The organism is Burkholderia sp. PAMC 28687 (genome assembly GCF_001577465.1).
In the GTDB taxonomy this organism is placed as follows: domain Bacteria; phylum Pseudomonadota; class Gammaproteobacteria; order Burkholderiales; family Burkholderiaceae; genus Caballeronia.
In genome coordinates, this window is the sequence record NZ_CP014506.1 from 632,407 (window position 1) to 688,867 (window position 56,461).

Annotated in this window: 54 protein-coding genes (2 of these 54 running past the window's edge); 30 read left to right on the forward strand and 24 right to left on the reverse strand. The window is 60.2% G+C overall.

Annotated elements, in window-relative coordinates:
* Positions 1–883: the 3' portion of a DUF72 domain-containing protein gene (locus AX768_RS18245; RefSeq protein WP_062001518.1), read on the forward strand. It extends 23 nt beyond the left edge of the window; the window shows 883 of its 906 coding nt (coding positions 24–906); its start codon lies off the left edge, out of view; its stop codon occupies positions 881–883.
* Positions 884–893: 10 nt separating this feature from the next.
* Here AX768_RS18245 and AX768_RS18250 read toward each other — a convergent pair whose 3' ends face one another.
* Positions 894–1,670: an NAD(P)H-dependent oxidoreductase gene (locus AX768_RS18250; RefSeq protein ID WP_062001519.1), complete on the reverse strand. Its 777-nt coding sequence runs from the start codon at positions 1,668–1,670 to the stop codon at positions 894–896.
* Positions 1,671–1,755: 85 nt separating this feature from the next.
* On the opposite strand from AX768_RS18250, the gene AX768_RS18255 reads away from it, so the two are divergent.
* A complete protein-coding gene (locus tag AX768_RS18255; protein ID WP_062001520.1) occupies positions 1,756–2,655 on the forward strand; it encodes a LysR family transcriptional regulator in 900 nt (299 codons plus the stop codon).
* Here AX768_RS18255 and gcvA read toward each other — a convergent pair.
* Positions 2,630–3,577 carry a transcriptional regulator GcvA gene (gene gcvA, locus AX768_RS18260; RefSeq protein ID WP_082778919.1) on the reverse strand — a complete coding sequence of 316 codons (948 nt, stop codon included), beginning with the start codon at positions 3,575–3,577 and terminating at the stop codon, positions 2,630–2,632. The two genes, AX768_RS18255 and gcvA, sit on opposite strands and share 26 nt — an antisense overlap.
* 111 nt (positions 3,578–3,688) lie before the next feature.
* Here gcvA and leuC point away from each other — a divergent pair, with 111 nt between their 5' ends.
* The 4 genes from leuC (at position 3,689) to AX768_RS18280 (ending at position 8,321) form a co-directional block, all read left to right on the forward strand.
* The gene (gene leuC / locus AX768_RS18265) at positions 3,689–5,119 is read left to right on the forward strand and encodes a 3-isopropylmalate dehydratase large subunit (RefSeq protein WP_062001522.1); all 1,431 of its coding nucleotides are present in this window, start codon (positions 3,689–3,691) and stop codon (positions 5,117–5,119) included.
* The gene (gene leuD / locus AX768_RS18270; protein ID WP_062001523.1) at positions 5,119–5,709 is read left to right on the forward strand and encodes a 3-isopropylmalate dehydratase small subunit; all 591 of its coding nucleotides are present in this window, start codon (positions 5,119–5,121) and stop codon (positions 5,707–5,709) included. Before leuC ends, leuD begins: the two co-directional genes overlap by 1 nt.
* Before the next feature lie 43 nt (positions 5,710–5,752).
* On the forward strand, positions 5,753–6,820 hold the full coding sequence (gene leuB, locus AX768_RS18275) for a 3-isopropylmalate dehydrogenase (protein WP_062001524.1): 1,068 nt from the start codon (positions 5,753–5,755) through the stop codon (positions 6,818–6,820).
* Positions 6,821–6,905: 85 nt separating this feature from the next.
* Complete coding sequence (locus AX768_RS18280; protein ID WP_062002310.1) at positions 6,906–8,321, forward strand: MFS transporter; 1,416 nt, start codon at positions 6,906–6,908, stop codon at positions 8,319–8,321.
* 12 nt (positions 8,322–8,333) lie between these two features.
* Here AX768_RS18280 and AX768_RS18285 read toward each other — a convergent pair whose 3' ends face one another.
* The 5 genes from AX768_RS18285 to AX768_RS34475 all read right to left on the reverse strand — a co-directional run bounded on the left by AX768_RS18285 (position 8,334) and on the right by AX768_RS34475 (position 13,081).
* Positions 8,334–9,059 (reverse strand): MBL fold metallo-hydrolase, encoded by a 726-nt coding sequence (locus tag AX768_RS18285; RefSeq protein ID WP_062001525.1) that lies wholly within the window; start codon positions 9,057–9,059, stop codon positions 8,334–8,336.
* Complete coding sequence (locus AX768_RS18290; RefSeq protein WP_155524278.1) at positions 9,056–9,661, reverse strand: DUF6875 domain-containing protein; 606 nt, start codon at positions 9,659–9,661, stop codon at positions 9,056–9,058. The genes AX768_RS18285 and AX768_RS18290 overlap by 4 nt, the downstream gene beginning before the upstream one ends.
* Before the next feature lie 120 nt (positions 9,662–9,781).
* Positions 9,782–10,726: an ATP-grasp fold amidoligase family protein gene (locus tag AX768_RS18295; protein ID WP_155524279.1), complete on the reverse strand. Its 945-nt coding sequence runs from the start codon at positions 10,724–10,726 to the stop codon at positions 9,782–9,784.
* Between the two features lie 422 nt (positions 10,727–11,148).
* The gene (locus tag AX768_RS18300; protein ID WP_062001527.1) at positions 11,149–12,519 is read right to left on the reverse strand and encodes a tetratricopeptide repeat protein; all 1,371 of its coding nucleotides are present in this window, start codon (positions 12,517–12,519) and stop codon (positions 11,149–11,151) included.
* An 88-nt stretch (positions 12,520–12,607) separates the two neighbouring features.
* Positions 12,608–13,081: a transporter substrate-binding domain-containing protein gene (locus tag AX768_RS34475; protein WP_082778921.1), complete on the reverse strand. Its 474-nt coding sequence runs from the start codon at positions 13,079–13,081 to the stop codon at positions 12,608–12,610.
* A gap of 198 nt (positions 13,082–13,279) precedes the next feature.
* Here AX768_RS34475 and AX768_RS18310 point away from each other — a divergent pair, with 198 nt between their 5' ends.
* Positions 13,280–14,137 carry a DUF4148 domain-containing protein gene (locus tag AX768_RS18310; protein ID WP_172811983.1) on the forward strand — a complete coding sequence of 286 codons (858 nt, stop codon included), beginning with the start codon at positions 13,280–13,282 and terminating at the stop codon, positions 14,135–14,137.
* Positions 14,138–14,465: 328 nt separating this feature from the next.
* Here AX768_RS18310 and AX768_RS18315 read toward each other — a convergent pair whose 3' ends face one another.
* Positions 14,466–15,083 carry an ABC transporter ATP-binding protein gene (locus AX768_RS18315; protein ID WP_062001530.1) on the reverse strand — a complete coding sequence of 206 codons (618 nt, stop codon included), beginning with the start codon at positions 15,081–15,083 and terminating at the stop codon, positions 14,466–14,468.
* 183 nt (positions 15,084–15,266) lie between these two features.
* On the opposite strand from AX768_RS18315, the gene AX768_RS18320 reads away from it, so the two are divergent.
* A complete protein-coding gene (locus AX768_RS18320; protein WP_155524280.1) occupies positions 15,267–17,678 on the forward strand; it encodes a PAS domain-containing protein in 2,412 nt (803 codons plus the stop codon).
* Positions 17,679–17,691: 13 nt separating this feature from the next.
* Here the strand turns inward: AX768_RS18320 and AX768_RS18325 are convergent, their stop codons facing one another.
* Positions 17,692–18,414 (reverse strand): ABC transporter substrate-binding protein, encoded by a 723-nt coding sequence (locus AX768_RS18325; RefSeq protein WP_062001532.1) that lies wholly within the window; start codon positions 18,412–18,414, stop codon positions 17,692–17,694.
* 109 nt (positions 18,415–18,523) lie between these two features.
* On the opposite strand from AX768_RS18325, the gene AX768_RS18330 reads away from it, so the two are divergent.
* On the forward strand, positions 18,524–19,237 hold the full coding sequence (locus tag AX768_RS18330) for a dienelactone hydrolase family protein (protein WP_062001533.1): 714 nt from the start codon (positions 18,524–18,526) through the stop codon (positions 19,235–19,237).
* 60 nt (positions 19,238–19,297) lie between these two features.
* Here AX768_RS18330 and AX768_RS18335 read toward each other — a convergent pair whose 3' ends face one another.
* Together AX768_RS18335 and AX768_RS18340 are read right to left on the reverse strand one after the other, a co-directional pair.
* On the reverse strand, positions 19,298–19,744 hold the full coding sequence (locus tag AX768_RS18335; protein WP_062002312.1) for an SRPBCC family protein: 447 nt from the start codon (positions 19,742–19,744) through the stop codon (positions 19,298–19,300).
* A 131-nt stretch (positions 19,745–19,875) separates the two neighbouring features.
* The gene (locus AX768_RS18340; RefSeq protein ID WP_062001534.1) at positions 19,876–20,517 is read right to left on the reverse strand and encodes a TetR family transcriptional regulator; all 642 of its coding nucleotides are present in this window, start codon (positions 20,515–20,517) and stop codon (positions 19,876–19,878) included.
* Between the two features lie 96 nt (positions 20,518–20,613).
* Here AX768_RS18340 and AX768_RS18345 point away from each other — a divergent pair, with 96 nt between their 5' ends.
* On the forward strand, positions 20,614–21,279 hold the full coding sequence (locus tag AX768_RS18345) for an O-methyltransferase (RefSeq protein ID WP_062001535.1): 666 nt from the start codon (positions 20,614–20,616) through the stop codon (positions 21,277–21,279).
* 87 nt (positions 21,280–21,366) lie between these two features.
* Here AX768_RS18345 and AX768_RS18350 read toward each other — a convergent pair whose 3' ends face one another.
* Entirely contained in the window at positions 21,367–21,813 is a 447-nt protein-coding gene (locus tag AX768_RS18350) for a tautomerase family protein (RefSeq protein ID WP_062001536.1), read from the reverse strand.
* A gap of 218 nt (positions 21,814–22,031) precedes the next feature.
* On the opposite strand from AX768_RS18350, the gene AX768_RS18355 reads away from it, so the two are divergent.
* From AX768_RS18355 to AX768_RS18370, 4 genes are all read left to right on the forward strand, one after another.
* Positions 22,032–22,577, forward strand: a complete 546-nt coding sequence (locus AX768_RS18355) for a putative glycolipid-binding domain-containing protein (protein WP_062001537.1) — start codon at positions 22,032–22,034, stop codon at positions 22,575–22,577.
* A gap of 28 nt (positions 22,578–22,605) precedes the next feature.
* Entirely contained in the window at positions 22,606–23,112 is a 507-nt protein-coding gene (locus AX768_RS18360; RefSeq protein ID WP_082778922.1) for a CPBP family glutamic-type intramembrane protease, read from the forward strand.
* An 88-nt stretch (positions 23,113–23,200) separates the two neighbouring features.
* Positions 23,201–23,995, forward strand: coding sequence for a hypothetical protein (locus AX768_RS18365; RefSeq protein ID WP_062001539.1), 795 nt, complete (start codon positions 23,201–23,203; stop codon positions 23,993–23,995).
* A gap of 534 nt (positions 23,996–24,529) precedes the next feature.
* Complete coding sequence (locus AX768_RS18370; RefSeq protein ID WP_172811984.1) at positions 24,530–25,165, forward strand: LysE family translocator; 636 nt, start codon at positions 24,530–24,532, stop codon at positions 25,163–25,165.
* A gap of 13 nt (positions 25,166–25,178) precedes the next feature.
* Here the strand turns inward: AX768_RS18370 and AX768_RS18375 are convergent, their stop codons facing one another.
* The 5 genes from AX768_RS18375 to AX768_RS18395 all read right to left on the reverse strand — a co-directional run bounded on the left by AX768_RS18375 (position 25,179) and on the right by AX768_RS18395 (position 30,584).
* Positions 25,179–25,394: an FAD-dependent monooxygenase gene (locus tag AX768_RS18375; protein ID WP_062001541.1), complete on the reverse strand. Its 216-nt coding sequence runs from the start codon at positions 25,392–25,394 to the stop codon at positions 25,179–25,181.
* A gap of 481 nt (positions 25,395–25,875) precedes the next feature.
* On the reverse strand, positions 25,876–26,466 hold the full coding sequence (locus tag AX768_RS18380; RefSeq protein ID WP_062002313.1) for an OmpW/AlkL family protein: 591 nt from the start codon (positions 26,464–26,466) through the stop codon (positions 25,876–25,878).
* A 147-nt stretch (positions 26,467–26,613) separates the two neighbouring features.
* A complete protein-coding gene (locus AX768_RS18385) occupies positions 26,614–27,330 on the reverse strand; it encodes an ABC transporter substrate-binding protein (protein WP_062002314.1) in 717 nt (238 codons plus the stop codon).
* A 217-nt stretch (positions 27,331–27,547) separates the two neighbouring features.
* Complete coding sequence (locus tag AX768_RS18390; RefSeq protein WP_062001542.1) at positions 27,548–29,284, reverse strand: NPCBM/NEW2 domain-containing protein; 1,737 nt, start codon at positions 29,282–29,284, stop codon at positions 27,548–27,550.
* Positions 29,285–29,627: 343 nt separating this feature from the next.
* Positions 29,628–30,584, reverse strand: a complete 957-nt coding sequence (locus tag AX768_RS18395; protein WP_062002315.1) for a sulfonate ABC transporter substrate-binding protein — start codon at positions 30,582–30,584, stop codon at positions 29,628–29,630.
* Here AX768_RS18395 and AX768_RS33275 point away from each other — a divergent pair.
* From AX768_RS33275 to AX768_RS32070, 3 genes are all read left to right on the forward strand, one after another.
* Entirely contained in the window at positions 30,526–30,729 is a 204-nt protein-coding gene (locus AX768_RS33275; protein ID WP_162916226.1) for a hypothetical protein, read from the forward strand. The genes AX768_RS18395 and AX768_RS33275 overlap by 59 nt on opposite strands.
* An 818-nt stretch (positions 30,730–31,547) precedes the next feature.
* Positions 31,548–32,225 carry an MgtC/SapB family protein gene (locus AX768_RS18405; RefSeq protein ID WP_062002316.1) on the forward strand — a complete coding sequence of 226 codons (678 nt, stop codon included), beginning with the start codon at positions 31,548–31,550 and terminating at the stop codon, positions 32,223–32,225.
* A gap of 44 nt (positions 32,226–32,269) precedes the next feature.
* Positions 32,270–32,653 (forward strand): NUDIX domain-containing protein, encoded by a 384-nt coding sequence (locus AX768_RS32070; RefSeq protein WP_155524281.1) that lies wholly within the window; start codon positions 32,270–32,272, stop codon positions 32,651–32,653.
* Positions 32,654–32,686: 33 nt separating this feature from the next.
* On the opposite strand, the gene AX768_RS18415 is transcribed toward AX768_RS32070, so the two are convergent.
* A complete protein-coding gene (locus AX768_RS18415) occupies positions 32,687–34,042 on the reverse strand; it encodes a phosphatase PAP2 family protein (protein ID WP_062001545.1) in 1,356 nt (451 codons plus the stop codon).
* A 172-nt stretch (positions 34,043–34,214) separates the two neighbouring features.
* Between AX768_RS18415 and AX768_RS33735 the strand changes: the two genes are divergently transcribed.
* Entirely contained in the window at positions 34,215–34,361 is a 147-nt protein-coding gene (locus AX768_RS33735; protein WP_231941537.1) for an NAD(P)-binding protein, read from the forward strand.
* An 85-nt stretch (positions 34,362–34,446) separates the two neighbouring features.
* On the opposite strand, the gene AX768_RS18420 is transcribed toward AX768_RS33735, so the two are convergent.
* Positions 34,447–35,013, reverse strand: coding sequence for a cytochrome b (locus AX768_RS18420; protein WP_062001546.1), 567 nt, complete (start codon positions 35,011–35,013; stop codon positions 34,447–34,449).
* On the reverse strand, positions 35,010–36,071 hold the full coding sequence (locus AX768_RS18425; protein ID WP_062001547.1) for a catalase family peroxidase: 1,062 nt from the start codon (positions 36,069–36,071) through the stop codon (positions 35,010–35,012). The genes AX768_RS18420 and AX768_RS18425 overlap by 4 nt, the downstream gene beginning before the upstream one ends.
* A gap of 171 nt (positions 36,072–36,242) precedes the next feature.
* Here AX768_RS18425 and alaE point away from each other — a divergent pair, with 171 nt between their 5' ends.
* Positions 36,243–36,707, forward strand: coding sequence for an L-alanine exporter AlaE (alaE, locus tag AX768_RS18430; RefSeq protein ID WP_062001548.1), 465 nt, complete (start codon positions 36,243–36,245; stop codon positions 36,705–36,707).
* 39 nt (positions 36,708–36,746) lie between these two features.
* Here alaE and AX768_RS18435 read toward each other — a convergent pair whose 3' ends face one another.
* Entirely contained in the window at positions 36,747–37,736 is a 990-nt protein-coding gene (locus AX768_RS18435; RefSeq protein WP_062001549.1) for a zinc-dependent alcohol dehydrogenase family protein, read from the reverse strand.
* A 435-nt stretch (positions 37,737–38,171) separates the two neighbouring features.
* On the opposite strand from AX768_RS18435, the gene AX768_RS18440 reads away from it, so the two are divergent.
* Genes AX768_RS18440 through AX768_RS18450 form a run of 3 tightly spaced genes read left to right on the forward strand, consistent with a single transcriptional unit; the run spans position 38,172 to position 43,823 of the window.
* Entirely contained in the window at positions 38,172–40,301 is a 2,130-nt protein-coding gene (locus AX768_RS18440) for a tellurite resistance TerB family protein (protein ID WP_062001550.1), read from the forward strand.
* Positions 40,298–41,608: an ATP-binding protein gene (locus tag AX768_RS18445; protein ID WP_062001551.1), complete on the forward strand. Its 1,311-nt coding sequence runs from the start codon at positions 40,298–40,300 to the stop codon at positions 41,606–41,608. Before AX768_RS18440 ends, AX768_RS18445 begins: the two co-directional genes overlap by 4 nt.
* Positions 41,580–43,823, forward strand: coding sequence for a DEAD/DEAH box helicase (locus AX768_RS18450; protein ID WP_062001552.1), 2,244 nt, complete (start codon positions 41,580–41,582; stop codon positions 43,821–43,823). The genes AX768_RS18445 and AX768_RS18450 overlap by 29 nt, the downstream gene beginning before the upstream one ends.
* 38 nt (positions 43,824–43,861) lie before the next feature.
* Here the strand turns inward: AX768_RS18450 and AX768_RS18455 are convergent, their stop codons facing one another.
* Positions 43,862–45,994, reverse strand: a complete 2,133-nt coding sequence (locus AX768_RS18455) for a heavy metal translocating P-type ATPase (RefSeq protein WP_231941517.1) — start codon at positions 45,992–45,994, stop codon at positions 43,862–43,864.
* Between the two features lie 36 nt (positions 45,995–46,030).
* Between AX768_RS18455 and AX768_RS33740 the strand changes: the two genes are divergently transcribed.
* From AX768_RS33740 to AX768_RS18490, 8 genes are all read left to right on the forward strand, one after another.
* Positions 46,031–46,180, forward strand: a complete 150-nt coding sequence (locus tag AX768_RS33740) for a hypothetical protein (protein WP_231941518.1) — start codon at positions 46,031–46,033, stop codon at positions 46,178–46,180.
* 48 nt (positions 46,181–46,228) lie between these two features.
* A complete protein-coding gene (gene cadR / locus AX768_RS18460; protein ID WP_062001553.1) occupies positions 46,229–46,660 on the forward strand; it encodes a Cd(II)/Pb(II)-responsive transcriptional regulator in 432 nt (143 codons plus the stop codon).
* Between the two features lie 209 nt (positions 46,661–46,869).
* The gene (locus tag AX768_RS18465) at positions 46,870–47,838 is read left to right on the forward strand and encodes an ABC transporter substrate-binding protein (RefSeq protein ID WP_062001554.1); all 969 of its coding nucleotides are present in this window, start codon (positions 46,870–46,872) and stop codon (positions 47,836–47,838) included.
* 13 nt (positions 47,839–47,851) lie between these two features.
* On the forward strand, positions 47,852–49,366 hold the full coding sequence (locus tag AX768_RS18470; RefSeq protein ID WP_062001555.1) for a sugar ABC transporter ATP-binding protein: 1,515 nt from the start codon (positions 47,852–47,854) through the stop codon (positions 49,364–49,366).
* On the forward strand, positions 49,363–50,400 hold the full coding sequence (locus AX768_RS18475; RefSeq protein WP_062001556.1) for an ABC transporter permease: 1,038 nt from the start codon (positions 49,363–49,365) through the stop codon (positions 50,398–50,400). The genes AX768_RS18470 and AX768_RS18475 overlap by 4 nt, the downstream gene beginning before the upstream one ends.
* Positions 50,397–51,494: a galactofuranose ABC transporter, permease protein YjfF gene (gene yjfF / locus AX768_RS18480; RefSeq protein WP_062001557.1), complete on the forward strand. Its 1,098-nt coding sequence runs from the start codon at positions 50,397–50,399 to the stop codon at positions 51,492–51,494. The genes AX768_RS18475 and yjfF overlap by 4 nt, the downstream gene beginning before the upstream one ends.
* 93 nt (positions 51,495–51,587) lie before the next feature.
* Positions 51,588–53,330, forward strand: a complete 1,743-nt coding sequence (locus AX768_RS18485; RefSeq protein WP_062001558.1) for an IlvD/Edd family dehydratase — start codon at positions 51,588–51,590, stop codon at positions 53,328–53,330.
* A gap of 60 nt (positions 53,331–53,390) precedes the next feature.
* Positions 53,391–54,329, forward strand: coding sequence for a Gfo/Idh/MocA family protein (locus AX768_RS18490; RefSeq protein ID WP_062001559.1), 939 nt, complete (start codon positions 53,391–53,393; stop codon positions 54,327–54,329).
* Between the two features lie 41 nt (positions 54,330–54,370).
* Here AX768_RS18490 and AX768_RS18495 read toward each other — a convergent pair whose 3' ends face one another.
* Both AX768_RS18495 and AX768_RS18500 read right to left on the reverse strand, forming a co-directional pair.
* Positions 54,371–55,744 (reverse strand): c-type cytochrome, encoded by a 1,374-nt coding sequence (locus tag AX768_RS18495; protein ID WP_082779018.1) that lies wholly within the window; start codon positions 55,742–55,744, stop codon positions 54,371–54,373.
* 10 nt (positions 55,745–55,754) lie between these two features.
* Positions 55,755–56,461, reverse strand: the 3' portion of a protein-coding gene (locus AX768_RS18500) for a GMC family oxidoreductase (protein ID WP_082779019.1). The gene runs 1,012 nt beyond the window's last position; the window shows 707 of its 1,719 coding nt (coding positions 1,013–1,719); the start codon falls outside the window, past its right edge; its stop codon occupies positions 55,755–55,757.

The window sequence follows — 56,461 nt, forward strand, 5'->3', positions numbered from 1 at the left end:
GTCATGGACGGATCCCACGCTCATCAAGTGCAAGCGTTTTTATCCGCCGGGGTGTTCGAGCGCGGAAGCGCGCTTGCGCCATTACGCGTCCATTTTTCCTATCGTGGAAGTGGATTCGAGTTACTACGCTATGCCAAACGCGACAAATTCGGTGCTATGGGCTGAGCGAACGTCGCCGGAATTCGTGTTCAACATCAAGGCGTTCCGGTTGTTCACCGGTCATCAGACTGCGCGCGACATGTTTCCCGCCGACATGCAGCCGCACCTGCCGCAGAATGGCAAAACGAGCTTGTACTACAAGGATTTATCGGCGGAAATGCAGCAGGAATTGTGGTGCCGGTATTTCGAAGCCATTGAACCACTACGTGCTTCGGGCAAGCTCGGCGCGGTGCACTTCCAGTTTGCGCCGTGGGTGATCTGCAATCCGCATGGCATCCGCCATGTCGAACATTGTGCGGACGTCATGAGCGCCATGGACGGCTGCACCATGGCGGTCGAATTCCGCAATCAGACATGGTTCGATGCAAAGCGCCGCGACTCCACGCTCGCCATGGAGCGCGAGCGCGGACTGGTGAACGTGGTGGTCGACGAACCGCAGGGATTCAGCAACAGCATTCCGGCCATCTGGGAAACAACACACCCAGGGCTCGCATTGATCCGTCTGCACGGGCGCAATCACGAGACGTGGAATATCAAGCGGGCGGTGGCGTCGTCGTCGAGATTTCACTACGAGTACAACGACGAAGAACTCGATCCCATCGCGAGCCAGATCATCGAGATCTCGAAAGCCGTGGATATGACCCACGTGATCTTCAACACCAATTACGAAGACCAGGGACAACGGAACGCGTTGAAGCTGATGGGGTTCCTCGACCACGCGTGACATTGAAAGCTTACTCGATGTGCACGCCGAAACCCGCTTGGCCCGGCGCCATATCGGCGCGTAATGTGAGTTCGGGAATGTCGTACGCCCCGGCGTTTTGCCGGCGATACGCAATCGGCTTGGCGGTCCAAAGGGCATCGAGACGTTGTCCGAGTGCATCGAGCGCTTTCGCGAATCGCGCCTCGTCCACTTTCCCCGTCCGATAAATCACGAAGGGCGGCAGCACATCGAAGCCCGGGTAATAGAGAATCCCATGCTGGATGGGGAACAGGAGGTCGTCTATCGGACCATTGATGCCGCGTGCCGCGTAGTGGGATTCCCAGCCGCCCGTAGTCACCATCAGCATTGCCCGTTTTCCGGCCAGCGTGCCTTCGCCATAACGGTCGCCCCAGTGCTTGTCCGAGTGCTCGCCTACGCCGTACGCAAAGCCGTAAGCGTAGACGCGTTCCACCCAGCCTTTCAGGATTGCCGGCATGGAGAACCACCACAGTGGAAACTGCAGGATGACGGCATCCGCCCAGCGCAACTTGTCTTGTTCCTCTGCGATGTCCCTGGTCTGGCGGCCGTTCTCGAATGCGAGCTTCGAGTCGAGCGCGGGGTCGAAACGTTCGGAGGCTTGCCCGTCCATGCTGTCGCTGGCGTCGAGCGATGCTTTCCATTTCATTGCATACAGGTCCGATACCTTCACTGCGTGACCTGCATTCTCCAAGCGTGTGACCGCGAAATCCTTCAGCGAACCATTCAGTGACTTTGGTTCGGGATGTGCATAGACAATAAGAACGTTCATGGTTCGACCCTTCAGTGCTGAAAGAAGCAGCGTAGACCGTCGTCCGGTATAGTGGAAATGAATATCCAACATGCCAGGTATTGCCATGAATGATCTCAGGCGTCTCGATCTGAACCTCTTGCTGACGCTCGACGTCCTGCTTTCGGAGCACAACGTGACGCGCACAGCAGAGCGCCTGAACTTTTCGCAGCCGTCGGTGAGCGTTCATCTCGCGAAGTTGCGCGATGTGTTCGGCGATCCGCTGTTGTTGCCGGGACCGCGAGGCATGCGGCCCACGACAAGAGCCGACGAGTTGCGCGAACCGTTGCGGCAGGCACTCGAAGCGCTCGGGCGCGCGGTATCGCCGGCGAGTCCTTTCAGTCCTGCCGAAGCAAGCAACACGTGGCGCGTGGCGGCTGCCGACTATGCCGAATCCACAGTGCTGTTACCCGCGATGGCCGGATTGCGGACGGCTGCGCCCGGCACACGGCTGGCAATCATGGAAATGTCACCGTCGCGGATTGCGCGGCAAGCGGAACGCGGAGAGATCGACCTCGCGTTTCATACCAGCGATGGCGCGCCGGAAGGCCTGCACAGGCGGGTGCTTTTCACCGAGCGATACGTGCTGGCCGGACGTGCGGGTCATCCGCGTTTGAAGCGCCGGCCGACGCTCGCGCAATTTTGCGCGCTCGAGCATGTGATCGTATCGACGGATGGCGGCGGGTTTCGCGGTATCACGGACGAGGCGCTTGCCGACGCCGGCCTGACGCGCCGGGTCGTGCTTTCCGCACCGCATTTCTTGTTCATGATGCAGGTGCTGGCGAGCACGGACCTTGTCGCGATGATGCCGTCGCGGCTGGTCCGCAACGTCAGCACGCTGCGCGTGGTCGAAGCACCCGTCGATGTTCCCGGCTACGACCTGGCCATGCTCTGGCATGAGCGGTCGCACAGGGACGCCGCGCATCGATGGTTGAGGGAGTTCATTGTGGCGGGGGTGAACCGGTGATGGCCGGGGCCGACAAGCCGCGCTCATAGTCCACGGCTTCCCAAACCAGCCACGCTTCAAACGCCTCGAGTTGCGGCGACTTCGCTCCAACCTGCGAGCACGCGAGGTAATACGCCCCTGGCGTGGAAACCTGCAGATCAAACGGTGAGACCAGCCGTCCGCTACGCAAGTCATCCTCTATCAACGCGCGCACCGCAATCATCACGCCCAGGTCATCTATGGCGCCCTGATATGCGAGCGCCGCGTTATCGAAATCAATGTGCCCCTCGCTTTCCAGCTCCGTCATCCCGGCTTCGATCATCCAGCGCGACCAGTCCATCGGACGATTCCTCGATGAAAGCAGCGTGTGATGCGCAAGATCCCTGGGGGTTCGCAACGCAGGTCCGCGTTCGAGCAAGGATGGACTGCACACCGGCATCAGCACTTCGCCCAGCAACCGGCGGTGACCCGCGCCCTCGGGAGGAAAAGGATGGGAATGCACGGAGACATCGATATCCTCACGCCGGAAATTCGCGGGCTCGTGAGAGGTGACGACCTGAATATCGATCTTCGGATGCAGCGACTTGAATCGCGTGAGGCGCGGGACCAGCCAGCGCATGGCGAAGGTGGGCGGCAACTTCAGCCGCAAGACCGAACCGTCCGCGTCGTCACGCGCTTCTCGCGTCGCGTAGTCGATCTGGTCGAACACGCTGCTCAGCGCACGGATATAGGTTTCGCCCTTACGGGTAAGTTGTATGCCCCGATGCGTGCGCAAGAAAAGCTTCACCCCGAGCCAGTCCTCCAGCAGCGACACATGGCGGCTGATCGCGCCTTGTGTCACGAGAAGTTCCTTCGCCGCGCCGGTGAAACTCAGGTAGCGCCCGGAGGCTTCGAAGGCGCGCAATGCATTGAGAGGAGGAAGTTTTCGTCGCATATTTCGCATGAGATTTTCTCATGCCGCCCATGATATATCGATCGTTGCACGGGAGACAGAACTGCCTATCATCGTCTCAACAGCGCTGAAGACAACGCTGGTAAAGACGGAGACAACGCAGTGAACCAAACTCCCCCGGCGCCAAGAACGCTATTCGACAAGATCTGGAGTCAGCATCACGTCCTCGAGCGTGAAGACGGCCAGAGCCTGCTTTACGTCGACAGTCATTTCCTTCAGGACGGATCGGCGCCCGCGTTCGAAATGCTGCGCCAGCGCGGCCTGAAAGCGCACGCGCCACAACGCGGATTCGCCACCCCCGATCATTACGTGCCCACCGGCAGCCGCGATCTTGCGAGCATAACCGACCCCGAGAAGCGCGCAATGGCCAACGCGCTGCGCGACGACACCAAAAGTCTCGGCATCACCTTCTTCGGCCTCGATGACGTGCGCCAGGGAATCGTCCATGTCGTCGCCCCCGAACAGGGCCTGAGCCGCCCCGGCATGCTGATCGTGTGCGGCGACAGTCATACGTCCACGCATGGCGCAGTCGGCGCACTGGCGTTCGGCATTGGCGCGACGGAGGTGGCGCATGTGCTCGCAACGCAGACCTTGTGGCAGCGCAAACCGAAGGCGCTGCGCATTGCGCTCGAGGGCACGCTGCCTGCGGGCGTGGGCGCGAAGGACGTGATTCTCGCGATCATCGCGAAGATCGGCGCGGGCGGCGCGACCGGCCATGTGATCGAATACGCGGGGCCGGTCATTGAAAGTTTGTCGATGGAAGGCCGCTTCACCATCTGCAACATGTCGATAGAAGCAGGCGGCCGCGCCGGCATGATGGCCCCCGACGACACCACGTTCCACTATCTCGCAGGCAAGCCGTTTGCGCCGCAAGGCGCGCGCTGGGACGAGGAGGTGGCGCGCTGGCGCGGGCTTGCATCGGACGCAGGGGCATCGTACGACAAGGAGATCACGCTCGATGTCAGCACCTTGCAACCCATGGTCACCTGGGGCAACAGTCCGGAAGACGCGCTGCCCATAGATGCCCGCGTGCCCGATCCCGCAGACGCGCCTAATGCCGAGAAGCGCGCCGCGATGCAGCGCACCATGGATTACGTGGGCCTTACTCCCGGTATGACGCTCGATGGCCTGACCATTGACCGCGCATTCATAGGCTCGTGTACGAATGGCCGCATCGAGGATCTGCAGGCGGCTGCCGCCGTGGTCAAGGGCCGCAAGGTCGCGCAATCGGTCGAAGCGTGGGTGGTGCCGGGCTCGGGCCTCGTCAAACAGGAAGCGGAAGCGCTGGGTCTCGACCGGATCTTCAAGGACGCCGGTTTCCAGTGGCGCGAAGCCGGTTGCTCGATGTGCCTCGGCACCAATGGCGACACCGTTGCGCCGGGGCAGCGCAGCGCCTCGACCACCAATCGCAATTTCGTCGGCCGGCAAGGTCCCGGTTCGCGCACTCACCTGATGAGCCCCGCGATGGTCGCCGCCGCCGCGTTGAGCGGGCGTCTCACCGACGTGCGGCCCATGCTTGCCGGGGAAATCTGATGGAAGCCTTCGATTATCTCGATGCGGTCGCACTGCCGGTTGCGCGCCCGAACTGCGACACCGATCAAATCGTGCCTGCACGATACCTGCAGAAACCGCGCTCGGACAATTTTGGCAATTACCTTTTCCGCGACCTTCGATACCACGCGGACGGTTCTGAAAAAGCCGGCTTCCTGCTCAATCTGCCCGCGTATCAGCCGGCGAGGATCGTGGTCGCGAAGGAGAACTTCGCGTGCGGCTCGTCGCGCGAGCACGCGGTCTGGGCGCTGTACGACTACGGCGTGCGCGCGGTGATTGCGCTTAGCGTGGGGGACATCTTTGCGTCGAATGCATCGAAGAGCGGACTGTTGATCGTGCTGCTCGCCGCTGATGTCGTCGACGAAATGATCGGCAAGATCGAGGCGAGCCCTGGCCTGCATGTAAGCGTCGATCTCGATGCGCAAACCGTGTCCACGCCGGACGGTGTATCGCATACATTCAGTATCGATGCCTATCAGAAGCGTTGCCTGAAGGAAGGTCTCGACGAACTCGGCTACACCCTCACTCAGCTCGACCGGATCGAGGCATTCGAGCGCAACTACGCGTACTGAGTGCCGCCGCGATATTCAATCACGTTCATGTAAAGGACCGGAAATGAAAGTTGCTGTACTGGCGGGCGATGGGATCGGCAAGGAAGTCACGGCGGAGGCGCTCAAGGTTCTGCAGGCGGTCGTGCCAAAAAGCGCGGCGCTTGAAATCAGCCATGCGCCCATAGGCGGCGCGGGCGTGGAAGCAGCGGGCGATCCGCTGCCGGCGGCGACGCTCGACATCGCGCGCAAGTCCGACGCGATCCTGTTCGGCGCCGCAGGCGAACCGGGCGACGAGAAGATTCCCTTCGACATGCGCCCGGGCGCGAGCCTTTTGCGTCTGCGAAAGGCGCTGGGTCTCTTTGCCAACTTTCGCCCCGCGTTTCTCTTCCCGGAACTCGCCGATGCCTCGAGCCTCAAGCGCGAGATTGTCGATGGCCTCGACATCATGATCCTGCGCGAGCTGACCGGCGACCTCTACTTTGGCGAACCGCGCGGCGTAACAATAGAGAACGGCGAACGGGTCGGCGTCAACACCATGCGATATACCGAATCCGAAGTGCGCCGTATCGGGCACGCAGCCTTTCGTGCGGCGCGAACGCGTAACGGCAAGGTCTGCTCCGTCGACAAGGCCAACGTTCTCGAAACCATGCAGCTCTGGCGCGAGGTCATGACGGAAGTCGGCCGGGAATATCCCGACGTGGAACTGACACACACTTTCGTGGATGCAGCCGCGATGATGCTGATGCGCAACCCGCGTCAGTTCGACGTGATCGTGACGGGCAACGTCTTTGGCGACATTCTCTCGGACGCGGCCGCCATGCTGACGGGTTCCATCGGCATGTTGCCTTCGGCTTCACTTGCAAGCGGGCGGCTTGGTTTGTACGAACCGGTACACGGCACGGCGCCTGACATTGCGGGGATGGACATCGCGAATCCGCTGGCCGCGATCCTCTCGGTCGAGATGATGATGCGTCTTTCGTTCGACCTGCCCGAAGCGGGCGACCGCATTCGCCGCGCTGTGAGTTCGGTTCTTGCCGATGGCTACCGTACCGCGGACATCCATCAGCCGGGCACGAAGAGAGTCGGCACGCGAGAGATGGGCGAAGCAGTACTGGCCGCGCTGGGCCGATGAACACGTAGTACACCGGCGCAGCCATGCCGGCGCCGCCTCAAAAAATAGATCATGGCGGCAAAATGCACGCCATGTGGAGACGAAGATGACAGATATCTATGCCGATACGACGATCGCCGTCGCGGACACGTACGCCGGCCAGGTGGCGGCGCGGCTCGACCGGCTGCCATTTACGCGCACCCTCTGGCGGCTGGTGTTCCTGATCTCGCTTGGCGGCGTCTTCGAGCTGTACGACCTCTTCATGACAGCCTACATTGCGCCGGGGCTCGTCAGGAGCGGCATGTTCAGCAGCGGCTCGGTGGGTTTTTTCGGCATCAACGGTATCGGTTTCTTTGTCTTCTGCACGTTTGCCGGCATGTGGCTTGGCTGCATGGTCTTCGGGTCGATAGCGGACCGGCTTGGACGCCGCTCGATGTTCACCTTCTCGCTCATCTGGTATTCGCTCGCGACCGCCGTGATGGCGTGCCAGACGCATGCCGCGGGCGTCGATATCTGCCGCTTTGTCGCGGCGATCGGCGTCGGGCTGGAACAGGTGACGATCGATACGTTCCTGACCGAGCTCGTGCCGCCGCAGGGACGCGGCAAGGCCTTTGCGTTCTACCAGTTCATCGAGTTCCTGATCGTGCCGGTGGTGGCGCTGCTCGGCTGGCTGCTGGTGCCGATCAGTCCGTTTGGTATCGATGGATGGCGCTGGGTTGCGGCGATCGCTTCGGTCGGCGCCATTGCCGCTTGGTGGCTGCGGCTCGGGCTGCCCGAAAGCCCGCGCTGGCTGTCGCTGCATGGACATGAGGGCGAGGCCGAACGCATCATGCGTGACCTGGAGACGAAGATTGCGCGCGAAGCCGGCATGGCGAAGCTGCCGCCCGCACAGCGCTCGGAGCCTGTCGTTGGCGACGGAAAATTCTCCGAACTGTTCAAGCCGCCTTATGGCAAACGCACGCTCGTCCTGTCTGTTTTCAACCTGACGCAGACCATTGCGTTCTACGGCTTTGGCGCGTGGGTGCCGACATTGCTGATATCGAAGGGCATTCACGTCACCGCGAGCCTTCAGTACGCATTCATCATTGCACTTGCCAATCCGGTGGGTCCGTTGCTCGGCATCTGGATCGCGGACAAGATGGAGCGCAAGTGGCAGATCGTCAGCGCGGGCGTGGGGATCGGCATCTTCATGATGTTCTTTGCGAAGCAGACCGATCCGCTCTGGATCATCGTGTTCGGCGTGCTGGTGACGCTCTTCAACAACTGGATCTCGTTTGTCTTCCATGGTTTCCAGGCGGAGCAATATCCCACTCGCATACGTGCCCGGGCGATCGGCTTTGTCTACTCATGGAGCCGCGTCAGCGCCGCGCTCGCAGGTTTGCTGATCGGCTTTTTCCTGCGCGAGGGCGGCACGATGGGCGTGGCGTTGTTTATCGGCGCGGCGATGCTCGTGATGATCACGGCGGTCGGCGTGTTTGGTCCGCGGACGCTCAACCGCAGCCTGGAAGAACTCTCGCAGTGAAACGGCTGCGCTTTACCCTTCAACCGTTTCCTTATGCCGGTCCTTGAGGCAGTACTCAATGAGACCGTCGATGGTTGCCGCGACGTTATTGTGAATGGCGGGGCCGTGCATGGGGAAGATCCATTCAATGTCGTATTTCTTGATCTTCTTCAACGCAGCATGCAAGTATTCGATGGACGGAAGGTATCCGGAGTTTTCTATCGACGCCACGATCTCCTGCACGGGGTCGCCCGGGCGTTCTTCCACGGGTCCGTACCGCATGAAGACGTCGGATGAGAAAAGCGCCTTGAGCCGAGGAACGTAGATGACCAGCGCGTCCCACTGGTGAACGTGCTTCGCGAAAATCGGAACGAGTACTTCACCGCTGATGGTGATCGGGACTTCGTCCTTCAAAGGTTTTGTCTTGACGGAGAAAATGTCCGCAAGCGCATGCGAGCAGATCGGATGAGCGTACGCAACCAGATTCTTGTTGCGTGAGATGAAGTCGGGCAGGGCGCCCATTTCATCGGCTTCGAAGTGAGGAACAATGACGCTGTTGACCGTTGCGACATCTATGCCGGCAGACAGCAAGTTCGACTTCATCAGCGGGAAGTCGCCTCGCATTCCGGTCTCGATACAGAGGGTATCGCCAGTCGGAGACTTCAGGAAAAACTGCGAGAAACCCAGGTCGAGCTTCTCGATAAAGATATTGTTTCTGTAGACATGGTCCGCAAAAACATCAACTTTCGACGACTTCATTTATGCGCCTCCATTGCAGTCTCGAATTGGCGAAGGGCGATGCTTCCGCGCCTTCCGAATTTTTCCAGGTATGCGCGCACGTAGTTTTCATCGTCGTATAGGAACGCAATATCCGTTGGCACCATGTTGCGGATGGCAATCAATGGAACCGGCGCTTGCAGCGGGCGAAATTCCTTGTTCCAAAGCCCAGGTTCCGCGCATTCCTGAAAGAACTGACCAATCATCAGGTGCCGTTCAACAAACGCCGGCTTCAGTTGCTTCTGGACATATTCTACTGCGCTTACGATGTCGTCGACTCCGCACGGCACGATGATCCGGCAACGGTAGACGTCCTGCGTCGAGCCGGCTTGCAGGAATTCCTCCATGTGCAATTCCAGGTCCGCCAGGAGATCCGGAACGCTGCTGGAACGATTTCTGTAGAACTCGACCGACCTTTTCAGCATGGCAGTCTTTGCAAACGGACATACGTCCCCGAGCCTTCCGAGCTCGGTGTTAGGGGCGCATAGAAAATGTTCGATCCAGCCGAGAATCCTGGAAAAGCCTTCGTCGGTTGAGGCTTCTTCAAGAGACAGACGTTCTGAATCTGACAGGCCTGTTGCCATGGTCCAACCTCATCGATGCTGAATTCGGATCACCAGATGGACGCGCGATTTATCAGGATTTATTTTTGCGATCGCCACGGTGTTTATGCCTGTCTCAAGGGCTCGTGTTTCATTCGTCACTTACGATGCCGGCATTTCCCTGATCAACCGGCCCCAGTCATAGTCGAGATCGTCGGGCGTAAAACGCGAGACGCCAGCGCCCGGCGTGAACGTCAGTTCGCCGAAGAATATTTCGTTGTCCGGCGCATAAAGATCCACGCGCACATAACCGAGTCCTTCTGACAAGACCGAGGCGATCCTGACGATCTCGTCCCAGTTCGGCAACGGCGGAGCGGGGACCGCGCTGCGCGGGTATCCACCCAGCTCGAAGTCGAGCCGGTTCCAGCGCGCGTCGTAGAAGTCATGTCTTGGACTGCCGAAGCGGTCGGAGACCACGCCCGTATAGATGAACGGCTCGCCTTGCTTGCGGCCGAAGATATTCATTTTCAAATCGGCGGGGACCATGCCGCTCTTGTCGAGCAACAACTTCTCGAAGTAGAGCCGGGGCTTGATCGGCCGATAATGCCGCTCGCGTGAAGCTTGATAAAAATCGGTCGCCAGCCATTCATCCGCGAGATGGCTAAGTTGCTCGAACGACACCGTGGACTTGTCCCGGACCACCTTCACGAATCCGCATCCGTGATTCGCTTTCATGACGAACGAAGCGGGAAGCGAGTCGAATACTTCCCGCGTGAAAACATCGGGCACTGCAATGAGGGGAATCAAATGCTTTTCGCCCACCTTGCTTGCCACGTAGTCACGAACGGCAAGCTTGTCGGTCAGCGTGGTCCACACCGGTTTGGGATGAAGGCAACGATCAAGAACGATTTCATTGAAGGTCGTGGGATTTCGCAGATTGGGGAAACGCCCGACTCTCTTGCGATGCGAGATCATGACGAACACATAATCGGGAAGAAAGCGCTTTACACCACGAACCAGGCGCTTGCGGATGGCGCCGCGCTTCTTCTCTGCGCGTGCCTCTACCGGAAAATGTGTTGCGTGCGCCAGCTCGTCGGGGGTGCTCATCGGCATAATCTCCTCGCTTACTACTTGAAATCAAATTACGGGTAGTCGGGCACAAGCGGAGACGACAACCGAAAGATGTGTCGTCCGGAAATCTGGTAAATGCTGCGGTGAATTTTTACGCGCGCGCCTTCAAACCGGCTTTATGCTGCAATGAAGCATAGGCGATCGACCGGCCCTGTAGACTGGCTTGGCCGAAAGTCTGGAACTCTTGGCGCATTCAGAAAACCGGATTTTTGTTGCAGCGCATTTTTTGCCGATCCTGCAGCCTATATGTGCTGCTGTATGAGCCTATTTAGTGTTGGCAGTTACTTGATTTCCCGCGTTCCAGTGATTACTAATTGCTTACGTCTCATGGCGTCGAGCAATCCTGCGCAAAGGGTTTTTTGTTCGACGCGAAATGTGGAAGACGGGGTGCGGCCGTCTCACACCTTGAACTGCGTCATCCCGACGTGCCGTGCCGCTGCAGCGTAACCAATCCGGTCCGCCGGCCCGACCGGATGCGTCGCGAGCGCACGATTCAGATGAAGCCGCAGAACATCGTCTCGTCCGGACTTCATGGCGGCATCAATGAACAGTTGCTCGAAGACATCGCGCTGGGCATGACTGCCGCCAAGCCGCTGCATTTGGCTGAGCGCAGGCAGCATCGCGTCGACACTTGCTGCGTACTCCTGCCGCCCGTGAAGCAACACGGCCTCACTCACCGGCAAGGCTGCTTCCCTGAGAATCTGCCGGCGTTCGCCACGCTGCACTGAATCCGCGTCGCGAATCCCCTGGAGCAAACGCTCGGCCGCCTCCCATCGCTCTGCACCGGCCAGCGCCAACATCCAGTGCGGAAGCGTCAGGGCCGCGAGCGTGTCGCCAATGCGGGCCTCGGCCAGATCCGCGAGTTCATCCCATCGGTTGCCTGCGTTTATGCCGTGGAGCTGCAGCCGGAACAGCATCGAGGTTGCGTTCAGCACATCGTTATACAAATCTGGGACGGCCTGCAGCAACGGTGATGAGAGGTCGCGAAAACGCTGGTCGTAGAGATCCAGGACCTGATCGAACTCGCGCCGTTCAAGATGAAACATCGCACGATGCCACCACAGGTGATGCTTGAAGTTGTTCGCGGTTTCCCAGTGCGGTTCGAGCTGGTTCAGGAACGCAATACCTTCGTCACGCCGTCCCTGCATCTCCATGACGTGAGTCAGCGCGTGTGTTGCCCAAAGATTGCCCGGGTCCGACTCGATTGCCGACCAGCCGGCTTTTTCGGCGGCATTGTATTGACCGCATTCCTCGTGGGCAAACGCATTGCAAGCCAGCACGGTTGTGTAGCCCGGAAGCTGATCGCTCCAGTACGGCATGACCTTGGTGATTTCGTGCAGCATGCGTTTCGGAAGCCCGTACCAGAACGCGGTGTTGTGGTGAACGCGCAAGGCGAGCAGGTCGCGCGGGTGAGCGGCCAGAATCTCTTCCCAGACCGAGAGGGCGTGATCGAGGTCACCGTCGATCCAGTGCGCCAGTGCCGCAACGTGCGAGCGCTCGCGATGGGTCGCGTGAACGGCGTACCGTTGTGCTTGTGCAAGCGCCTGCCGGGCGGTCCCGAGATGTGAAGCGTTGAGCGGCATCATCGCGAAGTAGCCCGTCAGCACGTGGGCCATCACGAACCCGGGGTCTTGCGCAAGCAGCTTGGCAAGACGCGCACCGAGGTCGGCTTTGTAGTACAGGTATCCATCGATGGCGAAACGGTATGCATCGCCCGCTTCATCACCGGTGGTTGTAGAGATCACGAGCCCTTGCGCGTCGTATGTCATGCAGTTTCCTTAAGCGCCGACATCCTTAGCGTACAGGAGCAGCCACGCCGGCATATCGCGAATCTCTGGGAACGAACGGGTGAAGGGGCTAGCCGCGGGCTGACCGCGAGATTACTTCGATACATTCTTTCTTGCCAAAATACTTCTGCGATATCTGCGTGTAGGTGCCGTCCGCTCTGATATTGGCGAGTGCTTTGTCGATGGCGGCCAGAAGCGGCGGATTACCCTTCGGGATGACGACGCCGGAGTACTCACTGCCGGCCGAATTGCTGATCGCGGCGATCTCGACCTTCGCGTCCTGACATCGGCCAGGAGCAGGCACTGCAAAAGTTTTATGGCAGCGCCTCCTTGAAAGCTTGGTTATTGGATGTTTTTTGTTTGTCGATCTTTTCGCGATATGTCTTGCGATACCCGCTAAAACGCTAGACGCGACTGTATCAAGGAGCAGTTGTTCCACAAAGCACATCCATGCCGAACGTAATGTGCAAAACGTATAAAGCAACGCCTGCGCCGTTGGCCGCAGGAGGTTCTCGTGCGAGTCGGTTGCATCGCCAATGGTCATACCAAGGTTGTCTGAAAGTGACTGGATGTTGGCGCATCCACGCGCCAGCCGAGCGCGTAGTCAATGGATTAGGTTGCTCGTGGCAGGGCACCGGCGCACGGCAGGCCGGATCAACATCGCCTCTGTCAGCCTTTCCTGGGACCGTACATTGCTGCGGTCCGGCGGACGCGGATGTTCGCGCCATACAGGGCATACATCATGGTCACTCATCCAAAGAGGCTGGTCTTTGCAGGTGTTTTTGTCGTCGCGCTTGCGGTTACTTCATACCTGCCACGATTCGTCCAGAACGCGCTTCATCACGATCACTCCATAAGCGACGGCTACGACGACTCCGGGTCCGCGGGCGGCGTGCCTGATGGAGCGCCGGCGTCCGGAGCGGTGTCGAAGGAAGTGCGCCCCGATCCTTCGCCGGCGCGCATTCTTCAGGCGGTTCGCGACAGCCTGCAGCGCAACGATCTTCAATCGGCTGAAGTGCTGCTTCGCGCTGCGCGTGCGCTCGATATCAACAACCGGCAAGCGCTCGCGCTTCAGCACGAACTCGATGCACGCATGACGCAGAGCGCGTCGCCGTCGACAGCTGTCAAGGGTGCGGCAACGCCGCAGCGAGCGGATTCGCTCCCGGTCAAAAGAACCAGCCGCACGGCTACGCGGACCCCGGACAAACGCGAGCGTGCACCGATTCACACGCGCAAAGCCAGCAACTTTCATGAAGAGGTGAACACATCCAGGATCACACCTGTCGAGACCGCAGCTCCAATCACCGAGGCAGCCGAGAAACCAAAGTCCATGGTCGAGTCAGTGCCCGAAGCCGCACATGCGCCGGCACCTGTGATTGTGCCCCCGCCAGTTGTTCAGCCTACCGCGCAACCTGTTGTACGACCCGCGCCTGCGCCGGTAGTGGAATCGTCACCGGGGCCGAAGAGTCGCGAGGAGGTCCGGGCGGAACTGTACCGCGCTCGCACCGATGGCAGCCTTCCGCGCTTCGGCAATCCGGATCCTGCCGGTCCGGGCGTTGCGACGATCTCGAAGCCGCTTGCGGCGACGCCGGACCGCTAAGGCCACGATCAGTTCGTCCATCGATCGACCGGGAAAACGCAAGGAAATCTAACCTTCAAACCCGTTGATTTCCTGTCGTTACACAAAGCACGAGCCCAAGGGCTGGCAATCGGGCCTCGTGTGCTTCATGTGGTGAGCAAAGCGCCGAAGCGCATGGGGTGGCGAAGGCACGCAGATTTCAGTAATGATGCTACGAACGGCGATTTTCGAGATAATTTCTAATTCCAACGTTAATTGGAGCCTGCTTTCATGGGTTCCTCATCGAATGCATCGAACGAATGCATCGAATTTTCCCAGCCTCGTGCTTCAGAAAGGAAAGAGTATCGAACTAAGCGTTTAGGTCGGCAAAGGTAATCGTTTGCGCCTTGCATGCTTGCGTGAAAGCCGCGTCATAACTCGAAAAAAACACCACACGGCGTTCCGCCAGCATCCCGAACAGCTCAACCAGAACGCCGCGAGCGTTGGTGTCTAGCCCGGCGACGGGTTCATCCGCGATCACAACCTTTGCATCGCCGATAACCGCCGCGGTCAAGAAGACCTTCTTGCGCGTGCCGAACGACATTTGCTCGAAGCGTTTCTCCAGATGCGGCGTCAGCCCGAACCGCTCCGCCAGGTCGAGCACGTCACGCCCGACTGACGCCTTCCGCTCCAGCGCCACCTGCTCCAAGTAGGCGCGTCCGGTTTGCAATGAATCAGGCAGGCAGTCATCGGGAATGAAGGCCAGCGCGGATTTTGCTTCGGCCGGAGCATCTCGATGCAAATGTCCGTCGATCCACACATCGCCGCAACCTGCGGGAATCGTCCCGGCGAGCATGCCGAGCAGGGTGGTTTTGCCGCTGCCGCTATCATCGTTCAGTGCAATGCATCCCGGGCCGGCGCGATAGCTCAGTCCTTCGAAAATGACGCGGTCAGCATAGCGTTTGCCGAGGTTCTCAAATCTAAGCATGAGTAGATGTCTGGGTATTGCGATAAGTTATGGATGCCGCATCAGGAATGCCCACGCGCGGTGAATCCTGCTGATATTGCATAGTATCGGTCTGCGGCCGATCCTGAGTGCCGAGTCGGTGAGTATCTGTCAGTAACGTAATCCGTGTGTTCCGGCCGGAACGTGAGCAAATGGAGTTGAATCTTGACCAAGGTTTTGAGCCTCGATAGCCCCGATTTCCTGCAGGGAGGGGGTGAAGTCGGGGAGTTGATGCGGTCGTACCGGTGGGAAGATACGCCACATGGCACGCCGCAAACGTGGCCGCAAGCCCTGCGGCTGACCGTTGGCATGTGCATCAACTCGCCGCTTCTGAGCACGGTGCTGTGGGGACCGCAGTTGTGCATGTTCTACAACGATGCTTATTCGGCGTCGCTTGCCGACCGCCATCCGGCGGCGCTGGGAAAGCCAGTCGCCGAGGTATGGGATGCCGCGTGGGATGTCGTCGCGCCGGATTTCCACCAGGCAATGAAGGACGGCACGGGATTCGAAAACAGCAAGGTCCAGCTCCGGTTCGTGCGCAACGGAGTACTGGAAACGACCTACTGGGACTTCAGCGCCACGCCAATCCGCGATGAATCCGGCGCGATCGTCGGGCTGTACAACGTCGGCATTGAAACCACGGCGCAGGTGAGGCTGACCGAAACACTCGAGCAGCGGATGCTCGAACGCACGGCCGAGCGCGACCGGCTGTGGGAATTGACGGACGACCTGCTGGTCAGCGCGGACTACGAGGGCCGCATTCATCGTGCGAGCAATGCCTGGAGCCGCCTGCTCGGGTACACGGAAGAAGAGCTGAGGTCGCGCCCGTACTCCGGGTTCATGCATCCCGATGACGTTGGCGCGACCATGAACGCGGTGCTGGAGATGCGCGCGAGCGGTCGCCCGGTGCACTTTCAAAACCGGCTGATTGCATCGGATGGTACGCCGCGATGGATCGCGTGGAAGCTCGCGCCCGAGCCGAACAACGAACGCATGATCGGCACAGGCCGCGACGTCACCGAGGAACGAGAGCGCGAGATCGCGCTGCGCGATTCCATGGACTTTGCGCGCCTGGCGTTATCGGCGGTGAGCGGGGTCGGCGCGTGGACGTACGAAGTGGCGAGCGACCAGTTTTTCTGCGACGAGGCCATCTCCGAAGTCTATGGAATCGATGCAATCCAGGCAGCGAAAGGCATCAGGCGCGAGCTGTTCCTGGCCAACGTGCATCCGGACGATCTCAAGGCGCTCGGCGCCACCATGTCGGGCGGCTTGCTGCGCTCGGGCGACCTGGAACTCGAATACCGGATCAACCATCCCGATGGGTCGGTGCGCTCGGTGCTCTCCCGCGGCCACACGTACTTCGATCTGGAAGGCGTGCCGGTGCGGCGAACGGGCATTGGTATCGATATGACGCAACAGCGCCTGCTTGAACAGCAGCTTCGCCAGAGCCAGAAAATGGAAGCGGTCGGCCAGTTGACCGGCGGCCTCGCGCATGACTTCAACAACATGCTGCAGGGCATCCTGGGCCCGCTGGAACTCATCCAGCGGCTCGTGTCCATGCGGCGCACCGACGGGCTCGAGCGTTATTGTTCGATGGCGATGTCATCGGCGCAAAAAGCCGCGGCTTTGACGCATCGCCTGCTTGCGTTTTCACGGCGCCAGCCGCTCGATCCCATACCGGTCGATGCCAACGAACTGGTGGCATCGCTTGCAGACTTGTTGCGGCGTACGACCGGCGAGATGGTGGACATCGTGCTCAAGCTGGACGGTACGCCGTGCAAGACCGTTTGCGATGCCAACCAGCTTGAAAGCGCGCTGCTGAATCTCTCGATCAACGCGCGCGACGCCATGTCCAACGGCGGCACGCTGACCATTTCCACGTCGCACGAAAGCATCGATGAACACCACGCCGCGCAGCGCGAGTTGAAGCCGGGCCGTTTCATTTGTATCGCCGTGACCGACTCGGGCGAGGGCATGCCGCCCGATGTCGTCCGGCAAGCCTTCGAGCCGTTTTTCACGACGAAGCCGCTCGGGCAGGGGACGGGGCTGGGTTTGTCGATGGTGTATGGCTTTGCCGGGCAATCCGGCGGCTTTGCGTCCATTTCGAGCCAGCTCGGGCAAGGCACGACGATCCGTCTGTACCTCCCGGAAACCGATCGCGAGGACAGCCCGGATCACGCGCCGGTCACGCTCGCGCAGCTTCATGAAAGCTCGGGCGAGACCATCCTGGTCGTGGAGGACGAGAGCGACGTTCGGAGGTTGCTCGTCGAGGTGTTTTCGGACGCGGGTTATACCGTGCTGCAGGCGACCGATGGTCCGTCGGGGCTCGAGATCCTGAGGTCTCCGGTGCGCATCGATCTGCTGGTATCGGACGTTGGTTTGCCACGCATCAATGGCCGTCAGATGGCCGATGCCGCGAAGCTGTTGCGTCCTCATTTGCGGATTCTTTTCATGACGGGCTATGCGGAAATGGCGGTCGCGCCGGGCGGTTTTCTCGGCGAAGGCATGCAGATGATCACCAAGCCGTTCAGCATCGAGGCGATCGTGAACAGAGTGCAGGGGTTGCTCGGGGCGTGAGAGGCAGTGGCGCCTATGCAGTCGCCGGCGCCACCGATGCACCGGCAATTCCGTGCCGCTTCAATGCATCGGCGACAAACCCCAACGTCTTCATCTCTTCCACGAACGCCGCCAGGAATTTCGCGGCGTCCTCGCCACGGCTTTTCGGCGTGCCCATTGCCTGCTGTATCACCATGAAGCGTTCATCGAGCAAACGCAGGCCGGAAGTCTTTGCGGCATCGGCTTCGAGTTGCTGCTTGACGCCGGCCGCTACCTCGAGTTGCTGATCCATGAACGTCTGCACCACCGCGGGCGACGACAGCGCGCGCACAATCTGCGCGGCCTTCAGTTCGCGCGTGAGGAACAGGTCGTACGCGCTGCCTTTGCCGACCACCACGCGGTTTGCTGCCTCATCGACATCGGCATTCGCGCGAATCGGCGAAGCGTCTCGCACGAGGTAAAACCCTTCGATCAACACATAGGGCGCCGTGAAGGCGATGCTCGTGCCACGCACCGGATCGATCGCAAAGAAGCCGATATCGGCGCGTTCATCGGCGACGGCTTCGACGGATTTGCCGGCGGTATCGAAGACGATCAGCTCGACTTCCACGCCCAGCCGCTTGCCGAATTCGCGTGCGAGATCCACCGATACCCCGAACGGTTTTCCTGTCGATGAATCCGCGTTGGCGAGGATCGGATTGCCCAGATTGATGGATGCACGTAGGCGGCCGGTCGGGGTGAAGGCGTCAGTTGTCATGGGATAAGGCTCGAGAATGTTGCCAATAGGGAGACACGCAATAATCGATTGTCAGCGCTATGCTACCGGTTCCGTTCACCCGTTGAACTGTTTAACCGAGGACCCCGTCATGAAACAGACACCAGGATCAATGATCAGCTTTAAGCGCCCCGATGGGCAGGAGATACAAGGTTATCTGGCAAAGCCGCAAAAGCTCGAAGGCGCGCCCGCGATTGTCGTGATCCAGGAATGGTGGGGCTTGAACGACCAGATTCGCGGTGTCGCCGACCGGTACGCGCAGGCCGGGTATATCGCGCTGGTGCCTGATCTGTTTCGCGGCAAGACCACCGTCGAAGAGGCGGAGGCGAACCATCTGCTGACCGAACTCGATTTTGGCGATGCCGCCGGCCAGGACATTCGTGGCGCGGTGCAATATCTGAAGACGCAGTCCGAGCGCGTCGCTGTTACGGGGTACTGCATGGGCGGCGCGCTGACGCTGCTGGCGTTGAGCAATATTGCCGAGGTATCGGCAGGCGTGGTCTGGTATGGTTTCCCGCCGCTGGAATATGTCGATGCATCGAAGATCAAGGCGCCGGTGCTCGGACACTGGGCCGAGCAGGACGAATTTTTCCCGGCTGAAACGGTGGCTCAACTCGAAAAGCAACTGTCCGATGCGAACGTCGATTTCGAGTTTCATCGATACCTCGCGCATCACGCGTTCGCCAACGAAACAGCGGTGGGACCGGGCCGTATTTCGAGGACGCAATACGATCCGGTCTGGGCGCAAATGGCGTGGGATCGAACGCTGACGTTCTTCGGCAAGACAATGTGGGCGCAGAAGTAAGTCAGGTTCTTTCGGGTAGTACGCCTGACATCCCCGAAAGAGTCCTTCCAATCCCGTCGGTCAGCCCGGAATCTCGGGCTCGGCCAGCTTCGCCAGTTGCAGAAGCGACTCCTGCCAGCCGAGGTAGCACATCTCCACGGGGATCATTTCGGGGATGCCTGCCTGCACAACAGTGATTTCCGTTCCGCACGACACCTGCCGCAACGAAATAGTGATGTCCATCCGGCCGGGCAGGTACGAGTCATCGAATTTGTCCCAATAGCGGATCTTCTCGAACGGCACGAGTTCGACGTACTCGCCGCCGAACGAATGGCTGGTGCCGGAGCCGAAGTTGCGGAAGGACATCTTGAACGTGCCGCCTACGCGAGCGTCCATGTGGTGAACCTGACATGTGAAGCCGTAGGGAGGCAGCCATTTCGCGAGCGCATCGGCTTCGAGGAACGCTCTGTACACACGTTCGGGTGTTGCGCGAAAGACGCGATGCAGGTTGACGGTTCCGGTTGTCATGAAGTAATCGCCTTTCATTGGGAGTTGGACATACCCCTACGACGATCCGGCGACGCGAGTTTCGACATACATTCAGATCAGGGGAGACCCGTAGGTGCGAAAGGATTTTACCCGGCTCCCGGAGCGCGTCTTCAACGCGACGGTTGCAAAGCCAGTTGTCCGATGTACGCACACAGCATGTCGGCTATCTCGGCTGACCACCGGTTCACCTCGGCTTGTGATTGCGCTTTGATGGAGACCGCTTCCCCAACTTTCGACATGGTCGTAATCAAGACCTCGGCGGCCAGCGAGCGGCGGTCTGGTCCCAGATCGGGAAGCGCCTCGTCCATGAACGCGATCGCGATATTCATCGCCGCGTCTTTTTGCGCCTGCGCCTCGGGTGAATCGCGATAAAGCGGCGCCGCATCTTCCAGCGCCGTGCGAAACGCGGCTTCCTCGTATTCGGTATCGAAGAATGTGCGTACTGCGGCGCGCAGGCGATCGGGAGCCGGGTGGGTTTTATCGTTGAGGATGCCTCCGACGAGTGCCCGGGTCCTGGCCCACTCTTCAGTCTGCAATCGAAACAGCATCGCTTCCTTGTTCGGGAAGTATTGATAGAGCGAACCGACGCTGACGCCGGCCGCTTCCGCCACCCGAGCCGCCGTGAAACGCGGTGCGCCTTCACGCACCAAAACGCGAACTGCAGCCTCGAGAATGTCCGCAACGAGGCGTGTCGAACGTTCCTGCTGCGGACGCTTGCGGGCAGATACGACGGGGCTTTGCCGGCTCTTCATGGATGTGCCTTTCGAAACGCGATTAGTAAATGCGACGAATTGTTCGTATTCTAGACGTGTGCGCAGCATCGTCAATTTCCATTAAGAGGCTCATTCATGAACACACTGATTCAGGCGCCGGTCTCGACCGTGCTGGAACAACTATTCGCCGATGCCGACGCATCACAGGCCCATCTCATGCAGCAGATGGCAGGACTGTCACCGGAGGACCGCGCGACGTTGATGGCAAGCGCACGATCCACCGATTACCGGGCGTTTTATACGCGGGCGAAGGAGTTTCATCTCGCGGTCTCGCGCAAGACCGGAGCTTTGCTTTACATGTATGCACGCATGACGAAGGCGCGTTCCGTTGTCGAGTTCGGCACGTCATTTGGGGTATCGACTTTGCATCTCGCGGCGGCGCTGAGGGACAACGGCGGCGGCGCGCTGATCAGCGCCGAGTTCGAGCCGTCGAAGGTTGCGGCGGCGCGCAGGAATATCGAGTCGGCCGGTCTCAGCGATCTCGTTGAGGTACGCGAAGGCGACGCGCTGGAGACGCTTGCGGATGGATTGCCGGAGAGTATCGATCTGGTTCTGCTCGATGGCGCCAAGGCGTTATACCCGGGAGTTCTTGCGTTGCTTGAACCACGATTGCACGCGGGCTCGGTGCTCGTAGCCGATAACGCCGACTGGAGTCCCGAGTACCTCGAGATCGTGCGATCCGGCGGCCGATACGTCTCGCAAGCCTTGCACGAAGACTTGGAAGTATCGGTCAAGCTTTGAGCGCGGTTATTCGCGTGCGCCCCGCGCGTCGACATCGGCAACCGCGCTCGTATTCACTGGGCGCTTGCCGTTCAAATTCTGGGGCTGTTACGAGCCGGCGCCCATTCCGAGCAGGTAATCGCGATCGGCTTCATCCATCGACTTGAGCCAGTCTTCCTCCGCGCCGGGTTCGGGCAACACGCGCCCGTATTCAACCATCTGCGAAGGAGGCAGTTCCGAGATATAAGCCCACACGTACCTGCGTTCCAGCGCGGTGGCGCTGATGATCACCTCGACAATCGATTCAAGCAGTTGCCGCTTCTGCTCGGGCGTTCGTCCCGCACGAATATGACCATGAACAATGGCCTGTTCCGCCTTCAAAGGGCTTCCTCCAATGAAGTGGTTGCCCGCCGGGATTTCGTTGAAGATCACTTGCGCAAAGAAACCTTGCGCGCCAGTGGCGCGGCTATGCGCTTTGGTGATGCCATCGGCGATTCGGTGCTTGAGTTCGTCGTTGAACCGATCGGCCGCGGTTGACACAATGTAGGTCGGCATTATTTTAAGCTCCGGTTGGAAGTACGTCGTGCGGGAATCAGCAATGGCTTTGCCTTGTTTTGTCCAACAGCCTACGCCTGCAGCGGGATGCTTGCTGTGTGACGGGCGGATTGAGACGCGGGGGCATCGGCCACGCGCGACCGCGGAATATGAAAAATATTGCCGTTCCAGGTGACGGCGGCGGGTTATGGTTACGCCGTAAATCCATGGAGACACCCATGCCTCAAGTACGATGGAAGATGCAGTCCGGATCGGGTATCGAGCATCTCGTGCTTCAAAGCCAGCCGGACGGTTATTCGGTGGAGAGCGTGCTTACCGGGGAAAACAGCGATCGTCCCTATGCAATCCAGTACTCCCTCCGATGTGACAAAAGCTGGCGCACACGGTTCCTGTCGATTCAAGTCATCGGCGGAGCGACGCTGGTCATTCACGGAGATGGGGAGGGCCACTGGACGGACGAACAACTCGACGAGATTCCGGACATCGAGGGATGTGTCGATGTCGATATCGTTGCGACGCCGTTCACGAATACGCTGCCAATCCGCCGGTTGACGTGGCATAAAGGCATGCAGCAGCGCATTGCCGTTGCGTGGGTTTCCATACCTGATTTGCAAGTCGTTCGCGCAGACCAGATCTACACATGTATCGAGCCAGGCAGCCGGTTCCGATATGAAAGCGCTGACAGCGGATTTACAGCAGAGCTGGAAGTGGACAGCGACGGATTGGTCATCGATTATCCGGAACTGTTCGAGCGCTTGAGATAAAAGCCGTGGGCAAAAGAGAAAATAAAAAATGAGAGACTTAGGGACTCAGCGGCCTTTGAACGGGACCTTATTCCGATTTGGTCTTTCCACACCAACCTGGGTATTGATTCCTCTCGCGTTGCTGGCGACGGAGGTTTTGCCCTGGCCGATCGGCTATCTTGGCGACCTGTTCTATCCGCAAAAAGAGTTGGGAGGGCCGGATCTGAAATCGCATGGCATTGTTTATCTGATTTTTTTTGTCTGCGTATTCGCCCCGCTGATCGAAACGGCGTTTAACCAGTGGGGCTGCATTACGCTGCTTCGAAACCGGTTGGGCGCCGGCCCTTGGCTGGCTGTTTTGCTGTCTGCGGCCTTGTTTGCCGGATTGCATAACTACAACTGGAAATACGTGCTTACTACCTTTCCAATCGGTGTCGTGCTGGGTTTTGTGTTCGTGGTCGAGCAAACCCGGCGACGCCGGGGTTTTGTCGTAACGTCGCTCGTTCATTCGTTGAGAAACGGGATTTCACTCTTGCTCATTTTTTCTCCGATGTGAACCCGGTAAGAACCGAAGAAGCCAGACACCGGGATGGGCGATCTCTGGACAAGGGTAAGATCCCACTTTAAGTCCGTTCGATCCTGGCATGCTTACGCTCAAACTGACGCTTGTCCCGCTGTTCCTGCTTGTCGTTTCGATGTCAGGCAAATGGTGGGGGCCGGCAATCGCCGGCTGGCTGGCCGGATTGCCTGTAGTAGCGGGCCCGATTCTCTACCTTCTTGTGCTCGAGCATGGCCCAGCGTTCGGGGCGCATGCCGCGACGCTTTCACTGTCTGCGATCCTCGCATCGGAAGCATTCAATTTTGCCTACGCATGGACCTGCCGCTCGCGCTCGTGGCCAGTCGCCCTGGTTGCCGGACTGATCGCGTGGTTCGTATCGGCGTACGGCTTGTCGATGTTGCCAACTTCACCCTTGTGGGCCGCTACGGCTGCGTTCGCTGCGGTGTGCTTCGGCCAGTCCTTCTTGCCACGCAGCGAAGCGGTCGCGGCCGGCGCACCGCTTTCCCGGTCTGATCTCATAGGAAGAATGGCGGCCGGCGCGGTGCTGACGGTCCTGGTCACGTCGTTGTCTGGATGGGTCGGTGCTACCTGGAGCGGGTTGCTGGCAGTCTTTCCGCTGCTCGGGATTGTCCTGTCGGTTTCGTCTCACCGTGCTCATGGGCCGGCCTTCGTCATATCGCTCCTTCGGGGCATGGTCCTTGGCAGGTTTTCGTTCGCCGCATTTTGTTTGCTGCTTTCGTATTCGTTGCTCAACCAGCGCCCGGTCGTTGCGTTTGCCGAGGCGGCGGTAGTGGCAATGCTTGTCCAATGGGGCGTAAAGCAACTCACGATAACGCGGCATTCGAAGATTGCAGGGCGGAGCGGCGGTATTTTGGATTGATCTCATCGGGCTTCTGTTGCCAGATGAGCAAAGGTTCGGAACAGGAACGTAGGACAAAAAAGCAACTAACGGTCCACCCTTTCCACGTCATCCACAAGCACCGTCATTCCAATCAAACGCTCGCTTTAGTCTGCAACGAGAGGGCTCGATGTCGAGATCAGTCAGGGCAGGTGGCCGTGATCCGCATCGGCAACTACTTCCCCTTGCCAACGCATACGCCCCACACGCGACTTGCACCGCAAGCCTGTCGCCTACTCCGGTAGCGCGGCGAGGCCTCGCGCGGGAATAAATCCAGAGTCCGAACAGTCCTCACTATGGGCAGGCCAGATCCGTTGGCGCAGTCCCTCCCAACGGAGGGCCGCGCAATGAGACTGTGACCGTCCGAAGCAATCGACAACAATGAATTCACGGTCAGGCGATTCCATCGATGTCACTCGTGGAGGCTCGCCCACCGCATCCAGTCACGAGGAGCCGCGATGTCATCCTGCTTGTCATGCAGCTTTGCCAGAGTCTCACCGGCTCCCTTTATTTCGCGTGAGTACTGAAGTGCCGGCCGGAGCGTGGATCGCCTTCGCCACCGCGACGCTCGCAGCCACAGGCTCGCCCGGGCCGAACGCGTTGCTGATGGTTCGAAACACATCGCGATACGGCTTGTCATCGGCGGCGTTCACGCTTTCCGGGAACCTGAGCGCACGCGTTGCGATGGCGACGGCCATCATGCTAGGGCTCAGCGCGCTGCTCAGTACATCACCGCTATTGCTAATCGTGCTCAGGGCTGCCGGCGCGTCGTATCTGATCTATCTCGGCGCCAAGGCGTTTGTCGTGAGGCGCAAGCCGGGTGCATTGCCGCAACTTGTGGCAAGCCCGCGAAAGCGGCGTTCGGTGTTGTTCCTGGAAGCATCGGCGGTGTCGGCGGCGAATCCAAATACGCTCGGATTCTTCGCCGCCGTGATCCCGCAACTCGTCGATGTGCGCGCTGCATTGCTGCCGCAACTCGGCACGCTTCTCGCAATCGATGCGTCTGTGGTCGTGCTGGTCATGTCGGGTTACGCAGTCGCAACGCATTTGCTGCATCGGAGGATCTGCGCCAACGACCGCATGCTGTTGATCAAACGCTGCGGCGGCGTTGTACTGATCATTGTCGGTGTGACCATGTTGCCGCTGCGGTGAGCGGAACATCTTCTTATTGACTGGCGCGTTCCATTGAAGGAACGAGACTCATGCCCTGGCCGCCGAACGGCGAATGGACATGCGCGGCATCGCCGGCCAGCAGCACGCGGCCGCGCCGGTAGGTATCGTCAAGACGCGTGTTGTCCGTCCATCGGCTGCCGTCTTTGACGGATGTCACGCGGACGTCCGCGCCGCTGACCCGGCGCAGGACGACTTCCGTCTCAGGCACGACTTACGCCTGAGCACTCATCTCTTGTGACCAATGCTCGCAGGCGTGTGTTTGAAGCGGCTAAATGATTTTGGTGTGAGGCAATGAGATCGTGACATTCGACGGAGTGCTTTTCTCGCCGACAACGCGCAAAGGTTTGCGCCGGCCGCTTAGATACCCGCAGTACCAGTTCCAGAATTCGGCTTCCGGATAATCAGGACAAGCGTCTAGAGAAAGCCCTAGACGGCCGGCTCTGAATCCTTCTTTCCAGGGGATCTCGTCCATCACGTTGGTCCGAGAAAATGATCTCCACTCCTTAATGCTTTAGTCTTCGCTATATATCTGTTCGCTGTAACACATATGGGACCTTCAACGTCAAATGAGCGAGAAGTTCGTCTCGCTGTTCCCCTGAATCTGGGGCGCAGCACGCACTGCTGCGCGTTGTTCCTTCTTACGGTTGGCAGTGAAATACATCAGAAGTTCCAGCGAGCAGGCCCGCCGGTCAGAACCGCATGCCCACACCGATACCCACAATCAGCGGGTCGATCTTGAGCGAACCAAGCGACGCTCCGCCGGCGTAAGCATCGGTGCGCATCCAGATCTTCTTGATGTCGGCGTTCACAAACAGGTTGTGCGCCACCTGCACATCCACGCCGGCCTGGATCGCCGGACCGAAGCTCGAGTTCTTGATCGATACTGGCGTATCGCCGGCATGCAGTCCGTTGTTGTAGAACAGCGTGTAGTTCAGGCCGGCGCCCACATAAGGCCGAATCTTGCCCGCTGCATTGAAGTAATACTGCAGCAGCAGCGTGGGTGGAAGCACGTTCACGCCGCCAAGTGCGCCCGCATTCGATGTCACCTGGTGGCGCGAGGTCGCAAGAATGAGTTCCAGTCCAATGTTCGGACGCACCATGTACACGAAATCCAGCTCGGGAACCACTGCGTTCTTGACGCCTGTGCCAAGCGTGCCCAGTGTGCCGCCTGCCGATACGTCAGGCTGGATGCTGATCGCCCGGACACGCGCGAGGATATCGCCCTGGTCTGCCTGTGCGGACAGCGTGGTGACGAAAAGAATCGTGAAGACCAGCGGAATTTCGAGTAGCAGATGCTTGTTAATCTTGTTCAAAATGTGCCCGTTTCTTGTTGCGGCTTCGAATCGATTGCCGTAACAAGATTTTCGTCCGAGACGAAAAGGCAGCTATTGATTTCGATCATCTAAACGATCCATTCACTCAGTGCACTAGTCGTTGTCACCGGCAACGGCTGCGCCCTCGATCTGATGGCGCGCCAGGGCCGCGGCAACGAAACCGGACGACTTCATGTCGTCCACGAACTTCGCAAGGTACGCGGCTGCATCGGGACCTTTTGCTTTCGGCACGCCCATTGCCTGACGGATCACCATGAAGCGTTGATTGAGCACCCGCAGTCCGCCTGTTTTGGCTGCGTCCTTTTCGAGTTGTTGCTGCACGCCCGCGGCCACGTCCAGATGTTGGTCCAGAAATGCCTGCACGACCGCCGGCGAGGTCGGTATGCGCACGATCGTTGCGTTGTGCAGCTCTCGCGTCAGGAACAGATCGTAAGCGCTGCCCTTGCCGACCGCGACCGTCACGCCGGGTTGATCGACCTGCTGGTTGGTGGTGATGGCCGAGGTGTTGCGCACGAGATAGAAGCCCTCGATCAGTACATACGGCTTGGTGAAACTGATCTCCTGGCCGCGTTTTGGATCGACGGCAAAGAAGCCGATGTCCGCCTTTTCCTGGTTCACGTTTTCAACCGAGGCGCCGGCCGACGTCACCGTGACCAGTTGCAGCGGCACGCCGAGTCGCTTTGCAAATGCGGTAGCCAGATCGACGGAAACGCCTTGCGGTTTTCCGCCGGCATCGAGGCTCGCGAGGACCGGATTACCAAGGTTGATCGATACACGCAAGGTGCCACCCGGGGCAAAGACGCGTGCCATTGACGATTGCGAGGTATCAATAACCTGAGTTTGCGCGAAGGCCGGCAAAGGAAAAGTCATACGCATGATCGCAGCCAGCGTGAGCATGGCTGTCAATGAGCGCAAGCATGCGGTACACGTCGACGGCTTCGCCATACTGGATTGCCTCATGGATTTATCTATGACGGGTTCTCCCTTTCCACCTTCTCCGATCGACACATGGCGGTGCGCTCGCGCGTCACGACCCGCAAACGAGCGTGGGGTCCGCCCAATCGGCGACGTCGTTGGCAACGCCGTCCTGCGCACCGGTCACGACGAGGCGAAGGGTCTGGTAACCGTTCAGGCTCACACGCACCGTTTTTGTCGGCGATGATCCCGTTATCACGCCGCTATCGTAGAGCATGACGTTGTCGGCCCAAACCTGGAAGTCCACGGTTCCCACGCCCTTAGCTGCAGCGTCCAGGCCAATATCGCTCTGGAACGTGCTGCAGTTACCTCCTAGACGATAAACCATCTGCGCCGGCGCGTTCACGGCAAGCCCGTCGCGATACGACGTTCCATTGACGATGACCGAAGCCGCCGCCGTCGCGCCGACCGGCAATGCATCCTGGCTCGGCCAGACCTTGGCGGCGATTTTACCGGATTGCGTGCTCGCCCAGATCCAGTTCTGCAGCGCGAGTGGGGCTTTGAACGCGAGCGGATCGGTACCTGCGAGCTTCAGCAGCACCACGCCGGTTGCCGGCACGCTCGCACTGAAACTTCCCGTCGATAAAGCCGGGGACAACACCTCTCCAGTCACGAGATTTGTCACTTGTACAGGTCCGCTCAGCGCTAGGTTGGCGAAGTTGACGGTAGCAGTAGCGGCGGCCGATCCGCGATTGAGCATGGCGACAGCGCGCGTGCCGCTCGCCTGCAGCGGCTTGGTCCAGACTTGAAGGGTGGCCGAACTGTCGGCGGCATCGGGCACGGCTTGCAGCGCCAGCGCGTCCTGACTCACCGAGATCGCTCCCGCGTTGGTCAGCAATGCAAGTGTGCTCGCGCTCTGGCTGCGAACGTCGTTACCGGCATTCAGCGGGCTCGACATCATTGCCCACATTGCGAAGTGAGCGGTGTCCTGGTCCGGCGTCATGCCGCGGCCGACTTCCAGCATGTCCATGTCGTTGAAGTAGCCGGGAATGGCCCACGATGCATCTTGCGCGCTGATATCGATGATCGATGTGACCGACGCAAAGGTATTCGTGATGTCCTGCGAGATGCGCGAGGTATCGGCGTAGGCGGGCACGTACAACGTGCCATCGGAGGCGAAGTTTGTCGGCAGGGTTTGATTTGCGCTGTAAGGGTTGATACTGAGGTACATGGGCCGGCCAGTCGCCGCGATGCCCGCACGCATGGCCGGGAATGCGCTGAGGTTTCCGCCGCAATAGTCGAGCTTGATGTAGTCGACGCCCCAGCTTGCGAATGTGGCTGCGTCAACGCTTTCGTGGCCCAGGCTGCCGGCGCCCACCCCTTTCGGATAGGTCGGCGGTCGTGTGCCGTGCGCAAGCGCGGCGCAGGTGTTGGTGCCGCCCGATGTGTAGAGCCCGAATTTCAACCCCTTGCTATGGACGTAATCGGCAAGTGCCTTGATGCCGCTCGGGAATGTGCTCGGGTTAGCAAAGAGCTGACCGGTGGCGGGGTCTCGTCCGCCGACCCAGCAATCATCTTGCGTCACGTATTGATAGCCTGCCGCGGCCATGCCGCTTGCGGCGATGGTGTCTGCCACGGACTTGATGACGTTTTCGTTCACGTTGCAGGCGAACGTGTTCCACGAGTTCCAGCCCATGGGAGGCAACGCATAGCGTACGGCAGTTTTTGCGATTCCCGGATCGGGCGAGCCGGAAGAAACGGCGCCTCCGTCCGATCCATTGCCTCCGCAGCTTGCCAGCAAGCCGAGAACGAGTACAACCCGTATCAGGCCGAATACACGCGATGTCATGATCGTCTCCCACTATTTTGGCTACCTAAGTAGTGGTAACCAATTCGGACCTTTCCAGCTCCGATGTTGTGAGACGAGGTTAGGATCAGTAGTGCAAGCGCGGCAAGATGCGGCGCAGCGAAACCACATACTAGGATTCGCCGGCGGTCCTGATTGACAAATGCTGTCGAGAGTGGGAAACGCTTGCTTTCAAGCTTTCGGCTTGCATCGCCGGGGGCGTAAGCGCTTTTCCTCTCTTCCGACCTTCGCATATGGCGTAAAAAGGCTCTCGACTGCGGCGGCGTCGATTCACTGTTTCAACCAGCGCGCATTTTTTCAGTGCTCGCCGGTCCTTGGCTATTGACTACGATAGAACCGCTTGCTTCGTGACTATCTTGCGCGGAATCAGCTTCAGTTCGAAGAAGGTATCGGCAATCTTCTGTTGTTCGGCGAGCACGGTGTCATCGATTGGCTTATACACGTGAGCATAGTGGCGCAACCCCGCCTCGATGATTCCGGCCTCCAACCCCTGAATGGGCGCAAGCTGGGCTGCGGCGGCGGAGACGTTGCCCTTCACCCATTGCCCTTCCTTGCCTGCTTCTTCCAGCGCAATGGCAATCACATCCTTGCGCTTTTCGGCAAATTCGCGCTGACTCAGGAAGAACTGATGATGGCTTGCGACACCTTCCGCATCCGCAATGAGACGCGCCTGGCTTTGTCCTTGAACAGCGGCGAGAAAGGGGTCCCAGATCGCCCAGGCATCGACGGCATGCTGTTCCAGCGCAGCGCGGGCATCTGCCGGAGCAAGGTACACGGGCTGGATATCCGCGAAGTCGAGGCCGTGTTTGCGCAGCAACGCTACGATGAACCAGTGCACATCCGAGCCCTTGTTGAACGCGACTTTCTTCCCCTTCAAATCGGCAACTGTCTTGATCGGCGCGTCCTGTGCTACGACGACGCCTTCGGCATGCGGCGTGGGCAACTCGTAGGCGGTGTAGACAAAATCGGCACCGGCTGCCTGCGCGAACACGGGCGGGGCTTCTCCTACGTAGCCAAAGTCGATGGCGCCGACATTGAGTCCTTCAAGCAATTGCGGCCCTGCCGGGAATTCGTTCCACGACACCTTGATGCCGAGCGGTGCAAGACGCTTTTCCAGCGCGCCATGCGCCTTCAGGAGCACCAGCGTGCTGGCTGCCTTCTGATAGCCGATCCTGAATTGATCGGGCTGGTATTTGGCCCAGGACGGCAAGGCGATGCCTGCCATGGTTGCGCCCAATGCGGCGATAAAAGTCCTGCGTCCGTTTTTTCTCGATACGTTCATTGCCATGCGTCCGGTGGTGATTGCGCATCGCGTGCTTTGGCCGGGCGTGGCGTCAAAGCCGGCTGCGATGAGTCAGGTCAGGGATCGCGCAACAATAGAACGTCGAACCGGCAACTACAACGAAGCAATGGAGATATGCTTATAGCTACGCCCCCGCGCTGTCATCGACCGGACGAAAGACTTGACCTACGTGTGTCGCAAGCGGGCCTTTCAGAAAGCTCTCGCTCGCCAGGCGTTGCTGCGCACGAGCGCGTAATGGTTCTCCTGGTATCGCGGCGATGAACCAGCTGGTCCACTAGCGACCTTGCGATGGATCTGGACCGATGCAGTCCTGCCCCAAGCGCATGCCGCACCGATTCGGCCGACTCGCGACGAATGAGCTCGACAAGTCCGCGCTCACCACGATTGCGTCGAATGAAGCTCAGGAGACTCTAGCGCTCCTGGTGCAATCAGACGTAGATGCCAGTACGAAAAACAGCAGCCGCCCGAGTTGTTTGCGGCTCCTCAACGACTTGCCGCTTGCAGGCCGTATAAAAGTCCTTCATGTATCGATGGTCGATTTTGCCAGTCGGGATATGAGGCTCACCCAGTTTGCTATCGAGTGTTCGCTCGATTTCGTTTAAATGCCCGCTAGCCGGGATGCTCGACAGACGATCGGTGAGATTCAACCGTAGGGTCGACGGCGGTTTTGCAGGTGTCCAGGGCATTTGGCAACGTCTCGTGATTCTTGCAGTTTTGCGATCTTGAGTATCGCGGCGCTCAAGCGAGAACGATCATTCGACATATGCCAAGAAGCAGGCAATCGCTTTGGTCGAGGTTCACTTACTTGCCGTCAGACAGCGGCGATCCCTCGTCTTTCTTTTGCGCTGCACCCCGATTCGTTACACTTCATCGTTTGAACGCGTGCGCATCGGCAGGGCTGACGCGGGTATTACGCCCGGTGCCACGCAATCGGAGGCGAGCATGGCAAGTGAATGGGAATTGGTCGGAAGGTTGATGATCTCAGCGGCTTTGGGGAGCGTTATCGGTATTGAACGCGAACGCATGTCCTGGGCTGCGGGGCTTAGAACGCACATGCTGGTCTGCGTCGGGGCAACCCTGATCATGATCGTATCTGCCTATGGCTTCAGCGATGTACTGCGATCCGGCGTAGTCCTCGACCCATCGCGAATGGCGGCACAGGTTGTGTCGGGCATCGGCTTTCTGGGTGCCGGCGCAATCCTGGCGCGAGGGGAGGTGATCCGTGGCTTGACCACCGCCGCGAGCGTCTGGGCGGTTGCGGGCGTGGGCCTTGCGGTGGGTGGCGGCCTTTATACCGCGTCGATTGCAGCGACGATCATCATTCTGATCATCCTGGCTGGTATCAAGCCGCTCGAGAAGCGGTTTATCGGCAGCCGGCAGCGCCGGGAACTCGTTGTCCATACCAACAGGAATGCACTTTCCTTGGCTACGCTGCATGACACGTTGGGGGCGGGAACAGCACGCGTCAAGCAGTTCGTCATGCAACAAAAAGACGATTCGGATGAGATAGGCATTACCTTGTCGAGGGTGACACCCGTCCAGTTTGAAGCGATATGCAAGCGTCTTCGAGCGGTCCCGGGTGTTCGTGAAGTCAAGGAAAGCGGAGACGAATCCGCTTGAAGCGCGGCGATCGCTCAAGTCACATCTCGAAGGAATTGCGTAGCATGAAGGATAGAGCAACGACGGTTTGCTGGAAGGGCAACCAGATTCTCTTAGTCGCCAAAGCGCGCTCCAAATGGTCGTTGCCGGGCGGCAAGCCGGAGCGGCGCGAACAGATGGTCGATGCGGCAATCAGAGAGGTGCAGGAAGAAACGCGCCTCTTGATCGAGCGTCCACGGCTCGCGTGTCTGTTTGTCGATCCACGTGCTGCTCATCATGTCTTCGAAGTCGATGTCCACGTCAACGCAGTGGCAAAACCCAGCAATGAGATCAAGCATTGTCTCTGGGTCACGCCGGACCAGATCTCGACTCTGCGAACATCGAGCGGAACCCGAGAAATCATCGATCTCGTTGCTCGAAGCAGACGCTCAAGCCCGCCAGCGAGTTGACTGCACCAATTGTATAGCTTCTGCAAGCTTGAATCACTTGCGTGAACTGACCTGCGCCGCCTTGCCCGCCGCTGCGTAAAGATTCAACCTCGAATAAACGCCGAAGGCGGACCCATCGTCGAGAAAGCCACCGCCGGGACCTTCTGTCTCGGTCAGGATCTGATCGGCCTGGTCCAGCGTCAGCGACGGAAATGCGGTCGTCAGCAGGTAGCCCGCTTCGGGAGCGAGCTTCGCCACGTCCTCCAGACGGTTTGCGTTTTCGGGGTACACGACGGGCAGGTTGTAGGTCTGCGTAACCGCATAGAACGCTTCGTTCATTGCGGGATTGCTGAAACGGCCGATGTCTTCACCAGCACATACTGCCATCGAGTTGCCACATCCTCCCTGCAATGCGGAGGTCAGCTCAGAGCGAGCTCTTGAGAGCGCTACCCGATAGTCGCTTATCACGGGAGCGTGTTTCAACGTGCGGCCAACGTAGGCCGGATCATTTGCCAGGAGATGTGCCAGGTCGTAAGTGGCCAGGGTTCGTCCGCCGAGAACGTCCATGGCGTAGTGAGCACCCATCAGGATACGGTCATTCCCATACTCAGCCGCACGCGCAATCATCTGCTGGAATCGCTCCGGCACGAGTTCGGCCAGGATCAAGGACCCCATGTAGCCATACGTCGTGTGGCCGCTCGGGAAGGACGGGCTGTCGATGAGATTCATGACCGGCCCCTGGTTGTAGACGGTATTGTCAGCGGGGACATGGAAGTAATCGAATCCAACGATGTGCTCTTGACTATGCTCGGTCTGGAATGGCCGGGAGTCGCCATAAGCGTCGGCGTTGGCGCTCCCGGCGGGGCGGCCGTAATTCGTGCCAAACGGATCAGGTGTGCCACCCATGCTTTTCAGGACGTTCCTTGCGTCTGCGGATACCGGTGTCTTTCCATCCGTCGTCGCGTTGGCAAAAAAGTATTTTCCCGAATTCGAGTCGTCGCCAGTGGTGGCGTTGGTGTACTTGATAAGGTCAGCAATCCCCTGCGACACGTTCGTATAGGTCTTGCGATCGTCGTAGTGAGCCCGAGCCTGATAGGCCGCACCGAGGGTCGTACCAAGACCGTCTGCGAGTTCGGCAAGGTTGCCGTCTGTGATGAACGCGTCCCGCAGGGCCTGCTGCTGCTGATCATTGAACGGAAGCAACGTAGGCTGCCGGATCGCGCCTGTCTGGATGCCGCCGGTGACCGTGTAATTGGCGCCAAGCGCCGCCTTGCCAGCCGGGGTATTTTCCAACACGGTAACAGGCGCCAATCCCTTCAGCACCGCCATATTCGTCTCGGTTTGTGCTTCGACGCGTAAAGGAATCAAAGCGCACACTACGATTAAACCGCAACCCGTCTTCTCGAACATGTTAAGTCCTCCAGTCACCCGCAAGTTACGCGAAACCTCGGCTTTCTATCGTCGCAGGTGATGCGGATGTGCGCCAATACTTCGATGCAAACGCGCGAGCCACGCTGCGTGTGCTTGACCCTGAATCCGGCAACTGGGTGCCGATCATCCGGGCATTGACCGTAACGTCGTCATCGTTGGAGGCGGGCAGACTGGCACCGTCTTCGCGTTTGCGTTGCGTCGCGCGGGTGTGTGCAAGGTGACGGTCATCGACTCCGCAGCCGACAAAGCGAGCGCCGGTATCTGCGCCAAATTGTGCGCGCGTGAAAAAGTTGCGTAAACCGAAAACGCTGGTCTGCCCCGGGCTGGGGGTTTGCGAATGCCTTCGTTTATTGCGGCGAGGTGTAAGGGTTCAGGCGGCGCGTTCATCGATCGCCGGGAGCCCGCCTCTCGCGCGCCGAGCGCCATGGCGCCATCGCTTCAAACACCCCGTCGCGTCTCACCAGCGCGTGCAGAAGCGCAGCCGCCAGGTGCAATAGGATCAACGCAAAAAAGCATAACGCGAGCGCCCTGTGCGCATTCCACAGCAGCGAGTGCAACAGGTTGCTGTGCGGCAGGATGGGCGGCAAATGAATCCCGGCCACCACGACAGGATAGTCCGCGGCAGAGAGCATGCCCCATCCGATCAGCGGCAGCCCGATCATCAGCAAATAGAACGCGATATGCGAGAGATGGGCAGCGAGTTTCATGGGTTCCGGCATGGATGACGGCAGCGGCGGTGCGCCGCGCGTCAGCCTGACCGCGAGGCGGATCAGCGCCAGCACGAGGATCACGATACCCAACGGCTTGTGGATGGACACCAGCGAAAGATAATCGGGACGAATGGTGGACACCATCCCGACACCGATGAACAGCATCGCCAGGATGCAGATTGCCATGAGCCAGTGAAGCGCGCGTTGCATCGGTGTGAAGCGACCGTTGGTCGGGGTCATGGCGTGGCTCCTCCTGCCGGATGGCGCGGATAGTCCTTGTCCTCGGCGGTACGCCGATCGAACGATACGGCATAGGCGGCTGAGCGAGCTGCGGGAAACGGATCATCCGAGACGTGCATGCCGCTTGGGAGAACCGTCGGGTCGAAGTTCAGGTCGCGGCACGGGCCGTCGGGCTCGGGTTCGATCGCATTGACCACAAGGGTGCCGGCCTCCACCGTGCGTCGATCTTCCGGCCAGGCTTTGCTGGGATCGGCGGTCGGGTCGCCGGGGTTGGCGAGTGTGACGACCATCGTCCATTTCTGGGGCGCACTCTGCACGCGTTGCGTGATATCCGCGGCGAGAAAGTCGGCGTCACGTGCCTTCAACTGATCGGCGGATATTGCCTCGGGCCGAGCGGCGGGCACGAAGGACCAGCGCACCGTCTGGTCCTGTCCTGCGGCATTGGTGAAGACGAAGCTATTCAGGCTGTTATACCGCTCCTGTGCATAGGAACCCGTCCAGGGAGCGCTGCCGGCCCACTTGGCAAATACGCCGAATTCCGGGTGCGCCGCGATGAAGTTCTTCATGGCATCCGGGTCTTTCTTGTTGGCCGATGCCTTAAGCAGCCCGTAGAAGGCCTGGGGTGTTGCGACGGGAAAGAAAGGAAGGTCGATCATGGCCGAGCGCCATTCGCTTCCGCCCTGTGCGACCACACGCAGACTGAGGCCACGAACCCGAACCGTGGCATCGGGCGCTTTGGGATCTGGCGTACCGAGGTTGAAGCGGCCCGTGACCGGATACGAGCCGGCTGCGAACATCGGCGCTTTGGAGAGAGCGGCCGCCGCGCCATTCGATTCGAAGTTGCCGGTAAAGCAGATGCCCTTGGCATGATTGCGCCGGAAACCGAGCGCCGCGCCGTCCGGTGGCGCCAGACTGTCGACGATCTTCGCCGGTGTCAGGCGCCCGGGCGTGAGCCAGCCGGCCGTATAGGCGAAGGCCGCGATCAATGCAATCACGATGATCGCAATCAGCACCAGCGAACGGACTGCTGACGGACGGGAAGTCGGTGTCTCGGCCATCGATCTCTCCAAATCAATGATTCGGCTAGGCAGATATCAAGCAGGGTGGCGCTAATAGTGCCATTGATCGGAGGCGCGTGCCAAGCGCAACCGCGCGATGCGCCTTCATGACGCCAGCAGGTCTCGACCCGGGCTGGTATCGTTCGCGGACTGTTGCCGTCAATTACTCATATGCCTGAACTCACTGACAAGTCTCATCGCAGGCGCTCGTTTATTGCGGACACAACGGCTCTGATCCTGTTCTTCACCACGACGGGTTTTATCAACGAGCGGTTTATCGCGGGGATGAACTGGGATCAGGTCCTGCATGCACGGCTGCTGGGCGCCGCCTTGATGGTTCCCGTGGGGCGCCCGTATGGCGTCTGGCGGGACTACGTCATGCGACATGCCAGATCCGCTAACCGGCTGTCGCAGGTTCTTTGGGACAGCGTTGCGCTTGTGAGCTTCCAGGTCCCGATCTACGCCGCAATCATCGCGGTGAGCGGCGCTTCCGGGCGCGGTTTATGGTTCGGGATTCTGGGAGCAACTGTCATGATGCTCGTCCTGGGGCGTCCGTACGGCGCCTTTTTGAATGCGGTAAGAAAGCTTTTCGGCCTGCCTCCAGGGGGAGACAGGCCGATGAGCCTCGACAGCTAGTCTTGAGGTTGCTTCCGGTTCACGAGCCGCGGCCCCGCTTCAAACCTCAACCACGATCTTCCCAAACTGACCGTTGGTTTCCAGATAACGATGCGCGTCCACCATTTCATCGAACGTGAAAGTACGGTCGATGACCGGCTTGAACGCGCCGCTCTCGAAACCCTTCAGCACATACTCGACGGCCGCTTTCCTGCGGGTTTCGTCGCCGCTCGTCAGCCAGATGTTGTGCGCCTTCACCGTCAGCACCTTCGCGATCATCTCGAGCACGGGCAGCGGCGTGACGTCCTCGCTGAGCGCGCCATAGATGTAGGCGATACCCCCGAATGACAATGCCGATATCAGCTTCGCGAAGTTCGGACCGCCGACGGGATCGAAGGCCACGCGCGCGCCTTTGCCGTCAGTGATGCGCATGATTTCATCGAGCAGGCTGGTTTCGTCGGTGACGATCACGTGCGCCGCGCCTGCATCGAGCAATTGCTGTCTCTTCTCGGCGGTGCGCGTGAGCGCAATGGACGTCGCGCCGGCGTAGTTGGCAATCTGGATGGCGGCCAGTCCCACACTGCTCGACGCCGCAGGCACGATCACAAAATCACCCTTGGTCACTTTTGCATCTTCGACCAGCGCGCCGTACGCCGTGACGAACATCATCCAGACCGACGCAGCCTCGCCGAACGAAAGAGATTCCGGATGCTTCACGACCGCATAGTCCGGCGCGATGATCGTCTCGCCATAGGTGAAGTACTGGTTCATCGAAAACGATGGAATGACGTTCACCTTGTCGCCGGGCGCAAAGCCCATGACGCTGCTGCCGACCGCATCTACAATGCCGGCCGCCTCGTAGCCAAGACCCGCCGGAAACTTGACGGGCTCGATGTATGCGTCGAGGCGCCACATCGATTCCGCGCGATTGAGGCCAATCGCCTTTACGTTGATGCGGACTTCATCGGGGCCGGGGGTGGGGACGTCGGTATCGATGAATTCGAGCACTTCGGGACCACCGGCTTTCGCAAATTTGATTGTCCGTGACATGGAAATCTCCAGAAGAAATAGAGTGAAGCTACGCGTTATATACAGTAGAGCATCGAGCGAAATGCTGCTTTTTGTACTGCCCTAGGCTTGGGCTCCAGGCCTCGCCGATACCTCGTCGTACCATCGGCGCAAGGCTGCAAGCCCATCGGGGATCGGCATTTTGAATGCGTTGGCCGCGAAGTCGGTTGTCACGTTGATTGCAGCCTAGTTTTCAGCCAGATCGAAAGGGCGGCTTGCACTCGCGGAATTTCCAGCCGCTCAACCGCCTGGCAGCAGGCTGCGCGGCGGTTCGGGACCACGGTGAAAATGGAGAATAAGTAATATAATCAATAGGAAATTGCTGGTTCACGGTCTCGCGGGAAGCAATTCCCGGCAAGACGCGCAACACAGGTTTCATACAATCGGCACATTGTTCATGAGGGGCCTGTTTAATCCATGGGGAGTTCTTCCGGCGCTTACAACGACCGCGACGCGTATGACCATAGCGACGACGAGGCGTTGATATCAGTGACCATCGCGGAAAATCCAGTCGCGACGGGCCACGGGATCAAGCCGCCACGCAATGCTTCGGCCTCCTCTGTAGCGTGGATTGCTCCCGGACAAACCGTCGAGATCGGCGATACCTCCATCTCCGGCGGCATGTTCTATCTCGGCGATGTGCACCGCTCGACGCCCCGGTCAATCGAAGCGTGCGTGATCGACCCGCGCGCCGATGTGGCCGACATGGGCGCGAATCAGATCGCGGCGCTCGGTTCCAAGGAATTGAGTTACGGCACGCTGACGGCCGAGCAGCGGCGGACCTATCTGGAATGGCTCTGCTCGGACCGCAAGAAATCCGACATCCATACCGGCTACCTGTTTTTCTATCTATACGGTCTTGAGCGACGGGTGCTCGTGGATGGCGCGGCAGGAAAGGTCGGCGAAACCGAATTCGCCGATATTGCGCGCGAACTGCGCCGTCTGCGGAACATCGATGCAAATTATTCGTGGCAAAAGCATCTGCGCAATCTGCTTGAATCGGTCGGGCTGATGTCATCGCGCAACGGAAAGATGTACAACAAACCCGCACCGCGCGGCATGGCAATCGGCTATCAGGTTCCCATGGACGTGCGCGTCGCGTTCGCACAAGCCGCCGTCGATAAACACCCTGTCCCCGCCGGCTGGGCGCTCGCCTGGGCGAAGATGGACCCGTTGCTCGTGCGCCGCGCGGCCGTGACGCGTTGCCCCGAAGAGTTCGACAAGGTGTTCGTTCGCAAGTACGCCGAGCGTTTCAAGAACGGCATGCTGCTTTCGGTGAATCGCACGACGCTTGAAGTCCGGCCCGATCCTGCGTTCAGCGCGCTCAGGAACTTGCCGGTGCCGGGGTTCCTTGTCGGATTGCCGGATATCGGCGCGATCAACGGGCCGCGCGGCCGGCTGCAATCGCTGATGAATGAATCGGCGAGTGCGCTCGACTCATATAGCCGCTATCTGGGCAGGTTTCCGGGCGCGGCGGGAACGCTCGATGCGACGCTGATGTTGCCTATCGAATTGTGGCCGGACGCCATGCAGCACGCGCTCGATGCGCTCGCCGACGAAGTCCGGCACGGGCGAATCGGCGTGTCGACTTTCGGCGAACTTCTCGGGCGATTCAAATTCACGGGCAACGTGACGCGCGACAAGATGACTGCGTTTTGCACGGTGCTGTCAAAGGCCGGTATTGCGATCGAGCCCGATGTCAGGCTCGGCGCCCGCACGCCGAAACCGGGTGATGCGCTGGCGCTGTTTGCCACGACGGCCGGGGCCGACGTTTTGCTTGCCGATGACGCGTACTCAGTCGCAACCGTCATGATCGATCTCGCCGCAGCCGTGGCCATGGCCGACGGCACCGCGTCAGATGCCGGAACTTCAGCAATCGATAATCGGATCGGCACGTGGCCGGAGGCATCGGAAGAACTTAAGCTGCGGTTGAAAGCGCGAAGCCGTGTGCAGCTTGCGCAGGGTGCCTCGATTGCAGGATTCAGGAAGCGGCTGGAGCCGTTGGCTGCGAACCTTCGAAACGATCTTGCGGCATTGCTCGTGCAAGTGGCCAACGCGGATGACGTTGTATCGCGGGAAAAAGTGAAGGCGCTGGAGAAGGTGTACCGGATGATGGGTATCGATACACAGCGTCTTTACAGCGCCCTGCATCAGGACGCGGGCACTGCGAAACCTGCAGCGAGCTTTACGCTCGACCCCGCGCGGATCGCGGCGTTGAAGCACGAAACGGCAAGGGTATCGGCGATTCTTGCTGACGTATTCGTGGAAGAGCAGCACGCCCCGGTGGCTTCGAAAGCAGCCGAGCCGGAGCAACCGCCGCTTATCGGACTCGACGATGCCCACTCGACCTTCCTGCGCCTGCTCGTCACGCGTGTCTCGTGGACGAGAGCCGAGCTGGAGGACGCGGCATCGAAGCTCGACCTGATGCTCGATGGCGCTATGGAACAGGTCAACGAGGCGTCGCTCGATCACTGGGACGAGCCGCTGACAGACGGGGATGACCCGGTAGAAATCAATCAGGAATTAGCTCAAAGGCTGGCTGCATGACAACGATTCGCCCAAGGGACCGTGACGCGGTCCTGCAATCCCTTCGCGCCGGCGTGGTGCCGCGCATTGGGCAACATCTGATCCAGGTCGGCCGGGCGAGGGAACTCGACGCGCTGATGAAGGACATCGACCGCGTGGCCGATGGCGGCTCGAGTTTTCGTATCGTCGTGGGCGAGTATGGCGCGGGCAAGACGTTCTTCCTGAACCTCGTGCGCGCGATCGCGCTGGAAAAGAAACTCGTGACCGTGCATGCCGACCTGAATCCGGACCGCCGGCTGCATGCGTCTGGCGGCCAGGCACGTTCGCTCTACGCGGAGCTGGTCAAGAACATGTCCACACGCACGAAGCCCGAAGGCGGCGCGCTGGCGGGTGTGGTGGAGAAGTTCATCGGACAGGCGAAGACTGAAGCGAAGGCCTCGGGCAGGACCAGCGAAGAAGTGATCCGCGCCCAGTTGAGCCAGTTGACCGAGATGGTCAACGGCTACGATTTCTCGGATGTGATCGCAGCGTATTGCCGTGGCTTCGAAGATGGCAACGAACAACTCAAGAGCGACGCGGTCCGCTGGCTGCGCGGCGAATTCTCAACGCGCACCGACGCTCGCGCGGCGCTCGGTGTTCGCACTATCGTCGACGATGCAACCATCTACGACCAGTTGAAGCTGCTTGGCCGTTTCGTGCGCATGGCAGGGTATAGCGGCCTGATGGTCTGTCTCGACGAACTCGTGAACCTGTACAAGCTGTCCAACGTGTCGGCGCGCAATTCGAACTACGAACAGATACTGCGCATCCTGAACGACTCGCTGCAGGGCTCGGCTGTTGGTCTCGGTTTCGTGCTGGGCGGCACGCCCGAATTTCTGCTCGATACCAAACGCGGCCTCTACAGTTATCCCGCACTGCAATCGCGTCTTGCCGAGAACGCGTTTGCGACTAACGGCCTGGTCGATTACAGCGGACCTGTCATCAGGCTCGCAAGCCTCACGCCGGAAGACTTCTACGTGCTGCTCGACAAGATCCGGATGGTGTATGCCTTCGGGGACGCCAGCAAGGCGCTCGTACCCGAAGAAGCGATCCCGGCATTCATGAAGCACTGCGCGACGCGTCTTGGCGAGGCGTATTTCCGTACACCGCGAACCACGATCACGGCGTTCATCAATTTCCTCGCCGTCCTCGAGCAGAATCCGGGGCGCGACTGGCGCGAGCTGATCGATGCGTTGACCATCGAGCGCGACGACGGTGGCAGCGCGCCCAACGTTCCCGCTTCACCCACCGACGGTGACGATGAACTCGCCAGCTTCCGGCTCGACTGATTCCCGAAGTTTCGACCTGCTCGACGAACGCATCCGCCGATGGATCTGGCAGGAGGGCTGGACCGAGTTGCGCGACGCGCAGGAGCGCTCGGTTCCTGCGCTGATCGACGCGGATCGCGATGTGATCATTGCCGCAGCGACAGCCGCCGGTAAAACAGAAGCGGCGTTCTTCCCGATCCTTTCGAACCTGCTGCGCGATGAACCCGTCGCGTCCAGCGTGCTGTACATCAGCCCGCTGAAGGCATTGATCAACGATCAGTGGTCGCGGCTAGAGGGTTTGTGCGAGACGCTGGAGATTCCCGTAGTCGGGTGGCATGGCGATGTATCGGCGAGCCGTAAGCAGCGTTTCTTGAAGAAGCCATCGGGCATTTTGCTCATCACGCCCGAATCGCTCGAGGCCATGTTCGTCACGCGCGGATCTTCGCTTGCCAACACCTTCGGTTCCCTCCGATACATCGTCGTGGATGAGCTGCATGCGTTCATTGGCTCCGAGCGTGGCATGCAACTGCAGTCGCTGCTCAAACGCGTGGATCGCGTATGCGGCCGATTCGTGCCGCGCGTGGGGTTATCGGCGACGCTCGGCGACATGCAGCTTGCCGCGCATTTTTTGAGGCCGAAGGCGGAGAAGCCGGTTGAGATCATCGAGTCGAAAGGGAGCTCGCGGGAGATACGGCTCATCATCAAGGGCTTCGTGCAAACGCCGGCGCGTGTTGAAGCGCAACCCGATATCCGCAGTCCGCAACTCGAAGATGCCGTGCCTGGCAGCACGCTTGAAATCGCGAACCAGATGTACCTCGCGTTGCGTGGTGCAAACAACCTCGTGTTCCCGAACAGCCGGCGACAGGTCGAGCTTTATGCCGACCTGTTGCGCCGCGCATGCGAACGCGATGGTCATCCGAACGAGTTCTGGCCGCACCACGGCAGTCTTTCGAAGGAGCTGCGCGAAGACGCCGAAAACGCGCTGCGTTCGGGCGACCGGCCGGCGACGGCGGTGTGTACATCGACGCTTGAACTCGGTATCGACATTGGCGCGGTGAAAAGTGTCGCGCAAGTGGGGCCGCCGCCATCGGTGGCTGCGCTCATGCAGCGATTAGGACGCTCGGGACGCCGCAAAGACGAGCCGGCGATCCTGCGCAGCTACTGCGTGGAAGCCGAACTTCACGCGCATTCCGGTTTCTCCGATCGCATCCGTGAAGGGCTCGTCCAGTCGATAGCCGGCGTTTTCCTGCTGCAGAAAAAGTGGGTCGAACCGCCGAGGGCGCGTGGTCTGCATGCATCGACTTTTGTGCAGCAAGTGATGTCCGTGATCGCGGAACGCGGCGGCGCGACGGCGACAGGGTTGTGGGAGACGCTCGTCGAAAACGGTCCCTTCGACATGATCGATAAACCCACGTTCGCCGCCATCCTGCGCAGCCTCGGCAAAGCCGACCTGATCGTGCAGGAGAAAAGCGGCTTGCTGCTGCATGGCGTGCGCGGCGAGAAGTTGGTCAATCACTACGAATTCTATGCATCGTTTTCCAGCGATGACGAATTTCGTATCGTGGCCGGCAGCAAGCAGCTTGGGTCCTTGCCCGTCGCGCGTCCTTTGATCCCGGGGCAGGGCATCATCTTCGGCGGTCAGCGCTGGCGTGTGCTGGAAGTCGATCCTGAGCGCAAGACGGTGTTTGTATCGGCGGATCGTGGCGGCGCGCCGCCTGTCTTCGATGGCGCCAGCGCGATGGTCCACGACGAAGTTCGCCGCGAGATGAAGCGCGTTCTGGCGGATGACCAGCCGGTGGTTTTCATCGATACAAAAGCGGCAAAGCTTCTTGAAGAAGGGCGCAAGTACTTTGCCGCGGCCGATCTGGCAAACAAGTCGATATTTGGAGAAGGCAATCACGTCATGCTCGCGACGTGGGCAGGTGATTGGGTGAACGACGCGCTGGTCGTGCTGCTGCGCGCCGAAAATCTCGATGCCTGGAACCAGGGGGCGGTTGTGAGCATCACCGGGTCGAAGTTCGAGACGGTGATGAGCGTGCTGCAGAAGATCGGTACGCGCACGGCTTCGGATTTGACGCGCGCGTTGAGCGTGATCCAGAACGTCGAGAACGAAAAATGGGACTGGGCCCTTCCCGACGATGTCAAACGCGCGGCTTTTGCTTCATTGAGACTGGATATGCAGGGCGGGGTCGAGATGGCCCGGCGGCTGGTGGCGGAAAATCAGGGGCGGTTGTGAGAATTGGTCGAATGAGGTGACGGGCACTCGACGCACCGCTACTTGCGCAACAACCGCAGCCCGTTACCAACCACCAGCAAGCTCGCGCCGACATCGGCGAAAACGGCCATCCACATCGTTCCCAAACTGATGAGCGTCAGCGTCAGGAACACCGCCTTGATCCCGAGCGCCAGCACGATGTTCTGAATCAGGATGACGTGCGTCGCCTTTGACAAACGCACGAACGCCGGAATCTTGCGGAGGTCGTCGTCCATGAGCGCGACGTCCGCGGTCTCAATGGCTGTGTCGGTTCCCATGGCGCCCATCGCAAAGCCGATGTTCGCGCGTGCAAGCGCCGGGGCGTCGTTGATGCCGTCGCCCACCATCCCGACGACCGACCCATCGGCGCCGAGATCGACGATCGCCTTGAGTTTGTCTTCGGGAAGCTGATTGCCGCGTGCTTCATCGATACCGACTTCCTGCGCGATCGTCTTCGCTGTGTGCGGATTGTCGCCCGTCAGCATGGCGGTACGAATGCCGAGGCTATGCAGATCATCGATTGCTTCGCGGCTCGTGTCCTTGACCGTATCGGCGACGGCGTAGAGCGCCAGCACCTCGCGTTCGTTGCTCAACGCAACGACGGTCTTGCCTTCGCGCTCGAGTGCTTCGAGGCGCAGTTCAAGAGAAGGCGAGCACAAGCCGGATTCCTCCACCATCCGATGATTGCCGAGCGAATACGAGCGGCCTTCGATCACCCCGCGCACGCCGCGTCCGGCAATGGCCTCGAATTCATCGACCATGTGAAGCTCGACTAGATCCTCTTGCGCCGATCGCGCGATCGATTGCGACACCGGATGATCCGATCTTGCGGCAAGGCTTGCGGCGATCCGGCGGTTCTCTGCGGAACCCTCTCCGTCGATAAGTTCGGCATCGGTTTGTACGGGCTTGCCGTGCGTGATGGTGCCGGTCTTGTCGAGCGCGAGCCACGCGAGCTTGCGGCCTTCTTCCAGATACACGCCGCCCTTGACCAAGATGCCTTTGCGCGCCGCCGCGGCAAGGCCGCTCACGATCGTCACCGGAGTCGAAATGACGAGCGCGCAGGGGCACGCGATCACGAGCAGGACGAGTGCCTTATAGATCCAGTCGTGCCAGCTTCCGCCCGCGAGAAGCGGCGGGAGGATCGCCACAGCGAGTGCGATTGCGAACACGATCGGGGTATAGACCCGAGCGAACTGGTCGACAAACCTTTGCGTCGGCGCCTTTGCGCCTTGCGCTTCTTCGACCACATGAATGATGCGCGCGAGCGTCGTGTCGCCAGCGACGGCCGTCACCGCGAACTCGAGCGATCCTGCTTCGTTGATGGTGCCGGCGAAGACCGCGTCGCCCTCGGTTTTATCGACGGGAAGGCTTTCGCCGGTGATCGGCGCCTGATTGACCGTCGAACGGCCGGCAAGCACGGTGCCATCCAGACCGATACGCTCGCCGGGTTTGATCCGAACCACCGATCCGACAGATACTGTCTTTGCATCGATATCGGCCCACGTGCCGTCCGCCTGACGCACGGTCGCCGTTTCAGGCGTGAGTTGCATGAGTCCTTGAATGGCGTTGCGCGCGCGATCGAGCGATTTCGCTTCGATGAGCTCGGCAACCGTGAAGAGGACCATGACCATGGCCGCTTCGGGCCATTGCCTGAGAACCAGCGCGCCGGTCACGGCAATGCTCATCAGCGCGTTGATATTGAGGTTGCCGTTGGAAAGCGCAACCCAGCCCTTCTTGTAGGTTGTCACACCGCAGGCGAGCACGGCGATGATCGCCAGCGCCGCCGACAGCCACGTCGAGGCGCCAAGCCAGCTCGCCGCTTCCGAGCCGATGGCCGCAGCGCCGGCAAGCGCAAGCGGCCACCATGGTTTCGGAGTTTCGGCAATCGATGCATCGAGCTTGCCGGCCGAGTCCGGCATTTCCGGCGTGAAGCCGAGCGAGCGGATTGCGTCCGCGACGGTATCGAGGGAATCAGGGGTGTGCTCGACCGTCAAAACCCGTTGCATGAGATTGAACTCCATGCCCTTGACGGATTGCATACCACCGAGCTTCTTGCGGATGAGCGTCTCTTCGGTCGGGCAATCCATCTGCATGATCCGGATCGGCGTGCGGATGTTGCTGCCGACGCGTTGCAGTCCGGAAAGACTTGCCATGGTCGCGGAAGAGGCGGACGCGCAGCAGGAATCTGTATGGGCCTGACCGTGCCCTTCATGAGCATGGCTTGCGTGGTCGTGTTCTGCATGGTCGTGCCCGTGGTGCTCATGGTGGTCGTGCTCCGCATGTGCTGGGTCTTTGGTTGTATCGGACATCGTGGCTTCCTGACTGGATTTGTGTTCTAGTAGACACCTTGAAGCCACTTCAAGGTCAAGCACTAACACGGAGGTCGCATGAAAATCGGAGAACTCGCCAAAAGCGCACGTTGCACGACGGAAACGATCCGTTTTTATGAGAAAGAAGGCCTGATGCCCGATGCCGAACGCACGGGAGGGAATTATCGGGATTACTCGGCTGTCCACGTCGAGCGGCTGCGTTTTATCAGGAATTGCCGGGCGCTCGACATGGCGCATGACGAGATCAGGGCCCTGCTGGGACTGACGGACAAGCCGGCGCAGCAGTGCGGCGCCATCAACGCACTGGTCGATGAACACATCTCGCACGTCGATCATCGGATCGAGGAATTGCAGCAGTTGAAGGCGCAGCTGATCAGTTTGCGAAGCCGCTGCGCGGTGGAGCAAGCCGTGGGTGACTGCGGCATCGTCCAGGAACTGACGACCATGGAAGTCTCACCTGCGCGCGTGAAACATTCGCACATTGGATAAAGCGGGCGCACGGATCGTTCCGCCGCTCGGCCACCACCCCTCCGCCATACCATTCCTGGTATCGCAAATGCCAAATAACTGATTGGACCGCCATGCACCCCGGCGCTACGCTTCGTTCCGGTACGTCCTGCGTCCAATGACCGCCCATCCCGCATGAGCGGCAAAGAAGCGCGGCAGTACCGATTACAAACACAAATAAATCGGAGACCATGAGACATGCTCGACGCGCAGCCATTGGTGCGCTGCTTGGTTCTGCGCTATTGCTGGGCGCAAGCCTGAACGCCCAGGCCGACGACAAGAAAATCACCCTGGGCTTTTCGCAAGTGGGCGCCGAGAGCGCATGGCGCACCGCCAATACCGTATCGGTCAAAAGCGCGGCCAAGGATGCCGGCATCAATCTGAAATTCTCCGATGCCCAGCAGAAACAGGAAAACCAGATCAAGGCGATCCGTTCTTATATCGCCCAGAAAGTCGATGTGATCGCGTTTTCGCCGGTGGTCGAATCCGGCTGGGAACCGGTGCTCATCGAAGCGAAGACCGCGAAGATTCCGGTGATCCTCACTGACCGCAATATCGACGTGAAGGACAAGTCCCTGTACGTCACCATGATCGGTTCGGACTTCCTGGAAGAAGGCCGGCGCGCGGGCAAATGGCTCGAAGAGCGCTACAAGAACGAAGCCGGTCCGATCAACATTGCCGAGTTGCAGGGCACGGTCGGCTCCGCGCCCGCAAATGACCGTCGTGCCGGGCTGCTGGAAGTGATCAAGAACGATCCAAAGTTCAAGGTCATCGCTTCGCAAAGCGGCGACTTCACGCTGGCCGGCGGCAAGCAGGTCATGGAAGCTTTCATCAAGACTTACGGCAAGCAGATCAACGTGGTCTACGCGCATAACGACGACATGGCGCTCGGTGCGATCCAGGCCATGGAAGAAGCCGGCGTCAAGCCGGGCAAGGACGTGAGCGTGGTCTCGTTCGACGCCACCAAGGGCGGCTTCGAAGCCATGGTGGCCGGCAAGATCAATGTGGACGTCGAATGCAGTCCGCTGCTCGGCCCGCAACTCATGACCGCGGTGAAAGAAGTGGTGGCGGGCAAGGAGTTGCCCAAGCGCATCGTCACCGACGAAACCGTGTTCCCCATGAGCGTCGCGGCGCAGATCCTGCCGCAGCGTAAATACTGAGCGGCGAGACTCCATGATCGCTTCGCCCATCCTCGAAACCATCGGTATCTCGAAGTCGTTCCCGGGCGTCAAGGCGCTGCAGAACGTGGACTTCCGGTTGTTGCCCGGCGAGATCCATACGCTGATGGGTCAGAACGGCGCCGGCAAGTCGACCCTCATCAACGTACTCACCGGCGTCCACGCGCACGACGCCGGCGAGATCCGGCTGGGTGGCGAGGCGGTCAGTTTCGCAACGCCGCTCCATGCGGAAGCGGCTGGAATCAGGACGCTGTATCAGGAAGTGAACCTGTGTCCGAATCTGTCCGTCGCCGAAAACGTGTTTGCCGGACGGCAGCCGAAACGGCATGGCGCGATCGACTGGAAGACCATTCGTGCGCGTGCCGAGGCGGCGCTGGCCGACCTGAACGTATATCTCGATGTGACCAAGTCACTCGATACCTACCCGATCGCGGTGCAGCAGATGGTTGCGATCGCGCGAGCGGTATCGGTGGATGCGCGCGTGCTGATTCTCGATGAACCCACGTCGAGCCTCGACGAAGGAGAAGTCGCGCGGCTTTTCGGCGTGCTGCAGAAGCTCAAGCAATCGGGCATCGCAATCCTCTTTGTCACGCATTTTCTCGAGCAGACCTACGCGGTCTCGGACCGCATCACGGTCATGCGCAATGGCGAGCGTGAAGGCGAATATCTGGCCCGCGATCTGCCGGTGGAACTGCTGGTTTCGAAGATGGTGGGCCATGAACGCATGACCGAGCGCCTGAAACGCGCGGCTGACGAACCGCCGGCAAAGAAGAGTCTGGTGCCGCCGTTCTTCACCATGCGCGGCAGCGGCCGGCGTGGCGTAATGAATCCCATCGATATAGACGTGCAGCCCGGCCAGATCCTCGGCCTCGCGGGCCTGCTCGGGTCCGGCCGCACCGAGACCGCGCGCCTGCTTTTTGGCGCTGAGCGTTCGGACGCGGGCAGCATGTCCATTGGCGGGAAGGCAGTGAAACTTCGCTCGCCCCGCGATGCCGTGCGCCGCGGCGTGGGGTATTGCCCCGAGGACAGGAAGAAGGAAGGCATTGTTGCGGAGCTTTCCATACGGGAGAACATCGTGCTTGCGCTGCAGGTGCAACGCGGCTGGTGGCGCGTCATAGGGAAGGCGAAACAACGCGAAATAGCCGATGACTATATCGGGCGGCTTGGCATCAAGGCTCGCGACGCAGAGCAGCCAATCGGACTTCTCTCTGGCGGGAACCAGCAGAAGGTGCTGCTCGCGCGCTGGCTTGCGACCGAGCCGAAGATGCTGATTCTCGATGAACCCACGCGCGGTATCGACGTTGCAGCCAAATTCGAAATCATGGATCGTGTGCTGGCGCTGTGCGCGAAAGGCCTTGGCATTGTGTTCATCTCCTCGGAGGTGAACGAAGTGGTGCGCGTGAGCCATCGGATCGCGGTGCTGCGCGACCGGCGCAAGGTGGCGGAAGTCGAGGGGCACGCGACGTCGGAAGACCAGGTGTACCGGTTGATTGCAGGAGGCGGCCTGTGAACCCGATCAAGGCAACGTTGCAACATCCTCTCGTATGGCCGGCTCTCACGCTCGTGTTGCTGATTCTGCTCGACCTGAGCCAGAACGCGCATTTCCTCTCGATTTCCGTACTCGATGGCCACTGGTTCGGCGCGCCCATCGATATCCTCAATCGTGCGGCGCCGCTCGTGCTGGTGTCCCTCGGCATGACGCTCGTGATCGCGACACGCGGCATCGATATCTCCGTTGGCGCTGTCGTCGCCATCGCGGGCGCGGCGGCCGCGAGCATCCTCGCCGACAATCCCGCGAATGTGGCTGAAGCACTTGCCGCTGCGCTCGTCATGGGCGTGATTGCCGGCATGTGGAACGGCGTGCTCGTGGCGTTTGTCGGCATGCAGCCGATCATCGCGACGCTGATCCTGATGGTGGCCGGGCGGGGCGTCGCGCAGCTGCTCACGGGCGGCCAGATCATTCCCATCGGGGCGCCGGGGTATCTGGTGGTCGGCGGCGGTTATCTGGCGCGCATACCGTGCTCCGTGTGGGTTGCGGTGGCCGCGATTGCCGGGACCGCGCTGCTCATGAACCGCACGGCGCTCGGCATGTTCATCCGCGCGATCGGCATCAATCCGGTCGCGACGAAACTCGTTGGCTTGCGTTCGAGCGCGATCGTGTTCGGGGTCTATACGTTCTCCGGTCTCACGGCGGCTATTGCGGGAATCCTGATCAGCTCGAACGTGCGCAGCGCCGACGGCAACAATGCGGGCCTGTTGCTCGAACTCGATGCGATCCTCGCCGTCACGCTCGGCGGCACGTCGCTGCTCGGCGGCAAGTTCAGCCTTGCCGGCACTGTGCTCGGCGCATTGATCATCCAGACGCTCACATACACCACGTATTCGATAGGCGTGCCGCCTGAAGCTACGCTCGTTGTAAAGGCCGCGGTGGTGCTGGTCGTCAGCGTGATCCAGTCTGCGAGCGCTCGTACGGTGATCGTGCGACAACTCGGCCGCGCCTTTCCCCACGTTGCCAGGAAGCCCCTTGCAGAGGCCGCCAAATGAGGAATTTCCTTGATCGCCTGGTCGATCCGCGCACGTTGCCAATCGTCGTCACCGTCGTTCTGTTCGTTGCGCTGTTCGCTTTCGGCTCTGCGATGTACACCGGGTTTTTCTCGCTGCAAGTGCTGCTGGGCCTGCTCGTTGACAACGCCTTTCTCCTGATCGTCGCAATTGGCATGACCTTTGTGATCGTGTCGGGCGGCATCGACTTGTCGGTGGGATCGGTGGTGGCGTTGACGACGATCCTCTGCGCCGTCTTCGCCGAACGCCTGCATTGGTCCATATGGGTCATCGTGCCGCTCGTGCTTGTCTTCGGCGCGTTGTACGGAGCGGCCATGGGCGCGCTCATCCACTTCTTCAGGCTGCAGCCGTTCATCGTCACGCTGGCGGGCATGTTCCTCGCGCGCGGCGCGTGTTTCCTGATCACCACGCAATCGATCACCATCAACGACCCGAGCTTTCACGCGCTGTCGGGTTTTCACATCGATATACACGGTGCTTCGCTCACGGCCGGCAGCCTGATCGCCATTGCAACGCTTGTGCTTGCCATCTTCGTCGCGCATTTCACACGTTTCGGGCGTAACGTCTATGCGGTCGGCGGCAACGAACGTTCGGCATTGCTGATGGGATTGCCCGTGGCACGCACGAAGGTCGGCGTGTATGCGCTGAGCGGATTTTGCTCGGCGCTCGGCGGCGTGGTGTTCACGCTGTACGTGCTCTCGGGATACGGCTTGCAAGGGCAGGGCATGGAGCTCGATGCGATTGCCGCCACGGTCATCGGCGGAACCTTGCTTACGGGCGGGGTGGGCTATGTGATTGGATCGGTGTTCGGCGTCGGCATTCTCGGAACCATCCAGACGCTGATCACGTTCGATGGCACGCTCAGTTCGTGGTGGACCCGCATTGTGATTGGCGCGCTTTTGTGTGCGTTCTGCCTGTTGCAGCGCCTGATAGAACGGCATGCGGCCCGGCGCAAGTCGGATGGAACGGCGTCGGGTGAACGGGCGGGATCAAAGCTGAAGCTCAGGTGGCGGGCAACACGGCAACACGACGACGCGACCAAAGCAGATCCCGCTGCGCTCGGGTCACGGAGCTGACTCAGCTATCGACATGAAAAACGGTTCCGGACGCGCGGTGCGTTCGGGCGAATGAAGCTTTGAATAGTAATAGAAACGGTCAAGGAAAAATCGATGTCAGACGCAAAACGCCCGCTGCGCTCCGCCCAATGGTTCGGCACGGCCGACAAGAATGGCTTCATGTACCGAAGCTGGATGAAAAACCAGGGCATTCCCGATCATGAATTCCAGGGCAAGCCGATCATCGGCATTTGCAACACGTGGTCCGAACTCACGCCGTGCAATGCGCATTTCAGGAAGCTCGCGGAGCATGTAAAGCGCGGCGTGTTCGAAGCGGGTGGTTTCCCGGTTGAGTTCCCGGTGTTCTCGAACGGCGAATCCAATCTGCGCCCGACCGCGATGTTCACGCGCAACCTCGCCAGCATGGACGTCGAGGAATCGATCCGCGGCAATCCGGTGGATGCTGTCGTGCTGCTCGTCGGCTGCGATAAAACCACGCCCGCGTTGCTGATGGGCGCGGCGAGTTGCGACGTGCCGGCCATCGCGGTAAGCGGCGGACCGATGCTCAACGGCAAGCATCATGGCCGCGACATCGGTTCGGGCACGGTCGTGTGGCAGCTCAGCGAGCAGGTCAAGGCGGGCAAGATCACGCTGCACGAATTCATGTCGGCGGAGGCGGGCATGTCGCGTTCGGCAGGCACGTGCAACACCATGGGGACGGCATCGACCATGGCATGCATGGCGGAGGCGCTCGGCGTCACGCTGCCGCACAACGCGGCAATTCCCGCCGTCGATGCCAGGCGCTATGTGCTTGCGCACATGTCGGGCATGCGCATTGTGGAGATGGCGTTGCAGGACGTGCGGTTGTCGAAGCTGCTGACCAAAGAAGCGTTCGAGAACGCGATCCGCGTGAATGCGGCGATCGGCGGATCGACGAATGCGGCGATTCATTTGAAGGCGATCGCGGGTCGCATTGGTGTGAATCTCGAACTCGATGACTGGACGCGCATCGGCCGCGGTACGCCGACGCTGGTCGATCTGCAGCCTTCCGGCCGCTTCCTGATGGAAGAGTTTTATTACGCGGGCGGCTTGCCGGGCGTGATCCGACGGCTTGGCGAAGCGGGCTTGCTGCCGCATCCCGATGCGCTCACCGCGAACGGCCAGTCGCTGTGGGAGAACACGAAAGAGGCGCCCATCTACGACGAAGGGGTCATCCGGCCGCTCGATAACCCGCTCGTCGCCGATGGTGGTTTGTGCATCCTGCGCGGCAACCTTGCGCCGAATGGCGCCGTGGTGAAGCCGTCGGCCGCGACGCCCGAATTGCTCAAGCATCGCGGCCGCGCGGTCGTGTTCGAGAACTTCGATCACTACAAGGCGCGCATTGGCGACCCCGAACTCGATGTCACGAAGGACTCTGTTCTCGTGCTGAAGAACTGCGGCCCGAAAGGTTATCCGGGCATGGCGGAAGTCGGCAACATGGGTTTGCCGCCGAAGCTGCTGGCACAAGGCGTGACCGATATGGTGCGCATCTCGGACGCACGCATGAGCGGCACGGCGTACGGCACCGTCGTGCTGCACGTGGCGCCCGAAGCGCGTGCGGGTGGCCCGCTTGCGGTGGTGAGGGACGGAGACTGGATCGAACTCGACTGCATGGGCGGCATATTGCACCTCGACGTCAGCGAGACTGAACTCATCGCGCGTCTCGCCGACTGGGCGGAAGCGCAGACCGTCACGCCGGCGGATACGAGCGGGTATCGGAAGCTTTACGTCGATCATGTTCTGCAAGCCGATCAGGGCTGCGATTTCGATTTTCTCGTAGGATGTCGGGGTGCCGATGTGCCGCGGCATTCGCATTAAGCCTGGACTGGCGGCGCGTTGCACGCACCAGATCAACGACGATATCTTTAAGGTCCATCCATGACAGAGCAAGTTGCACAGGTCGCCATAGGCATTGCCGGCGTCGGCAAGATCGCTCGCGATCAGCATTTACCTGCTATAGCCGGGAATCCGGGGTACAGGCTCATTGCCGGCGCGAGCAGGAATGCGCGGATCGACGGGGTCAACAACTATCAGAATGTCGGGGAGATGCTGAAGGCCGAACCGCAATTGCAGGCCGTGTCGCTGTGCGCGCCGCCGCAAGTGCGGTTTGCGCAGGCACGCGCGGCGCTCGAAGCGGGCAAGCACGTGATGCTCGAAAAACCGCCGGGTGCAAGCGTGACCGAAGTTCAGGTGCTGGCTGCCCTGGCGCGGGAAAAGCAATGCACGCTGTTCGCGACCTGGCATTCCCGTCATGCGCCGGCCGTTGAAACTGCGCGTGCATGGCTTGCGGACAAGACGATCACATCGGTCAACGTCTTGTGGAAAGAGGACGTGCGCCGCTGGCATCCGGGGCAGGACTGGATCTGGCAGCCGGGTGGACTGGGCGTGTTCGATCCCGGCATCAACGCGTTGTCCATCGTCACGCGCATCTTGCCGCATGCGTTCTTCTTGAAGTCGGCGGAGTTGTTCGTTCCGGCCAACAGGGACAATCCGATCGCCGCAAACCTCGATTTCAGCGATGCGCTCGGCACGCCGATCCGCGCCGAATTCGACTGGCGGTTTGGTCCGGAAGAGTTGTGGCAGATCGAGGTGACGACCCGCAGTGGCGTCTTGCACCTGGCGCAGGGCGGGAAGTTCTTGAAGATCGATGAAGAGGTGAAGGATCTCGGCAAGGAGCGGGAATATCCGAGCCTCTATGACCGGTTCTTCGAGTTGATCTCGACGGGTTCAAGCGATGTCGATGTCAGCCCGTTGCAGCATGTCGCAGACGCCATGTTGCTCGGCAAGCGGCATGAGGTTGAAGCCTTCGAAGATTGAACGTTGAAACGGCCGGGCTTCTGCTAGCGCCCGGCCGTCCACTACTGCCCGCCCGATGCCTGATCGTCCGGCGCGGCGTGATGCAGTTCAGGCTCGGCCATCGAGAACCCTTCCGCGCTCACCGGCTGCGCAGTCTTTCGGATCTTTGCGACGTCTGCCGCCGTCGCCTTGCCGCCTGAATTTCCCCAGCTCGTCTGCACGAACGACACCACGTCCGCTATTTGCTGGTCGTTGAGCACATCGGCATACGGCGCCATGGTCATCCTCGAAGGCGCGGTTCGCGTGGCTGGCATCGCGCCGCCCGAGAGCACGATGTGTATCGCCGACGTCGGGTTCGATGTCTGCAGCACGGCGTTGCCCGCCAGCGCCGGAAACGCCTTGCCATTGCCCTTGCCGTTCGACTTGTGGCATCCCGCACACCGGTCGAGGTAAATCTGCGCGCCGGGCATGGGCGGCACTTCGCCCGCATACAGCACGCGCGAGATCGCGGGGTCGTACGCGTAGGGTTTCGCCTGCGTCCTGCGCGCAGGCATCGACTTCAAATACCGGGCGATGCTCTCGAGATCCTGGCCGGTCATGTACTGCGTCGAATCGACTATGACATCGTTCATGGCGCCGAAAGATGCCGTCATGGGCGTGCGGCCGCTGCGCAGGAACTCGACAATATCCGCTTCGCTCCAGTCCGCCAGGCCGCCGCCGTGTTCGTTGCGCAGCGACGGCGCAATCCATCCGTCGATGGCGCCGCCGCCCGCAAGATAGATTGAAGAGTCGTTGCCGGTCAGCGCTTTTTCCTGCAAGCCGACGCCGCGCGGCGTGTGGCAACTGCCGCAATGACCCAGCCCTTCCACCAGATACGCCCCGCGTGCAACGGAGACGCTGTCGCTCGCGGTGTCGGCGTAGGGCGCGGGCGTGGGTGCAAACGCGGCGCGCCAGATCTTCAGTGGCCATCGCATGGAAAGCGGCCAGGGAATATCGTTCTTGCGATTGGCCTGCTCGACGGGTGCAACGCCATGCTGAAAGTAGGCGTAGAGCGCGTGCATCTCGGTATCGTTCACGCGTGAATACGACGGATACGGCATTGCCGGATAAACGGCGTACCCGGACTTCGTCTCGCCGTGACGCATCAGCGCGGCAAAATCGTCGTAGCTCCATGTACCGATACCAGTCTTCGCATCCGGCGTGATGTTGGTCGAATAGATCTTGCCGAGCGGCGTCTGGATCGGCAGACCGCCGGCAAACGGCTTGCCGTTATGCCCGGTATGGCACGCGATACAGTCGCCTGCATGCGCCAGATACTCGCCGCGCGCAACCTGCTGCTGATCGGCAGTGAGAGGCGCGGCTTGCGCCGCATGTGCCGCGAAAGAGAAGGAAACAGCAAGCGCGAGCCCGCTCAAAACCCGGGTGAATGATGTCATCGTGTTCGCCTCAGGCATCGACCAGCGGACGCGGGTCTTTCAGATATTGTTCGCGGATCGCCTTCGCCGACCAGTAGGCAAGCGCTGTCGCGAGTCCCGTCGGGTTATAGCCGATACCCACAGGAAACACGCCCGAGCCTACCGCAAAGACGTTGTGCACGTCCCAGCTCTGCAGGTAGCGGTTCAGCACACTCGTGTTGCGGTCGGTTCCCATCGCGACGCCGCCTGCCCAGTGCGTGGTCTGGTACGGACGCAGGTCGAGGTGATCGCCGATGTTCATCACGCTCGTCTGGATGGACTTGGGGTTCATCGCGTGGGCGACTTTCTGCATCTGACCGGTGACGTACTGGCTCATGCGGATATCGTTTTCTTTCCAGTCGAAGGTGAAGCGCAACAGCGGCTGGCCGAAGCTGTCGGTGTAGGTCGGGTCGAGATCGAGATAGTTGTCGGCGTAGACCATGTTCGCGCCGTGAACATCGAACGAGACGGTATTGGTGTAGTTGTCCTTCACCGCCGTCTTCCATTGCGCGCCCCACTTGGGCGTGCCGGTCGGAACAGGAATGCCGGAGATCGGCTTTACGCCGGCCGGGTTGCACCAGACGGGCGCGCCGCCCACGAAGCCGAGCGGACCATGATCGAAGTTGTCGGCATTGAAATCGTCCAATGCCACGCCGTTGCCACCGGCACCAATAAACCCGTTCGTGTTCTTTCCTGGCC

What these genes read in the sequence shown, in the direction of transcription:
- AX768_RS18250 (WP_062001519.1), bottom strand. Translation starts at nt 1,670, where the DNA reads ATGAACGTTCTTATTGTCTATGCACATCCCGAACCAAAGTCACTGAAT.
- AX768_RS18255 (WP_062001520.1), top strand. Translation starts at nt 1,756, where the DNA reads ATGAATGATCTCAGGCGTCTCGATCTGAACCTCTTGCTGACGCTCGAC.
- gcvA (WP_082778919.1), bottom strand. Translation starts at nt 3,577, where the DNA reads ATGCGAAATATGCGACGAAAACTTCCTCCTCTCAATGCATTGCGCGCC.
- leuD (WP_062001523.1), top strand. Translation starts at nt 5,119, where the DNA reads ATGGAAGCCTTCGATTATCTCGATGCGGTCGCACTGCCGGTTGCGCGC.
- leuB (WP_062001524.1), top strand. Translation starts at nt 5,753, where the DNA reads ATGAAAGTTGCTGTACTGGCGGGCGATGGGATCGGCAAGGAAGTCACG.
- AX768_RS18280 (WP_062002310.1), top strand. Translation starts at nt 6,906, where the DNA reads ATGACAGATATCTATGCCGATACGACGATCGCCGTCGCGGACACGTAC.
- AX768_RS18285 (WP_062001525.1), bottom strand. Translation starts at nt 9,059, where the DNA reads ATGAAGTCGTCGAAAGTTGATGTTTTTGCGGACCATGTCTACAGAAAC.
- AX768_RS18290 (WP_155524278.1), bottom strand. Translation starts at nt 9,661, where the DNA reads ATGGCAACAGGCCTGTCAGATTCAGAACGTCTGTCTCTTGAAGAAGCC.
- AX768_RS18295 (WP_155524279.1), bottom strand. Translation starts at nt 10,726, where the DNA reads ATGAGCACCCCCGACGAGCTGGCGCACGCAACACATTTTCCGGTAGAG.
- AX768_RS18300 (WP_062001527.1), bottom strand. Translation starts at nt 12,519, where the DNA reads ATGACATACGACGCGCAAGGGCTCGTGATCTCTACAACCACCGGTGAT.
- AX768_RS34475 (WP_082778921.1), bottom strand. Translation starts at nt 13,081, where the DNA reads ATGACCATTGGCGATGCAACCGACTCGCACGAGAACCTCCTGCGGCCA.
- AX768_RS18310 (WP_172811983.1), top strand. Translation starts at nt 13,280, where the DNA reads ATGGTCACTCATCCAAAGAGGCTGGTCTTTGCAGGTGTTTTTGTCGTC.
- AX768_RS18315 (WP_062001530.1), bottom strand. Translation starts at nt 15,083, where the DNA reads ATGCTTAGATTTGAGAACCTCGGCAAACGCTATGCTGACCGCGTCATT.
- AX768_RS18325 (WP_062001532.1), bottom strand. Translation starts at nt 18,414, where the DNA reads ATGACAACTGACGCCTTCACCCCGACCGGCCGCCTACGTGCATCCATC.
- AX768_RS18330 (WP_062001533.1), top strand. Translation starts at nt 18,524, where the DNA reads ATGAAACAGACACCAGGATCAATGATCAGCTTTAAGCGCCCCGATGGG.
- AX768_RS18335 (WP_062002312.1), bottom strand. Translation starts at nt 19,744, where the DNA reads ATGACAACCGGAACCGTCAACCTGCATCGCGTCTTTCGCGCAACACCC.
- AX768_RS18340 (WP_062001534.1), bottom strand. Translation starts at nt 20,517, where the DNA reads ATGAAGAGCCGGCAAAGCCCCGTCGTATCTGCCCGCAAGCGTCCGCAG.
- AX768_RS18345 (WP_062001535.1), top strand. Translation starts at nt 20,614, where the DNA reads ATGAACACACTGATTCAGGCGCCGGTCTCGACCGTGCTGGAACAACTA.
- AX768_RS18350 (WP_062001536.1), bottom strand. Translation starts at nt 21,813, where the DNA reads ATGCCGACCTACATTGTGTCAACCGCGGCCGATCGGTTCAACGACGAA.
- AX768_RS18355 (WP_062001537.1), top strand. Translation starts at nt 22,032, where the DNA reads ATGCCTCAAGTACGATGGAAGATGCAGTCCGGATCGGGTATCGAGCAT.
- AX768_RS18360 (WP_082778922.1), top strand. Translation starts at nt 22,606, where the DNA reads ATGAGAGACTTAGGGACTCAGCGGCCTTTGAACGGGACCTTATTCCGA.
- AX768_RS18365 (WP_062001539.1), top strand. Translation starts at nt 23,201, where the DNA reads ATGCTTACGCTCAAACTGACGCTTGTCCCGCTGTTCCTGCTTGTCGTT.
- AX768_RS18385 (WP_062002314.1), bottom strand. Translation starts at nt 27,330, where the DNA reads ATGGCACGCGTCTTTGCCCCGGGTGGCACCTTGCGTGTATCGATCAAC.
- AX768_RS18390 (WP_062001542.1), bottom strand. Translation starts at nt 29,284, where the DNA reads ATGACATCGCGTGTATTCGGCCTGATACGGGTTGTACTCGTTCTCGGC.
- AX768_RS33275 (WP_162916226.1), top strand. Translation starts at nt 30,526, where the DNA reads ATGGTTGCGCCCAATGCGGCGATAAAAGTCCTGCGTCCGTTTTTTCTC.
- AX768_RS18395 (WP_062002315.1), bottom strand. Translation starts at nt 30,584, where the DNA reads ATGAACGTATCGAGAAAAAACGGACGCAGGACTTTTATCGCCGCATTG.
- AX768_RS18405 (WP_062002316.1), top strand. Translation starts at nt 31,548, where the DNA reads ATGGCAAGTGAATGGGAATTGGTCGGAAGGTTGATGATCTCAGCGGCT.
- AX768_RS32070 (WP_155524281.1), top strand. Translation starts at nt 32,270, where the DNA reads ATGAAGGATAGAGCAACGACGGTTTGCTGGAAGGGCAACCAGATTCTC.
- AX768_RS18415 (WP_062001545.1), bottom strand. Translation starts at nt 34,042, where the DNA reads ATGTTCGAGAAGACGGGTTGCGGTTTAATCGTAGTGTGCGCTTTGATT.
- AX768_RS18420 (WP_062001546.1), bottom strand. Translation starts at nt 35,013, where the DNA reads ATGACCCCGACCAACGGTCGCTTCACACCGATGCAACGCGCGCTTCAC.
- AX768_RS18425 (WP_062001547.1), bottom strand. Translation starts at nt 36,071, where the DNA reads ATGGCCGAGACACCGACTTCCCGTCCGTCAGCAGTCCGTTCGCTGGTG.
- alaE (WP_062001548.1), top strand. Translation starts at nt 36,243, where the DNA reads ATGCCTGAACTCACTGACAAGTCTCATCGCAGGCGCTCGTTTATTGCG.
- AX768_RS18435 (WP_062001549.1), bottom strand. Translation starts at nt 37,736, where the DNA reads ATGTCACGGACAATCAAATTTGCGAAAGCCGGTGGTCCCGAAGTGCTC.
- AX768_RS18440 (WP_062001550.1), top strand. Translation starts at nt 38,172, where the DNA reads ATGGGGAGTTCTTCCGGCGCTTACAACGACCGCGACGCGTATGACCAT.
- AX768_RS18445 (WP_062001551.1), top strand. Translation starts at nt 40,298, where the DNA reads ATGACAACGATTCGCCCAAGGGACCGTGACGCGGTCCTGCAATCCCTT.
- AX768_RS18450 (WP_062001552.1), top strand. Translation starts at nt 41,580, where the DNA reads ATGAACTCGCCAGCTTCCGGCTCGACTGATTCCCGAAGTTTCGACCTG.
- AX768_RS18455 (WP_231941517.1), bottom strand. Translation starts at nt 45,994, where the DNA reads ATGGCAAGTCTTTCCGGACTGCAACGCGTCGGCAGCAACATCCGCACG.
- AX768_RS33740 (WP_231941518.1), top strand. Translation starts at nt 46,031, where the DNA reads ATGGGCCTGACCGTGCCCTTCATGAGCATGGCTTGCGTGGTCGTGTTC.
- cadR (WP_062001553.1), top strand. Translation starts at nt 46,229, where the DNA reads ATGAAAATCGGAGAACTCGCCAAAAGCGCACGTTGCACGACGGAAACG.
- AX768_RS18465 (WP_062001554.1), top strand. Translation starts at nt 46,870, where the DNA reads ATGAGACATGCTCGACGCGCAGCCATTGGTGCGCTGCTTGGTTCTGCG.
- AX768_RS18470 (WP_062001555.1), top strand. Translation starts at nt 47,852, where the DNA reads ATGATCGCTTCGCCCATCCTCGAAACCATCGGTATCTCGAAGTCGTTC.
- yjfF (WP_062001557.1), top strand. Translation starts at nt 50,397, where the DNA reads ATGAGGAATTTCCTTGATCGCCTGGTCGATCCGCGCACGTTGCCAATC.
- AX768_RS18485 (WP_062001558.1), top strand. Translation starts at nt 51,588, where the DNA reads ATGTCAGACGCAAAACGCCCGCTGCGCTCCGCCCAATGGTTCGGCACG.
- AX768_RS18490 (WP_062001559.1), top strand. Translation starts at nt 53,391, where the DNA reads ATGACAGAGCAAGTTGCACAGGTCGCCATAGGCATTGCCGGCGTCGGC.
- AX768_RS18495 (WP_082779018.1), bottom strand. Translation starts at nt 55,744, where the DNA reads ATGACATCATTCACCCGGGTTTTGAGCGGGCTCGCGCTTGCTGTTTCC.